This window comes from Bradyrhizobium yuanmingense (genome assembly GCF_029167105.1).
Lineage (GTDB): Bacteria > Pseudomonadota > Alphaproteobacteria > Rhizobiales > Xanthobacteraceae > Bradyrhizobium > Bradyrhizobium yuanmingense_A.
The window spans coordinates 1-45,183 of the sequence record NZ_JARFML010000048.1; the positions used below are offsets into that span (position 1 = coordinate 1).

Consider the following 45,183-nt stretch of genomic DNA (forward strand, 5'->3'; position numbering starts at 1 on the left):
GGTCGGATTGCGCAGCAATCCGGGTGAGGGGGAGTTTCCGCGAGTCCAACTCTCACCTTTTTGTGCCGAGAGAGCCCCTCACCCCGACCCTCTCCCCGTAAGAACGGGGAGAGGGAGAAGAAGCATCGAGCCACAATGCGCATCGCCCTTATCCACGCCCTCAAGCATTCCATCGCCCCGATCGAGGCAGCGTTTGCGCAGGCGTGGCCCGAGCCGCGGCTGATGAACCTGCTTGACGACAGTCTCTCGGCGGATCTCGCCCGCGACGGGCAACTCAACGATGCCATGACGGAACGGTTCATCGCGCTCGGCGACTACGCAGCGGCGACGGGAGCAGATGGAATCCTGTTCACCTGCTCCGCCTTCGGCCCATGCATCGAGGCCGTCGCGCGCGCGCATGCGCCGATGCCGGTGCTGAAGCCGAACGAGGCCATGATCGAGAGGGCGGTGACCATGGGCCGGCGCATCGGCCTGCTCTCGACCTTTCCGCCGACGCTGGCGTCGATGCCGCCCGAGTTTCCCGCCTCCGTCGAGGTGGTGCCGAAGCTCGCCGACGGCGCGCTGGCCGCGCTCGACCACGGCGACCGCGCCACGCATGACCGGCTGATCGCGGAGGCCTCACGGAGCTTGCGCGATTGCGACGTCATCGCGCTGGCGCAATTCAGCATCGCCGCGACGGCGCCGCTGGTCGCGGAGGCCACCGGCCGCCCCGTCGTGACCACGCCGGACAGCGCGGTCGAAAAGCTGATGAAGCTGCTGAAGGCGAAGCCCTAAGCGCCGGCCTTGGTCCGACCTCGCGCATCCTTGATCGCGACCGCAAGCGCAGCCTTCGTCTCGTTGACGAAATCCTCGACCAGCTCCTCGCGCGTGGCATGCGCCGCCTCGCCGGTGAACAGGCCCTGCTCGGCCAGCATCACCACCCCGTGCAGCGCCGCCCAGATCTTGAGCGCCTGCCGTTCGCGCAAATAGCCCACGGCGGGCGCTTCCAGAGCTTCGATCACGAGCGCAAAGGTCTCCCGCGTCGCCTCGTGCAGCTCGCTGCCCTTGGCCGCGCAGGACACCGTGCGCGAGGCGAACATCAGGCGGTAGATGCCATTCCGGCGCAAGCCGAAATCGAGCGTCGCCTGCGCGAGCCGCGACAGCTTCGATTGCTGCGACGGCCTTGCCATCGCATCACGCAAGAGCGCCGAGAGCTGACGGAATGCTTGCGCGGTGACGGCGGCGAGCAGCGCCTCGCGGTCGGCAAAATGCCGGTATGGCGCCGGCTGCGAGACCCCGAGCTTCTTGGCAAGCGCCTTGATGCTGATCGCCTCCGCGCCGCCCCGCTCTGCCTCTTGCAGCGCGGCCTCGATCAACGCATCGCGGAGATCGCCATGGTGGTAGGTCTTCGCGGGCTTGCGGGCTGGTCGTGAACGCATGTCGGGAGGAAGCCTACAAGTTTGCGCTTGACAGGGGAAGCCCACCGCGAATGTAATAGCATATAACTTAAAGAAGAACCGAGATGAGGAAACGCGCCGCCTTCGGGCCCTTGCGCGCACGCGACCAAGGAAGCCAATAATGGCAGAACGACTGAAGGTTCGCGTCGATCCCGACAAATGCCAGGGCCATGCCCGCTGCAAGGCGCTCGCGCCGGAGCTTTTCGAGCTCGACGAATACGGCAACGCCCACGCAGCCGGCGACGGCACCGTCCCGCCGGGGCTGGAGGACAAAGCCTGGCTTGCGAAATCCAACTGCCCGGAAATCGCAATCGATGTGATCGAGGAATAGCGCGGCCCGCTGCCGCCCCGCGTGCGTTCAGCGAATACCAGCCAAGGAAATGCTTGCCATGTCCGACGTCGACCAGCCCGTCGCCCATCCGCCCGTCACCGACTGGGTCCATGATTTCGACCACACCGATCCGCAATGGACGGAGGATCCGTTCCCGATCTGGGACGAGCTGCGAGCCGCAAGCCCCGTGGTGCACACCAAACGCTTCCTCGGCTGCTACTTGCCGACGACCTATGAGGCCGTGCGGGAGATCGCCAACGACACCGAGCATTTCTCCTCCCGCCGCATCATCGTCCGTGACGTGCGGCCGGAAATCACCAGCAAGAACGCGGCCCCGCCGATCACCTCCGATCCGCCCGAGCACAAGCCGGCCAAGCAATTGCTGCTGCCGCCCTTCACCCCGGACGCGATGAAGAAGCTCGAGCCGCGCGTCCGCGCCATCTGCAACGAGCTGATCGACGACTTCATCGCCGAGCAGAGGGTGGACGCTGCGGCGCGCTACACCAAGCACATTCCTGTTCGGGCGATCGCGCACATGCTCGGCATTCCCGAGAGCGACAGCGACCTTTTCATCAATTGGATCCACATGATCCTCGAGCTCGGCATCAGGGACGAGAGCAAGCTGCTCCAGGCCGTGCAGGAGATGACGGCCTATTTCGGCGGCCATATCGAAGCGCGCAAGAGCAAGCCCAGCGACGATCTGATCTCCTACCTGATGAACGCCAGGGACAAGAACGGCAATCCGCTCGAGGACACCCATGTGATGGGCTCGCTACGCCTGCTGCTGATCGCCGGCATCGACACCACCTGGAGCGCGATCGGCTCCTCGCTCTGGCATCTTGCGAAGACGCCGGCCGATCGCGAGCGGCTGATCGCCGAGCCCGGACTGATTCCGACCGCCGTGGAGGAGCTGCTGCGCGCCTATTCGCCAGTGACGATGGCGCGTGAAGTGGTCAAGGAGACCACGGTGTCCGGCTGTCCGGTCAAGCCGGGCAACATGGTGCTGCTGTCGTTCCCGGCAGCCAACCGCGACCCCAAGATGTTTCCGGACGCTGACAAAGTCGTGATCGACCGCCGCGAGAACCGCCATGCGGCTTTCGGCCTTGGCATCCACCGCTGCGTCGGTTCCAACCTCGCGCGCATGGAAATGCAGGTGGCGCTGGAGGAATGGCTGAAGCGGATTCCCGACTTCCGGCTCGATCCGGCAGGCACGGTGACTTGGTCGCAAGGAACGGTGCGCGGCCCCCGCCAGTTGCCATTTTTGCTCGGAGAGGCGATGTAGGTCTTCCCAAAGGAAGCGGACAGGCCTTTCATGGCGAGCGCGACACCAAGCACGCCTCCGCCATGCATCGCCACGAGCACAGGCCATGACCGACGAAACGCCATCCGACAGCAAGCTGACGCACACCAAGGAGAAGTGGGCGCGCGAGGGCCGCTTTCTCACCGGCAAGATTACACGCCCGGAGGATCAAAGGCTTCCACCCGGGCAGCACCTCACCAAGGACTGGCCGGTGCTCGATCTCGGGGTCACGCCGCCGGTCTCGCGCGAGCGCTGGCGGCTCGACGTCTATGGCGCGGTCGAGGCTCCCGTGTTCTGGACCTTTGCCGAATTCGCCGCGCAGAAGCAGTCCCGGTTCACCTCGGACATCCATTGCGTCACGACCTGGTCGCGCTACGACAACGAGTGGGAAGGGCTCGCCACGCGTGAGCTGCTGGCGGCCTGCCAGCCGCGCGAGGATGCCCGCTTCGTCGTGCTGCATTCCTATGACGGTTACACCACCAATCTCGCGCTTGAGGATTTTGCCGCCGAGGACGCGCTGCTCGCCCACAGCTGGTCCGGCCAGCCGCTGACGGAGGAGCATGGCGGCCCAGTGCGGCTGGTCGTGCCGCACCTCTATTTCTGGAAGAGCGCGAAATGGCTCCAGGCCATCGAATTCCTGACCGAGGACGCGCCGGGCTTCTGGGAAGTCCGCGGCTATCATAACCGCGGTGATCCCTGGGCCGAGCAGCGCTATTCGGGCGATTAGGTTCGAGCAAGACGGGGGGAAGCCCATGCCGACGGAACGCTTTCAATTCACCGGCGAAGGCGGCCATCAGCTCGCGGCCGCGCTGGAGCTGCCTGACGGCGAGCCCGCGGCTTTCGCGCTGTTCGCGCATTGCTTCACCTGCGGCAAGGACACGCTGGCGGCCAAGCGCATCTCGGTCGCGCTCGCCGCCAAGGGCATCGCGGTGTTGCGCTTCGACTTCACCGGGCTCGGCTCCAGCGGCGGCGATTTCGCCAATTCGACGTTCTCCTCCAACGTTGCCGATCTCGTCCGCGCCGCCGATCATCTGCGCCAGACCCGCAAGGCACCCTCGATCCTGATCGGCCACAGCCTCGGTGGCGCCGCGATCCTCGTCGCTGCCGGACGGATTCCCGAGGCAAGAGCGGTGGTCACCATCGCGGCGCCCTCGGATCCCGCCCACGTCACCGGCCTGTTCCGGGAGCATCTCGACAACATCCGCGCGCAGGGCGAGGTCGAAGTCTCGCTCGCGGGACGCCCGTTCCGGATCAAGCGCGAATTCCTCGACGACATCGCCGAGCGCGAGCTGATGAAGGACGTCACCGGCCTGCACAAGGCGCTGCTGGTGATGCATTCGCCCCTCGACGACACCGTCGGCATCGACAACGCAACGAAGCTCTTCATCGCGGCAAGACACCCCAAGAGCTTCGTCTCGCTCGACCAAGCCGATCATCTTCTGACCAAGCCTGCCGACGCGCTCTACGCGGCCGACGTGATCGTGGCCTGGGCCAGCCGTTATGTCGATGCAGCGGCGCCCGCGAAGGCGATCGATCTGCCCGAGGAGCCGCGCAAGGTCGTGGTGCAGGAGACCCGCAAGAGCAAGTTCAACCAGAGCATCATTGTCGGCCCGCATCATCTGGTGGCGGACGAGCCCATTGCGGCCGGCGGCGCGGATGCCGGGCCCGGCCCGTACGATTTCCTGCTCGCCGGCCTAGGTGCCTGCACCTCGATGACCATGCGTCTTTATGCCGACCGCAAGTCGCTGCCGCTCGACCGCGTCACGGTCACGCTGAAGCATTCCAAGATCTACGCCAAGGATTGTGCGGAGTGCGAAACGCGCGAGGGCATGCTCGACCAGATCGAGCGCGACATCGCCATCGACGGCGCGCTCGATGCCGAGCAGCGCAAGAAGCTGATGGAGATCGCCGACAAATGCCCGGTGCACCGGACGCTGACATCGGAGATCCGCATCGTGACGAAAGCGGTGGAGTAGCAGCCCGGCATTAGAAGCAGGATGCCATTGTCCGGACCGCCGCACTGATCTCGCTCTCGCGCCAGGCCGCAAAGCCGAGCAGCAGTCCGTGATCGCAGGGGCGGTCGACCGCAAGGCTGGACAAGGCTCGCGTTTCGACGCCCGCCGCGACCAGTCGCTTGGCCACGGCTCGATCGGCCCGTCCGCGCTTGAGGCGGACGACGAGTTGGATACCGCCGGGGGGTACCTCGATGGAGAGCGTGCCACCCAGATGCCGCTCCAGCTCCGCGACGAGGTGATCGCGGCGCGCGTGGTAGAGCCGGCGCAGCCGGCGCAGATGTGCGAGGAAGTGTCCATCGGTGATGAAATCGGCCAGCGCGTCCTGGACGTGGCTGGCGCCGATCAGCCCCATGTGCTGCTGCGCGATCTCCAGCGTGCCCACCAGCGCCTTCGGCGCTACGAGATAGCCGAGCCGGATGTCCGATCTCATCGCCTTCGAGAAAGTGCCGACATAGAACACGCGGCCATGGGCATCGAGTCCCTGCAGGGCCGGCACCGGCCGGCTATCATAGTGGAATTCGCCGTCGTAATCGTCCTCGACGATCCAGGTCCTGCCGGGCCGGCTCGCGCCCAGAAAGCCGGTGCGTCGCGCCAGCGACATCAATCGGCCGGTCGGATGCTGATGCGACGGCGTCATGAAGATCAGTCTTGGAGCGGGGAGGCCCGGCATCCGCTGCATACCCTGTTCGTCCAGCCTGATCCCGGTCAGAAGCGCGCCGGATGCGCGGAAAGCCGCCGTCGCGCCGGGATAACCGGGGTCTTCGACCCAGACGGTGTCGCCTGGCGAAATGAGTGTGGCAGCAATCAAGGTCAGCGCCGCCTGCGCGCTCGGCAGGATCATGATCTGATCCGCCGTGGCGCGAACACCCCTGCTGCTCGCCAGATAATGCGCGAGCGCTTCGCGCAGACCCAGCCGGTTGATGGGGCCGAGTTCGCGCCTGCCTGCATGCACGGCACTGCGGCGCAGGTAGCGCGCCCAGACCTCGTTCGGAAATTCCCTGAAATCGCCCACCCCGGGGCGCAGCGGCTTGAATTGGCCCCGATAGGACATCGGCCAATCGGCCCGCTGGAGCTTCGTAGCCCAGGATGAGAGCCGCGGCTTGCCGGCGCGTTCGCCCGCCGCCATAGCGCCCCGTTCGATGCGTTCGTGCCCATCGGTCGTGACCACGGGACGGCGACCATGTGATGCCGCGAGATATCCCTCGGCCGCGAGCTGCTCGAACGCGTATGTGACGGTGTTGCGCGACACGCCGAGATCGCTGGCAAGCCGCCGGCTCGACGGCAGCACGCGGCCTTTGCCGAGGCGGCCGGTCGCGATCAGATTCCGGAGCTGTCTCGTCAGCTGCGCAACGAGCCCCTCACCGTCGGTCCGCTTCAGTTCGATCAGGGAAGAGACCATCGTGTCGGATTCTGGCACCCTGTTCTTCTCCGATCTGGCCCTTTCTGAGAGACCAGTCTGGATGCTAACCAACGGCTCGCATCGCTTCAAGGACTTGCGGCATGAATACCCTGCCACCGCGTCTGGCCGTCGGTCTGTTCCTCATCGTGGTGCTGGCCTGGGGCGTGAACTGGTCAGTGACCAAGCAGCTCGTGCAGTTCGTCCCGCCGCTTTGGGTCGCGGCGATCCGGAGTTGGATCGCGTTGGCCGGCTTGTTCGCGATCCTCGGACCGAGCAACCATCTGGTGATTCCTGAGCGGCGCGACATTCCCGTGATCCTGAGCGTGGCGCTTCTGCACATGACGCTGTTCTCGATCCTGGTTGCGGCCGGCCTTCGCTTCCTGCCTGCAAGCAAGGGCGTCGTGCTCGGCTACACAACACCGCTCTGGGTTGCACTCGCCGCGCCACTACTTGGAAAGGACGCGCTGACCGCGCCAAAGCTCGCGGGCGCTCTGCTCGGCCTGATCGGCCTTGTCGTCATCCTGAATCCGTCCTCGGTCGACTGGAGCAACACCAACGTCCTGCTCGGCGCTGGCATGGTCATCCTGGCTGCGATCTGCTGGGCTGCGAACATCATCTATATGCGCGCGCATCGCTGGATCGGGTCTCCGCTCCAGCTGTTGTTCTGGCAGGTGCTCCTGGCAACGATCGTGCTCTCGGTCGGCGCAACCGTCGTGGACGGCATTCCGCATATGGCGTGGTCGTGGACGCCCGTACTGCTGTTTCTCTATTCGGGGCTGATCGGAACGGTGCTGGCTTATTGGGCAATGTCGGTGGTCAACAAGAGCATCTCCGCCCTGACGACGTCGCTTGGCACCACGGGGACACCGCTCGTCGGCATCGCCAGCGCCGCGATCCTGCTGGGTGAACCCATCGACATCAGCCTTGCGATCGCGGCCGCTCTGATCGTCACCGGCATCGGCCTTGCGACGCTCGGCGACCGGATGCTGCGCGGTCAGGCCACCGCGAGAGGCTGAACGCGCAAGCTCCCGCGCAGGCCTGCCGTGGTGCCGAGCAGGATGCCGGCAACGGCGACGAAGGAGCCAAGCGCCAACGTCGATATGCCCGTGAGCCCCTGCCCGATCGAGCAGCCGAACGCCATCACGCCGCCGATCCCCATCAGCACAGCACCGGTGCCTGACCGCAGCATGTGACGTGGCGAGGAATAGCCTTCGAGCTTGAAGCGGCCAGTTGCGAGTGCCGTCACCAGACTGCCGGCGAAGACGCCGGCCACCGTCGCGATGCCGAAGTTGAGCGTCAGTCCGGTCGAGAGCATGGCATATTGCAGGCTATCGGCGATCGGCGCGACGAACGTAAGGGAGGTCACGGGGACCGGATTGAAGTCGTCGGCACCGAGATAGCCGGTGGCCAGCCAGCCGCCGGCGACGAGGAGGCCCACGATGATGCCCGCTACGACCTGGCCGGGCGAGCGACGGAACGCAGGATGCGCGAAAGCGAACAGGCTCAACGCGACGGTTGTCGCGGCCGCGGCGAGCGCGCGCGAAAGCGATTCCGTGAAGCCGAGCGTCGCCAGCAACGACGGCAGCGAATTGGCAGGAGCCGTGGCTTGCGTTGCCTGGACCAGCGCAATGCGCGCCGGTGCGATGAGGCCCTTCAGCGTCATCTGCGCGGCAATCGCGAGCACGATCACGACGACGAAGGAGCGGAGATTGCCGCGGCCGAGCAGCACCAGCGCCCGCGAGCCGCAGCCGTTCGACAGCACCATGCCGTAGCCGAACAGCAGGCCGCCGAGGAACAGCACCGCCGGCGAAAACGACGGCTGCAGATAGATCGACTTGCCGAGATCGACCGTGCCGCTGCCGGCGAGGAACTGGCTGGCGGCGATCGCAACAGCGATTGCGAGCGCGTAGGTCCGTACCAGCCGCCCGTCGCCCTCCGCCAGAAACCCGCGCATGCTGCTCATCAGGCAGAAACCACTGAGCAGGCCAACGGCGCCGTAGGCGAGACCGATGGCAAGGCCTGAGAGGATGACGAGTTGCGTGGATTCCATCGTTACGGCTTCAGGATCACCCGGTCACGCGACGAGCCGGCGACCGCTCGATACGCGTCCTTCGCGCGCTCCAGCGGATAGATCGCATTCGCCCTGATCGGAAACGGCTTCAGATGGCCGCTGGCAAAACCCGGCCCGAGGTCGCGCAGCACCGCGCCCGTCGCAGCCGACGATAGACCCAGCGTGTCGATGCCGACATAGGTGTGCTGACCCCGATAGAATTCGAGGATGTTGAACTGCACGATGCGGTCGATCGCGGCGATCAGGATCTGGCGGCCCCGAAGCGCGAGCGATTTTTGCGCGGCCTGGAAATAGGGATCGCCGACCGTATTGAAGACGATGTCGGCGCCCTTGCCGCCGGTCAATTCGCGCACGCGCGCGGCAACGTCGGTCGCGGAGGCGTCGATCACCCCGATGGGCGCGCTGGCATGGCCTTCATAGGCTTCCGCCCTGCGCACCACACCGATCACGCGCGCACCCTGCCAGGTCGCGATCTGCACCGCGGCCTGGCCGACCTTGCCATTCACACCGAAAACCAGAACGGTCTCGCCGCTCTTCGGCACGCCCGCCCTGCGAAGGCCTTCCATCGCGGTCACGAAGGGCACGCCGATGCCGGCGGCCTCCTCCCAGGTCACAGTCCTCGGCTTCTCCACGACCGCATCGGCTTCGACCACGAGATGGCTCGCATGAGTGCCGTCACGACGAATGCCGAGGTCGCCAGAGGAGCCGAACACTTCGCTCCCAATGGTGGCGACGGGCCCGTCAATCACCACGCCGGCATAGTCGCGGCCTGGGGTCCGGGGGAACACGGCATAGGGCATCAGCCCGGTCGCAGCCTTGACGTCGGAGGGATTGACCGCGGCAGCCTTCACCTCGATCAGAAGATCGTTCGGCCCGCGCGCAAGCGTCTGCCGCTCAATTGTCGGCGCAAGCGCAGCTGGATTTTCAGCTTTGGCGCTGAGGCGCACACAGCGCGCTTCGACGGTTTTGGCATCGGCTGACATGAAAAGACCCGCGATTTCTCGCGGGCCTTGTCGCCTCTGGCGCCGGTCGAGTCAATCCGTCCAGTCAGTCCTTTGGCCGCTTGTCGAAGAGCCGCTTGGCCTTGCCGAGCGAGCGCTCCAGCGTGGCCGGCGCAACCACCTGCACCCTGGAGCTGATGCCGATCGTATTCTTGATGTGGGTCGAGACCCGGTCCGCATGATCGACGAGCCCGCGGCCGTCCCAGCTTTCGGGCCGCGCCTCGGCGATGATGGTGAGCTCGTCCATGCGGCCTTCCCGGGTGAGCTCGAGGATGAAATGGCCGCCGCACCAGTCGGTCGCGAGCAGCACCTCCTCGATCTGGGTCGGGAACAGGTTGACGCCGCGCAGGATGATCATGTCGTCCGAGCGCCCGGTCACCTTCTCCATCCGCCGCATGCCCGGCCGTGCCGTTCCCGGCAGCAGCCGCGTCAGGTCGCGGGTTCGATAGCGGATCACCGGAAAGGCTTCCTTGGACAGCGAGGTGAAGACCAGCTCGCCCTTCTCGCCATCGGGCAGCACCGCGCCGGTCTCGGGGTCGATCACCTCAGGGTAGAAATGATCCTCCCAAATGTGCAGGCCGTCCTTGGTCTCGATGCATTCCTGCGCGACGCCCGGGCCGATCACCTCGGACAGGCCATAGATGTCGGTCGCGTCCATGTCGAAAGCGTCCTCGATCTCGGCGCGCATTGCATTGGTCCAGGGCTCGGCGCCGAAGATGCCGATCTTGAGCGAGCACTGGCGTGGATCCAGCTTCTGGCGCTTGAACTCGTCGAGGATCGCCAGCATGTAGCTCGGCGTCACCGTGATGATGTCGGGCCGGAAATCGTTGATGAGCTGCACCTGCCGCTCGGTCATGCCGCCGGAAATCGGCACCACCGTGCAGCCGAGCTTCTCGGCGCCGTAGTGCACGCCGAGACCGCCGGTGAAGAGGCCATAGCCGTAGGCATTGTGGATGATCATGCCGGTGCGGCCGCCGGCGGCCCGGATCGAGCGCGCCATCACCTCGGACCAGGTGTCGATATCGCGCTGCGTATAGCCGACCACGATCGGCTTTCCGGTCGTGCCGGATGAAGCATGCACCCGCACGAGCTTCTCGCGCGGCACGGCGAACATGTCGAAGGGATAATTGTCGCGCAAATCCGTCTTCACCGTGAACGGGAATTTGGCGAGATCGGAGAGATCGCGAAAGTCGGACGGATGCACGCCCGCTTTGTCGAACGCCTTGCGGTAATGCGCGACGTTGTCGTAGGCGTGCTTCAGCGACCAGGCCAGCCGCTGCTTTTGCAGATCCATGATCTCGTCGCGCGAGGCACGCTCATGCGCGTCCATCTCCGCGCTATAGGTGTTGCCACCTTCCTTGAGCTTCGTCAGAGCCATCCTCGTTTCCCCACATTGTCTGTTCTTTTTTGTTTGGTTTTATTGATCTTGCGCCGGCAGCCATTTGCCGGGAATGACGCGGGAATGTCCGCGGAATTCCGCGATGACGACCTCGCCCGCCGTGACACGCACGTCGTAGATGCCGGAGCGGCCGCCGCGGGTGATCTCCCGCGCCTTGGCGATGAGACGATCGCCAAGCTTGCCGGGCTTGATGAACGTGATCTGGCCCTGTGCCGCGACGACGCGCTCATTGTGCGAGTTGCAGGCGAACGCGAAGGCGGAATCGGCGAGCGTGAAGATGAAGCCGCCATGGGCGATGCGCTGGCCGTTGACCATGTCCGGCCGCACCGTCATGGCGAGCGTCGCAAAGCCCGGGCCGATCTCGACGATCTCCATGCCGAGACCTTTGGAGGCATCGTCCTCGGCCCACATCGCATCGGCGCAGGCGCGGGCGATATCCTCAGGCGACAAAGCGGCTTTGACGTTCACGCGCTTCTCCCGGCCAGACGTTTGCTCATGATGTTCTGCTGGTTGGCCCGCACTGTCAAATCATGCGACGCATTTGTATTGCGGAGCCGCAGAACGCCCTGATCAGACATGATCATAATCGACAACGACCCGCTCCGTGGACGGCTTGGCCTGGCAGGTGAGAACAAAGCCGGCCTTGAGCTCCCACGGCTCCAGTGAATAGTTGATGTCCATCGGCGCCTCGCCCTCGACCAGCTTGGCGCGGCAGGTTGAGCACATTCCGCCCTTGCAGGCGAAGGGCAGATCGACGCCGGCGCGCAGAGCGGCATCGAGGATGGCCTCGTCCTCGGCGACCGGCACGTCGCGGCGCTTGCCGTCGATGATCAGCGAGGCGATCGCCTTCGGCGGCGCGTCGGGCGCAACCGCCCTTTGCGGCCGCGGCTTGCCGCCGAATTCGGAGACGAAGCGCTCGACATGGATGCGCTCGTCCGCGATGCCGAGATCGCGGCAGGTCGCCTCGATGTCCTCGCTCATGCCAAGAGGACCGCAGATGAAGACGTGATCGACGCTGGCCGCCGGCACCAATGCATGGAGCAGCACCCTCACCTTGTCGCCGTCGAGCCGGCCATGCAGGATCGGGATGTCCTGCTCCTCGCCGGAGAGCACGTAGAAGATCGAAAGGCGCTCGATGAAGCGGTCCTTCAGCTCCTCGAGCGCCTCGAGGAACATGATGCTGTCGGTGGTGCGGTTGCCGTAGAACAGAAAGAAGCGGCTGCCGGGCTCACGCGCGAGCACGCCCTTCACGATCGACAGGATCGGCGTGATGCCGGAGCCGGCGGCGAAGCCGACATGGATACGACCGGCATCGGCGGGCGGGACCACGCCGAAGCGGCCGGTCGGCGTCATCACGTCGAGCTCGTCGCCGCATTTGAGATCTTCGGCGGCCCAGCTCGAAAACGCGCCACCATCGACCTTCTTCACGGCGATACGGATCTCGCCGTCGTCGGGGCCGGAGCAAATCGAATAGGAGCGGCGCACCTCTTCGCCGTCGAGCGTGGCGCGCAGCGTCAGGTACTGGCCGGGCGTGAAGGCGTAGTCGCCGGCGAGTTCACCGGGAATGGCGAAGGTCATCGAGACGGCGTCGGACGCCTCGCGGCGCAGGTCGTTGATGGCGAGGCGATGGAAGCGCGGTGCGGCTGCGGACATGGTCAATGACACTTGAAGTAATCGAACGGTTCGCGGCAGGCCTTGCAGCGCCAGAGCGCCTTGCAGGAGGTCGAGCCGAATTCGGACAGCAGCTCGGTCTTGTCCGAGCCGCATTGCGGGCACGCCACCGTCTGCTCGCCGAACAGCGCACGGCGCGAGTTTGAAGCTTGCGGCGGCGCGATGCCGCAGGCGCGCAGCTTCTGGCGTCCCTCCTCGCTCATCCAGTCCGTGGTCCAGGCCGGCGACAGCACGGTCCGTACCTTCGGACGATGGAAACCGGCGCGCTCCAGCGCGATCTCGATTTCGAGCGCGATCATGTTCATGGCCGGACAGCCCGAATAGGTCGGTGTGATCGCAACCTCGACATGATCGCCGTCGAGAACGACATCGCGCAGCACGCCGAGATCGGCGATGGTCAGCACCGGGATTTCCGGATCGACCACGCTGGCCGCAGCGTTCCAGGCGCGTTGATGCAACTCGCGATCGCGCTCCACCGTCACCATGTCAGCCCCGGAAAAGTCCGCTGCATCGATTGCAGCTCCGATAGGAGGTGGCCGAGATGCTCGCTGTGACGACCGGAGCGGCCGCCCTGTTGCATCCACTCGTTCTGCGGCGGCGCGAGCGTTGCTTCACGCGTGACGTCCGAGAGCGTCGCCAGCCAGCGCCCACGCAAGCTTGCGGGATCGACGGCAATGCCGGCATGGATCAGCGCGCGTTCGCCGTCGTCGACGGCAAACATCTCGCCGGTAAAGGCCCAGAGATGATCGATCGCTCCTTGCGTGCGCGCGTGGCTCTCCTCAGTGCCGTCGCCGAGCCGGATAATCCATTCCGAGGCATGGCGCAGATGGTAGGCGCTCTCCTTCTCCGATTTCGCAGCAATCGCCGCCAGCGTCGCATCGCGCGAATTCATCATCGCACGCCAATAGAGATCGGCGAAGGCGGAATAGAAGAATTGCCGCACCAGGGTCTGGGCAAAATCGCCGTTGGGCTGCTCGACTAGGAGAAGATTGCGATACTGCCGCACGTCGCGCAAGTAAGCGAGCTTGTCCTCGTCGTTGTCCCTGCCTTCGACCTTGGCGGCAAAGGTGTAGAGCTCCCGCGCCTGGCCGATCAGGTCGAGCGCGATGTTGGAAAGCGCCATGTCCTCTTCCAGCATCGGCGCATGCCCGCACCATTCCGACAGCCTGTGACCAAGGATCAGCGCATCGTCGGCACGGCGCAATGCGTAAAGCACCAGCGGTGTTTCGGAGACCTGGATGTTGGCGCAAGACATCACATCATCCCCGTCACATGTGCCCCACTTCTTCCGGCACCTCGTAGAACGTCGGATGCCGGTAGATCTTGGATTCCGCCGGCTCGAACATCATGCCCTTCTCGGCGGGATCGCTCGCGGTGATCGCGCTCGACGGCACGACCCAGATCGACAGGCCCTCGCCGCGCCGGGTGTAGATGTCGCGGGCGGCCTGCAGCGCCATGGTCGCATCGCTCGCATGCAGCGAACCGACATGCTTGTGTGCGAGCCCGTTGCGGCTGCGAATGAAGACTTCCCACAGCGGCGTGTTCGGCGTGGCCATATCGTTCTCCTATTCGGCAGCCTGAGCCGTCTGACGCCGGGCGCGCTTGGCGGCATAGCTAGCTGCCGCCTCGCGCACCCAGGCGCCCTCCTCGTGCGCCTTGCGGCGCGCGGCCATCCGGTCGCGATTGCACGGGCCGTTGCCGGCGAGCACCTGCTTGAACTCCGTCCAATCGATCTCGCTGTAGCGCCAGTGTCCGTCGGCGTCCTGAATCATGCCGGGATCGGGAATGGTGAGGCCGAGATATTGCGCCTGCGGCACGGTGGCATCGACGAATTTCTGGCGCAGCTCGTCATTGGAGAAGCGCTTGATCTTCCACTTCGTCGAGGTGTCGCTGTGCTGGCTCGTCGCATCCGGCGGGCCGAACATCATCAGCACCGGCCACCACCAGCGGTTCAGCGCGTCCTGAGCCATCGCCTTCTGCTCCTCCGAGCCGCGGCACAGCGTCACCATGATCTCGTAACCCTGGCGCTGGTGGAAGGACTCCTCCTTGCAGACGCGGATCATCGCGCGCGCATAAGGCCCGTAGGAGCAGCGGCACAGCGGGATCTGGTTCATGATCGCAGCGCCGTCGACCAGCCAGCCGATCGTGCCGATGTCGGCCCAGGTCAGCGTCGGATAGTTGAAGATCGAGGAATATTTGGCCTTGCCGGCGAGCATGGCGTCGACCAACTCCTCGCGCGAGGACCCGAGCGTCTCGGCGGCGGCGTAGAGATAGAGGCCGTGGCCGCATTCATCCTGCACCTTGGCGAGCAGCGCGGCCTTGCGGCGCAAGGTCGGCGCGCGCGTGATCCAGTTGCCTTCGGGCAGCATGCCGACGATTTCGGAATGCGCGTGCTGGGAGATCTGGCGGGTGAGCGTCTTGCGATAGGCCGCCGGCATCCAGTCGTTCGGCTCGATGCGCTCCTCGGCATCGATGCGGGCCTGGAACTGCGCAGCTTTGCCTGCGTCCTCGAGATCGCGATCGGCGGTCTCGGCCGTGTTCAGCGCCTGGGTGTACATGCGCATCCTCCCGTTTATTGGGAGACAATATATAACAAGATTTACATCATGCAAGATATTTCTGTAACATAATGGTCAGGCGCCGAACCTTCGTTCCAGCAGCTTTCGCGCGGGCGGCAACGGCCCTTTTTCATTGGTTCCATGGCTGTCGAGCCATTGTTCGGACAGAGCGAGCAGCGCGCGATAGATCTCGCCGCAGAGTTCGCGGGCGGCCCTGCCCGGCCAATCCGGCGGCAGCAGGCTCTCGGGCAGCAGCGGATCGCGCAGCACGACGCGGCGGTAGTGATGGATCAAGAGGATCCGCGCCGTGAAGGCGTCGGCGTCGGACAAATCGGTGCCGCGCGCGATCCCGGCGCGCAGCGGCTCGAACGTCTTCATGAACTTCAGATAGGCGTCGGCGGTCCGATCGAGCGGCCAGCTCGCGCTGAGCAGACGGCGGCCGCTGTCGTCCTCCGCCGAGACTTCGAGGCGGATCGCGCCTGCCGCCTCATCCGGCACCGGCACGCCCGATGGTGCGACCCACACGCCCGGCAGCGGGCTACCGAAGCCGGCATTGCGCAGTGCTTCGCGCGAAGCGTCGCGATCCTCGCCATTGCCGATCAGCAGCAGCTCGAAGCGTCCGGTCCAGCCGGACGGCGGCGGATCGTAGATGTGGCGCGTCGCGGCTTCGAAGGTCTGGCGGCCCTTGTCGGCCAGGCGATAGAAACTATTGCGGCCGACCTTCTCGCGCGTCAGCCAGCCGTCGGCAGCAAGCCGCGACATCGCGGTGCGCACCACGCCGCTGTCGATGTCGAGACTCTCGAAAAATTCCAAGAGCGTGCCGAGCCACACCGAGCCGCCGCGCGGCACGATGGCATCGCCGAACACGGTGATGACGATGGAGCCGGTGCGCGAGGGCTCGCGCTTGAGCTGGTCGATGATGCGGGAGAGCGGATGCGCCATGCGGCAGGCTTAGCGCGTTTGGTGCAGGCGCGACAATGGAGGGGGCGACGGCTCTTGCCCTCCCTCTCCCCGTTCTTACGGGGAGAGGGCTGGGGTGAGGGGCCGCATCAGCAAACTCATTAGTAATGGGTTCGCGGAGAGTCCCCCTCACCCGCCACGCTTCGCGTGTCGGCCTCTCCCCGCAGGCGGGGAGAGGCAAGACATCACCGATGCGGATCGGGATAGGCCAGGCTGCGCCAGCCGCTGCGATCGAACGGGCGCCATTGGCCTTCCTTCTGCGCGAGGCGATCGGCCACGGCATAGACGGCGGCCGGATGATGCCCCATGCCGCAATGGCTGCTTTCGACCTCGATGCTCTCGGTCTGTGCGCCCGACTTCTCCATGCAGCCCTGCCAGGCGCAGACGCCGTCGCTGCGGCTGAAGATGGCGGTGGTCGGCACCGGCGGCGGCACGGCGAGCTCGCCGCCAAAACGCGGATCGACCTCGTCGGCCTTGCGCCCGCTCGCCCATTCATAGACGCGCCACGCATTGGTCGAGCGCGGATCGCCGGCGAAGGGGCTGCCGAGCGTGATCACCTGGCGCACGCGCTCCGGCATCATCTTGGCGAGCTGGCGCGCGTAGAGGCCGCCAAGGCTCCAGCCGACCAGGCTGATCTTGCGGCCGTGCGTGTCACTGAGCTCATGGACCAGATCGACCATGGCGTCCTGAACGCCCTCGCGCAGGCCATAATTGCGCCCCTGGCGCCAGCCGCTCACCGCATAGCCCTTGCTCGTCAGAAACGCGCGCAGCGCACGTGTGGAGACATCGGAAGCCACAAGGCCCGGCAGCACCAGCACCGGATGCCCATCGCCGCGCGGCGCAAGGCTCAACAGCGGCAGCGCGCCGAGGAATGCGCCGAACTCGTGGATCGCGCGCCCCTCCAGAAACATCAAGGTGCGGGACGGCGGGCGCAGCGTCTGGGCAGTTGCGGTCATCAATGTTTCCCCTGGGAAGAATTCCTGGAAAGGCCGCCGGCAGCGAGACCGGCAAATCGGCATGAATTCCAATGCACCGGCTTCTTGATCGTTCCGCAGCGCAACATGAATCAGCTAGGCGGCCGGTTCCCGACATTCAAGCGGGAGAGACGCGAGGCGACAATAGGTCCGCGCGTTAATGCTAACGGCCGTGACGCAAAAGTCACAACCATCGGAGCAGGGATTCTACGGTGTAGAGCGCAAGCCCGGCGAGCCCGCCGATCAATGAGCCGTTGAAGCGGATGTATTGCAGGTCGCGGCCGATGTTGATCTCGATCAGCGAAATCAGCTGGGTCATATTCCACGCTTTGACCTGATCGGAGATGAAGGTCGAGACGCCGCTCTTCTGGTCCGCGACGAAGCTGCGCAGCACGGTCACGAGACCCTTGTTGATCTCGCCGCGCAGCTCGGCATCGCCGGCGAGCGCCTCGCCAGCCGAGACGAACATCCCGGCGAGATGATGTTGCAGCACCTGCGTCTCGCCGCTCGCGCTGCGCTCGATGAAGGAGCGCGTGTTGGCCCAGACGGTGCGGGCGAGATCGGCAAGCTCCGGCCGCGCCAGGAGATCGCGTTTCAGGCCGTCGATGCGGTCGATATAGGCCTGATCGGTGCCGAGCCTGTCGACGAAGCTCAGCACCATGCGGTCGAACTCGCCGCGGAACGGATGCTTGGGATCGCTGCGCACTTCGTTGAAGAAGGCGGTGGCGGAGGCCACGATCTTGTTCACCAGAAACTTGTCGGCGCGATAGAGCTTGAGCAGGGTCGGCAGTTCCGCGCGCACCTTCTCGCGGATCATCGCCATCGTCTCCGTCTGGTTCAAGGTCTCGTGCATCACGCGCAGGAGATCGTCGAACAGGATCTGGTGCCGTCCCTCCGCGACGAAGCCGCGCAGCGTGCCGGCCGCGAGCGGCGCGAGGTCGATCGCCTGGAGCTGCGAGGACATGCGGCGGATGATGAAGGTCATCAGGCCGGAGCTTTCGGTTGCGGATACGGCCTCCGGCAACAGACGCAGGGCAAAGCGCGCGAGGTCGTCGCTGCGCTTGCGGTCGCGCAACCAGTCGGCAACGAAGGAGCCGAAATCGATCTCCTTCAGCTTGGCCTCGACGGGACCCGCCTCGAGGAAATGCACCTGGATGAATTCGCCGAGCTTTTCGGCGATGCGGGCCTGATTGCTCTGGATGATAGCGGTGTGCGGAATCGGCAGGCCGAGCGGCCGCTTGAACAGCGCCACCACGGCATACCAGTCGGCGAGCCCGCCGATGGTCGCGGCCTCGGCGAAGGCGGCAATGAAGCCGAACACGGGATGCACGGGCAGCAGCCACTTTGCGATGACGAACAGTGCCAGCGTCGAGGCCAGCACCAAAGTCGCCAGCGCCTTGACGCGGCGCAGTTCGGCCGCGCGTGCGGCATCGCCGGGAGCGTCGAAGGAGAAGGTGGCGGGTGCGTTCATGACAAGTTCTAGAGTACGTCATTCCGGGGCGGTCCGCAGGACCGAACCCGGAATCTCGAGATTCGGGGTTCGATGCTTCGCATCGCCCCGGAATGACATGGCAATGACGGCGGCGCAAAAACAAAGGCCCGCCGAAGCGGGCCTCAAATTCAGTTTGTGCTCAGGTGCCAGATCAAGCGGTCTTGCTGTAGACCTTGGCGAAATTGTCCTGAGCGGACTTCGCACCGTTGGCGGCGAGCTTGCCGAGATAGTCGGCGGTCGCCTTGGCGCGCGAGACGAACACTTCGCCGCGGGAGCGGAGCAGGCTCGACTGGATCTCGACGGCTTCGCTGACCGACTTGGCGGACGCGAGCTTGTCGATGCCCGAGAAGAACGCCTCGGCGTCCTCGTAGATCGCCTGCTGGATGTTGCGGCTGATCTTGCCGGCCTCGGTGATGGACTCGGTCACCGCGTTCTCGACGGCGGCGGTCACGCGCTCGGAGCCAGCGAACACCTCGGCAGCACGGTCCTTGGCGGTGTTGGCAGTCTTCTTGACGAATTCGCGGGCGGCCTCGGGAACTTCCAGGTTCTGGATGTTCTTGAAAGCGTCCTTGAAGCCCTCGAAAGCGGTGTTGGTTTCAGTGGTCACGGGGTTCTCTCCATCCTCAATGGTTTGAGCTATGGGCTCACCCCGTCCGCATTGGCCCGGGGCACGACTTATATGGCACGGTTAATTGTGCAGTGCAATATTCGTATTGCAATGCGATATCACGAAATCGTGAACAGCCCTCGCGAGAGGCATCGTGATGCCTCTGTAGCCATAGGGGCACAAGAACGGGCCCGATCCGGTCCCAATATCGGACTGCTAGTGCTGGACAGCGCCGGGCAGCCCATAGGCCTCCATCTGAGCCTGGACCTGCGCGATGTTATGGCCGAGCACGACGATGTCGTGGGTCTTGCCGTCGACGTCCCGGACATGGTCCCGCAGCAGGGCCTCGGCCTTGAAGCCGAGGCTCTCGAACAGGGCGATGGCCGCCTGCTGATCCACCGTCATCTGGACCGAGAGCTTTTCCAGGCCCGCTCCGAGCGCGAGCGCAAAGGTCTCCTGCGACAGCGCCTTGCCTACACCCTTGCCTCGGACCTCGGGCGAAACCACCATGCGGATCTCACCGACATGGGGCGACCAGGAATGGGGATCGCGCACCAGCGTGCCGCAACCAACGACCCTGCCGTCTCTCACCGCAAGCAGGCTCTGAATCGCTCCGCGCTCGATCTCCTTGACCCAGGCCGACAGCACCTTCGGCTCGCTGATGTTGCGCGGCAGGAACAACAAATCGTGGGTCGGCAGGCCCTTGCCAAAAGCCAGCACCGCAGCCTCGTCGGCGGACGACATCAGACGGATCTCGATGGCGCCGGCGTCGGTTGTGACGTGGCGCGGATAGGAACGCTGCTCACTCATGTCGATCTCTTTCCCAGCCAGGAATCCAGTTTCGGCCACAGCCGCTTCACCGCGTTGGCGCCGGCGACCAGTGAGACGTGACCGCCCTTCAGGATCACCTCTTCCTTGTCGGTCGAGCCGACCTTTGGGATCAGGTGCTTGGCGGCCTCATAGGGCACGATGTGATCGTGCTCGGCGACCGCATGCAGGATCGGCACGGTGATGTTCTCGAGCTTGGCCGCACGGCCGCCGACTGACATGGTGCCATCGAACAGCTTGTTGTCCCACATCAGGTCCTTGGTGATGGTGCGGAAATATTCGCCTGCGAGCGGCAGCGTGTCGGTCGCCCAGCGGTCGAACATGCGGTACGACTTCACGAACTCGTCGTTCCAGATGTTTTCCCAGAGCTGGATCTGGCTCACCGTACGCGAGGCCGGGCGCAGCATCTCGAACGAGGACAGGATCATCTCCGGCGGCACGTTGCCCACGCTGTCGACGAGGTGGTCGACGTCGAAATAGCGGCGGTCGGAGAAGTTCGAGAACAGCTTCATCTCGCGGAAATCGATCGGCGTCGTGAAGCAGATCAGGTTCTTCATCGGCCCGTCCTTGTGAATCGAGCCGTAGAGCAGCGACAGCACGCCGCCAAAGCAATAGCCGATGACGGAGACGTCCTGCTCGCCGGAATCGGCCTGCACGCGGCGGACGCAATCCGGGATGAAGTCGAGGACATAGTCCTCCATGCGCAGACTCTTCTCCTCCGGCCGCGGCGCGCTCCAGTCCAGCATGTAGACGTCGTAGCCGCGTTTCAGCAGGAACTCGATGAAGCTCTGGCCGGGCACGAGATCGAGGATGTAGCCGCGGTTGGTGGTCGCCATCACGATCAGCACCGGCACGCGGTAGATCTCGTCCGACATCGGCCGGTAGTGATAGAGGCTCATGGTTCCGCGCGAGTGCAGCACGTCCTTTGGCGTCGAGCCGAGCGAAGGGCCCGAGGTCGAGAAATATTCGACGCCCTTGATGCTGCGCTGTATCGCGCGCTGCACCTCGGACTGGATGCGCTCCGGGATCGACGCAAGATCAAGTCCCGCCGGCGCGTTCATTTTTGCTCTCCGCCTTCGGACGGCGGACGCTTGGTGCGCGGCGGCCGCGGCGCGGCGCCGGAATGCTGCGCGCCGGAATTGGCCGACATCTGGCTCAGCATCGACTTGATCTCGCCGAGCTGGCCTTCGATTGACTGGAGGCGTTCGGCGATGCCGGTCATCTGCTCGCGGCTCGGCAGATTCATCGCAAGCAGGTATCTCTCCATGAGATCGCCGAATTGCTTCTGAGCACCTGCAGCAACGCCGCCTGCGCGGTTCATGGCCTGCGAGAATTCGGGCGTCTCCATCGCCTTGGTCGCGAAGGAGTTGAAACCCTTCTCCATTTCGCCAACCATCTTCTGCCACAAGGCGACCGGATCGGTGATCTTGTCGGTCATCGGCGTCCTCCCAAATGCGGAGGGCTTTGCACCCTTCTTGTCCCGCCATACCACACCGTTGCGCGGTGCCGGTCAACCGGCAAGCAGCCGGCGCAGCATCGGACACGCCGCTTCTTCGCGGAACGAAACCGTGCGATACAGCAGCGGTCAGCAGGAGGGATCCCGTGACCGCCCATCAGCCGCCCCAGACCGTTCGCGCCAACGGCATCGACATCTGCTACGAGATCTTCGGCAACGACAATGCCGAGCCGCTGCTGCTGATCATGGGCCTCGGCGCGCAGATGATCCATTGGGACGATGCGTTCTGCGAGCAGCTCGCCGCACGCGGCTTTCGCGTGATCCGTTTCGATAACCGCGACATCGGCAAGTCGAGCCATCTCACCGGCGGCAAGCGCCTGACGCCGTTCGAGCTGCTGAAGCTGCGCTTGTTGCGGATCCCCGTGGCCGCCACCTACAAGCTGATCGACATGGCCAAGGACACGGTCGGGCTGATGGATGCGCTCGGCATCAAGTCGGCGCATCTCGTCGGGGCGTCCATGGGCGGCATGATCGCGCAGGAGGTGACGTTGTCGTTTCCGCACCGTGTGCGCTCGCTGACCTCGATCATGTCGACGACGGGCAATCCGCGCGTGCCGCCACCGACGCGCGAGGCCGCCGCGGTGCTGATGGCGCCGCCGCCGCGCAGCAAGGAGGAGTTCATCCTCCGCTACGGCCAGACCTGGAAGGTGCTGCGCGCCGGGCACTTCCCGGAAGAGGAAGCGCTCGACCCCGGCCGCGCCGAGCGTGTGTTCGCGCGCGGGCTCAATCCGGCCGGCGTCGGCCGCCAGCTCCGCGCCGTGCTTGCCTCCGGCAGCCGCAAGGAGCGGCTGCACGCCGTGAAGGTTCCGACACTCGTGATCCACGGTACCGTGGATCCGCTGGTCCGCCCCGAAGGCGGCAAGGACACGGCCGCGTCGATCCCGAACGCAAAGCTGCTGATGATCGAAGGCATGGGCCACGCGCTCCCGATGCGCTTCTGGCCGGAGATCATCGACGCGATCGACAAGCACGCGCATGGCGCGGCGGCGCAGGCGGCTTAGTCGGCCGGTGTCCTCGCGGTGACCATGTGAGCTGCCGGTGCCTGTCTTAACGGGGGTTCCGATGAGCGCTATACAAGCCGTCTCAGACGCCAAACCGAGGCTGCGGCCTCTCGGAGCTCACATGAATTTCATCATCCGGTCCGCGGCAATGGCCGCTTCCATTCTCATGTTGTCTCTCGCCGGCGGCGCCGCGATGGCCGCCAGCGCGCAGGAAGAAGCCAACCGCCAAACCGTGCTGGCCTTCTACGAGAAGGGCCTCAACCAGAAGGACGCCGACGCCGCGCTCGCCTATGTCGGCAACCGTTACGTCCAGCACAATCCAACCGCTCCCGATGGCCCGGACGGCTTCCGGAAGTTCATCGGCTTCCTGCGCGAGAAGTTTCCGAACTCACGCAGTGAGATCAAGCGCAGCTTCGCGGAGGGCGACTTCGTCATCCTGCACGTCCACTCCGTTCGCGAGCCCGGCACCAGGGGCCGCGCGATCGTCGACATCTTCAAGCTCGAGAACGGCAAGATCGTCGAGCATTGGGACGTCATTCAGGAGATTCCGGAAAATCCCGCGAACGACAACACGATGTTCTAGCCCGGAGGCGCAGCCTAGCCCTTGCGCGCGATCCAGATCACGTGGCGCGCGCCGCCGCCCCTGCCGGTGGCGCGAACGTTGACTTCGTTGACCTCGAAGCCGCCGCGCTTGAGACGCCCGGTGAACGGCGGATTGGGTCCCGACGACCAGACGGCCAGCACGCCTCCCGGCCGCAGCGCCGTCCTCGCCGACGAGAGGCCGCTCGCATCGTAAAGCGCGTCATTGCCCTTCCGGGTCAGCCCTTCGGGCCCGTTGTCGACGTCGAGCAGGATGGCGTCGAAGGCCGAACGCTTCGCCCGGATGATTTCACCAACATCGATCTCGCGAATGCTCACCCTGGCATCGTCGAGACTATCGCCAAAGACCTCGGCCATCGGGCCTCGCGCCCAGGCGACGACCGATGGGACCAACTCGGCGACGACGATCTTCGCCTGGGCTCCGAGCACAGCCAGCGCAGCACGTAGCGTAAAGCCCATGCCGAGACCGCCGATGAGAACGATGGGCTTTGCGACCTTCTCGATCTGCTTCGCGGCAAGAGTTGCCAGCGCCGCTTCCGACCCCGACAGGCGGCTGTTCATCAGCTCGTTAGTGCCGAGCTTGATCGAGAACTCCTTGCCCCGCCGCATCAGGCGGAGCTCCTCCGTGGAACCGGGGATTTTGGCGGTGTCGATCTTTTCCCAGGGAATCATGGGAGTGCTTTAGCACGAACTGATGGGCAATCACCCGCCCGCCCAGACGTCCAGCACATAGCGGTTGTTCGCGCCCATTTCCTCGATCCAGCGCGCGCCTGCCGCGGCATCGCTGCCGCTCTTCTCGCGGTGGATCGCGACGAGCGCGGCCTTCACGTCCGGCTCCATCTTCGCGCCATCGCCGCACACATAGACGATCGCGCCCCGCTCGATCAGCGGCCAGACCTTGTCCTTCTGCGCCGCGAGCACGTGCTGCACATAGGTCTTCGGCCCGTCCGCGCGCGAGAATGCCGTGAACAGCTCGGTGATGCCGCTCGCCGCCAGCGCCTTCAGCTCCTCCGCGTAGAGAAAATCCTGGTCGGGATGGCGGCAGCCGAAGAACAGCATCGCCGGGCCGAGCGTGGCCCCCTTCGCCTTGCGCGCGGCGCGCTCCTGGAGAAAGCCGCGGAACGGCGCAAGTCCAGTGCCCGGACCGATCATGATGATCGGCACGGATGGATCATCCGGCAGGCGAAAGCCCGCCTTGGTCTCGCGCACGGTGGCATAGATCGTATCGCCCGCCCGCCGGTTGGCGAGATAGTTCGAGCAGATGCCCTTGTAGGTGCCGCGGCCGGAGGCAGCCGGACCTTCGACGACGCCGACCGTGACGCTGCAACGCGCCGGGTCGACCGACGGCGAGGACGAGATCGAGTAATAGCGCGGCGCCAGCAGCGAGAGCATCTCGAGATAGACGTGGAACGGTAGTTCGCAAGCCGGATATTCGAGCAGCAGGTCGAACACCGATTTGCGCTTGGCGAGGATCTCACTGCGATAGCGCTCGAGCGGTTCCGCCTCCTCGCCGACGAAGGCCAGCAGCTTCGGCTTGGTGACGGGGCAGCGGGTGTGCTCGGCCATGATCTGGATCTGCTTGCGGGTCGCGACCTGCTGCAGCTCGACGAACTCGCTGAGCAGACGACCGACCGACACGGCCGCGCCGACCGGCAATTGCGCGCGCCGGCCTTCGGCCACCTGGAGCCTGATCTGATCGGCCGGCAAAAAGCCGAAGCGGCGGGCAATCGAATCAACCAGCGTAGGATCGTTGCGCGGAACGACGCTGAGGTGATCGCCGACGCGGTAGCTGAGGTTGGCCGGCAGCTGCACCTCGATGTGGCGCGTCGAGCGCTCGGAAGAATTCGCGCCGGACTTGTTCTGGAGCTCGTCATTGACCAGCACCTTCATCGCCACTGCACCGCCCTGAGCGACGATGGTGTTGACGGCGGTCACCGCGACCGGCTCGATCGCATAGAGCGGATCGTCCTCGGCGGTGCGGGTGAAATTCCAGTCGATGCCGAACTCCTTGGTCGCGACTTGCGCGGCGGCGGGGAACCATTTCTGGAACTGGCCGTCGAGATCGCTGCGCGCATCGCCCTCGCCGCGCGGATAGACCGCGCGCGCACCATGCTTGGACAATTGCTCGTCGATGAAGCGCGGCACCGATTGATAGGTCGCGGCCCAGTCGCTGTTGCCGCAGCCGAACACGGCGTAGCGCACACCGGCGAAGGCATCCTTCGGCAGATCCTCACCGAGCCATTTGACGAACTGCGTCGCATTGTCCGGCGGCGCGCCGTTATAGGAGGCGCAGATGATCAGCACCCCGCCCTCCTGCGGCAGCTTGCCGACATAGTCGTCGAGCGGGCCGAGATGCACGGCAAAACCGTTGATCTCGGCAAGATCGGCCATGCGCGTTGCGAGCTCCTCGGCGGTACCGAGATTGGAGCCGTAGAGCACCAGCATTGGCGTGTTGTGACCGGGCCGCGTGGTGGGCTGACGCTGCGCCTTTGGCGCCGAGGACGCAGCCGCAACGGGCCCGCCATAGGCGCCGCGCTCGCGATCGGCGCGCGGCCGCACCTTGATCTTGAAGCCCTCCGGCTTGATGGTCAGCGTCTCCTTCAGATGCATCTGGTAGCGCTGGTAGTCGATCAGCTTGAAGCGCTGCAGGATCATGCCGAGCGCGAGCGCTGCCTCGTGCATGGCGAAGCCGCGGCCGATGCAGGCGCGCTGGCCGTTGCCGAACGGCTTCCAGGCATTGATCGGCCGCTTCGCTTCCGCCTCGCGGCTGAAATTCTCGGGGTCGAACGCATCGGGGTTCGGCCCCCACACGGTGGGATCGCGATGCAGCGCCGTCACCAGGATGGTGACGAACGTTCCTTTCCTGAGCTTGTACCTGCCGCCGCCGATGGTCTCGTCGTTCAGCGGCGAGATGCCATAGGCCGGCGCCGGCGGCCACAGCCGCAGCGCCTCTTTCAGGATCTGCGTGATGTAGGTGAGCTGCGTCACCTGCTGATAGGTCGGCTTGGCGTTGACGTCGGGGCCGAAGACGCGGTCGACCTCGTCATAGGCCTTCTTGAGAATCTCCGGGTGCTTGAGCAGCGCATAGAGCGTGTAGGACAACAGGCCGCTGGTGGTCTCGTGCCCTGCGATCAGGAAGGTGTTGATCTGGTAGCGGATATTGACGTCGTCGAGCTGCTCGCCGGTGGAACGGTCGATGCCGGTCATCATCGCGGCGAGCATGTCCTTCTTGTCGTCAATGCCTTCCGCGCTCTTGCGCCGCTCGGCGATGATCTCGTCGACCATCTTGTTCATGAAGGCGACGTCTTGGGCCAGCGTCTTCCGCCGCTTCTGCATCCAGAGCTGCTCGAACGGCAGGCCGCGCGTCATCATGATGGTTTCGAGCGAGCGCACCAGCGACTCGACGAAAGGATGGTAGTCGCGCCGGTAGAACGAGTTGAAGCGGTAGTCGAAGCCGCACAGGCCGATCGTATCCAGCGTCAGCGCGGTCATGTCGTGAACGACGTCAATCTCGTCGTCGGCGTTGAGCCGCTCCCATTTCTGGACAAGCTGCTCGGCGATATCGACCATGCTCGGGTGATAGGACTGCATGGCGCGGTTGCCGAAGGGCTGCAGCAGAATGTTGTGCGCCTTGCTCCAGTTCGGCTCGCGGGTGTCGGCGGTGAACAGGCCGTCACCGCCGACCGCACGCACGCGCCGCAGCGCGCCGCGCACCGTCTTGTCGAACCGCTTCTCGTCCGAGAGCTCGTCGACGAGATCGTGGCCGGAGACGACGACGATCGGCGAGCCCATCATGTCGAGCCAGAAGATCGGACCGAGCTCCTTGGCAAGCCGCGTCAGGTGCTGCACGGGAGCGGCCGCGTCCAGCGACAGCATGTTGCCGACTACCGGCTTGGTCGCCGGCTGCGGGATCGGGTCCAGACGGTTCTTGGATGACATTTGACTACGTTCCCCCTTGCCGTCATTCCGGGTTCGCCCTTCGGGCGCCCCGCAATGACGTCTCATACACTAACGACTGCGTCGTCAGCCGAACCGCCTTCTCCGCCATTCGATCAGCTTGGCGCTGACCTCTTCCGGCTTCTCCTGCTGCGTCCAATGGCCGCTGTCCTTCACCAGATACTTCTCGAGGTCATCGATCAGCTTCTCCATGCCGTCGGCCGCCGAGGGCGGCAGCACCGCATCGTTCTCGGCCATGATCATCAACGAGGGCACGTGGATGTGGTGGTCCAGCCCCTTCGCGCGCTCCCAGTTGCGGGTGAAGTTGCGGTACCAGTTGATGCCGCCGGTGAAGCCGGTCTTCGTGAACGTGTCGACGAACACCTTCTTCTCGTCAGCCGACAGGATCGGCGTGCGCGGATCATGTCTGGCGTCGTAATTCGCGATCATCTGCGGGAACGCCAGGTTGATGCGGGGCGAAGCACCAATGCCAGCAATCGGCTGTTCCTGAGGCGCACCCGGAGGGCGCGCGGCCGGCTTGCGCATGAAGGCGTCAAAGGTCTGCTCGACACGGCTGCTGAATATCTTGTCCGGTCCGCGCGCGGGGTCCTGGAACTGGACGATGTACATCTGGTCGCCAAAACGCTGGCGGAACAGCGCGATCGGGTCGATCGGCGCGCGGTCCCAATGCGGCGTGTTGACGCCGACGACGCCGGCGACGCGCGAAGGATGCCGCAACGGCATCTGCCAGACGACGAAGCCGCCCCAGTCGTGACCGACGAAGATCGCCTTGTCGATCCCGAGATGATCGAGCAGACCGACGAGATCGCCGGTCAAGTGCTCCATGTCATAGGCTTCGACCGGCTCGGGCCGGTCGGTCGCGCCGTAGCCGCGCTGGTCGGGCGCGATCACCCGGATGCCGGCTGCGCTCAGGGCCTTGATCTGGTGGCGCCAGGAGAAGGCGAGTTCGGGCCAGCCGTGGCACAGCACGACCGGCGGCTTGTCATCGGCCGGGCCCGCCTCGTAGAAGCCCATGCGGATTCCGTTCGTCGTCGCGAACTTGAGCGGCGGCATTTCCATCATTGCTAATTCCTTACTCCGCAGCGCCCTTGATATCGGTGGCAGGCGGCGTGTAGGCCGCCTCCAGCGCGGCGAACTCCTCGGGCAGCATGTCGCACATCACCTGCACATGCGGGATGATGTTGGCACCGACGATAAAGCCGAAATCGAGCTGGTCGCGATAGCTCTGCACGGTGATGTTGAGTGCCTGCCCGTGGGTCGAGATAGACACCGGGAAGATGTGCAAGAGCTCGGCACCGGCGGCATAGAGCGTCTGCCGCGGCCCGGGCACGTTGGACACGGTGATGTTGGCCGCGGGCGGCAGCACGTCGGAGAGGTTCGAGCGGCTATAGAGCAGCGCCAAAATCTGCACCATGATCGGCGCGCCCAGCATCGAGATGTTGGAGACCTGCGGCATCAAGGCCCGCAAAGGATGCGACATCTCCTTGGACTTGGTCGATTGCGCGATGATCGCTTCCAGCCGCGCCTTGGGATCCTCGATGTTGGTGGCGATCGAGCAGATCATGCCGAACACCTGGTTGTTGGCCTCGGTGTTGCCCTCCTCCCGAAGCGAGATCGGCACCGCTGCGGTCAGGGATTTCGCCGGCAGCGTGCCATATCGCAGGAGATAGCGGCGGACGACGCCGGAGGCGAGCGCCAGCACCACGTCGTTGAGCTTGCCGCCGGCCTGCTTGGCCAGCGCCTTGGCCCGCGACAGCGGGATCGATACGCCGGCAAAGCTCCGCTCCGAGGAGATCGTCTTGTTGAGCATGGTCGGCGGCGACACCATGCTGGCAAGGCTCTCGCGCGACTTCGGATCGGCGATCTTGCCGAGCACGTCGGAGACGCTCTTGAGCACGGTCGGGATGTTGCCGGCGAAGCGCACCGCGCTCTCGATCTGGTACATAGCGTTGTCGAACAGGATCGAGCCGATATCGCTCTTGCCGGTGCGCGGCAGCTGCAGGTTCTTCGCCGCTTGCGAAGCCTCCAGCGGCTGGCTGAACAGTTGCTGATAGGAATCGAGCAGGTTGGCGGCGATGTCGCGCGGCTCCTGCCCTGGCTTGCTGCCCGCCGTCGGCGGATCGACCTTCCGCGGGATCGGCGAGATGTCGTAGATCATGTTGGTCAGCGCCGCCCCGGCGCCGCCATCGATCGCGGCATGGTGCATTTTGGAATAGAGCCCGACCTCGTTGTCCTTCATGCCCTCGAACACGTAGAATTCCCAGAGCGGGCGCGCGCGGTTGAGCAGCTTGGCATGCATCCAGCCGACGATGCGCTCGAGCGTGGCGCGGTCGCGCGGCTGCGGCAGGCTGGCGCGGAAGATGTGGCGGTCGATGTCGAACTGGTCGTCCTCGACCCAGGAGGGATGATCGATGTCGAGCGGCGCCTTCTCCAGCCGCGCCTTGAGAATCGGCGCGATATGCAGGCGCGAGACGATCATCGCCTTGAAGTCTTCGAAGAAATCGCCCTTGTAGTCGTCAGGCAGGCGGAAGATCGCCATGCTGCCGACATGCATCGGCATCTCCGGTGTTTCCAGATAGAGAAACGACGCGTCAAGCGACGACAGCTTCTTACCGTCAGCCATGGTTCCCTCCCGAGTATTCGACGGGCGCCTTGGCGGCGCTTCTCGTCAGGCCGATACTGCCCGGTCCGGCCGGGCATATGCAATGGCAAACGGCCCCGCCCGGTCAAATGGCCGGAAGACTCCCTCCGGTTGCGCCAGGCGATCCGCCACGGCCCACAGCACCGCCGGGTTCACGCCGAGCCCAATATGGCTCGCCAGGTGCACCTCGATATTCTCGGCACGCTCGGAGGGGCGCAGCAGACAGGTCCGCCAGTTCACGACGCCGTCGGCGCGCGAATAGATCGACGTTGCCGGCACCGGCAGATCGCCCGCAATCGCCTCGCGCGCTTCCGCAAAGTCCTCCACCTTCTCGCCGGATAGCGTCTCATAGAGCCGCGTCGCGTGGGTCGCCCGCACATCGTTGGCGAAAGGGCTGCCGAGCGTGACGACGTAGCGGACCTTGTCCGGCGCCCAAAGCGCGAGATCGCGCGCATAGACGCCGCCGAGACTCCAACCGACCAGGCTGACCTTGCGTCCCGTGGCGGCATGGATCTCGGCCAAGCGGCTGCGCAGCGAATCCCGCATTCGCCCGAGCCCGCCGAGATTGCGGCCCATCCGCCAGGCATGCGCCGCATAACCGAGCTCGCTGAGATAGCGCCGTATCGGCACCATCGAGAGGTCGCTGGCGAGAAAGCCCGGCAGCGCCAGCACCGGATGGCCGTCGCCCCGCGGCGCCCGCATCAGGAGCGGCGACAGCAAGAGGCTCGCATTCAACTCGAACAGCCCACGGGCTTCGGCGAGCAGCAGGCCGAGACCCGGCGGACGAAGCCGGCCTTCTTGCAGCGCCCCGTCCGGCTCGGGCGACACTATTTTTTCTTGTCGCCGCTGCGCGGGCCGCCGAGACCGGCCATCGCGACGAACATGTCCTGAAACCGCTCGGCGATCTTGGGATCGAAGGTGAACCAGCTCTGGATCAGCGATTCCGGCGAGACCTTCTCAATGTTGCTGAGAACCTGCTGCTGCAGCTTGTCCATCACCGCCGTCTGCATCGGCCCCACGTCAGGCAGACCGAAGAACTGGCGAGCTTCGAGGGGGGTGCAGTCGATTTCGATGTTAACCTTCATGTCCCCTCCGGATGAGATTCGAGCGGCCTGTCGGAGTATCACCGCGAGAAGGTCTGCAAGGCAAGCGACCTGAGGGGAAGCCGCTGGACCAGCTTCCCCAATCGACGGGTATGGTCAATCAAATTGTCGGCCCGCGCCCCGCGCAGAAGCTCGCCGGCCTGCCCGGGGATTGCCGGGCAGCATTGCTGCACAGCGGCGCAACTTGGCGCGTTCCTTGCTGGAATGACGCTTGCACGGGTCGAGAACTCTGGGCAACATGGATCAGTCAGCCCCGCCGAACAATCAAAAATCACCGGCGCGGCAGTGTGGAGAGGGTCAAGAATGTCAGTCGGTCAAAGTCTGTTTGCGGCGGCGCTCGCCGGTACGCTCGCGTTGGCGGTCTCGCCAGCATCGAGCCAGACGCTACGATATGCCAACCAGGGTGACCTGAAGTCGCTCGATCCCTATACCCTGAACGAAAGCACCACCCACGCTCATCTCGGCCACGTCTATCAGGGCCTCACGGCGCGCGACAAGGACCTCAAGATCATTCCGGCACTGGCGGAAAGCTGGGAAACCCCGGAGCCGACGCGCTGGCGCTTCCATTTGCGCAAGGGCGTGAAATTCCACAACGGCAACCCCTTCACCGCCGACGACGTGGTGTTCTCGGCCGATCGCGTCCGCAAGAAGGGGTCGAACATGCAGACTCGCCTTGCGCCGGACGTCAAGGTGGTCAAGGTCGATGACTACACCGTCGACTTCGTCCTGCCCTCGCCAAATCCCATTCTGCATAACGCGTGGGATGTCTGGTACATCATGAACAAGAAATGGGCCGAGGAGAACAACGTCGTCGATCCGACGCCGGTGGCGGCGACCACGCCGAGCTATGCCTCGCTGAACGAGAACGGCACCGGTCCCTTCATCATTGAAAGCCATCAGCCCGGCGTGAAGACGGTGTTCAAGGCCAATCCTAATTACTGGGGCAAGGTCGAGGGCAATCTCAAGGAGATCATCTTCACTCCGATCGCTTCCGACGCCACCCGCGTCGCCGCGCTGCTCTCGGGCGAAGTCGACGTCATCGAGCCGGTTCCGATCCAGGACATCTCCCGCGTCGATTCCAGCCCGAACGCCCAGGTGCTGAAGGGACCGGAGCTGCGCACCATCTTCCTCGGCTTCGACCAGATGCGCGATGAGCTGCTCTATTCCAACATCAAGGGCAAGAACCCGTTCAAGGACGCCCGCGTCCGCGAGGCCTTCTACAAGGCGATCGACATCGAGCTGATCAAGACGCGCGTGATGCGCGGGCTGTCGACGCCGTCGGCGCTAATGATCGCGCCGGAACTGTTCGTGCTGTCCAAGGAGTTCACGCGGCCGAAATTCGATCCCGACGGCGCCAAGAAGCTGCTGACCGAAGCCGGTTACCCCGACGGCTTCGAGGTCACCATGGACTGCCCGAACGATCGCTACGTCAACGATGCCGCGATCTGCCAGGCCGTGGTCGGCATGCTCGCCCGTATCGGCGTCAAGATCAATCTCCTGGCGCAACCGAAGGCGCAGTACTTCGCCAAGGTGCTGAAGCAGGGCGGCTACCAGACCTCGTTCTACCTGCTAGGCTGGACCCCGAGCACGATGGACTCCCACAACGTGCTCTACGACATCATGGGCTGCCGCGACGATGCGAAATCCTCGCGCGGCGAGGCCAATCTCGGCGGTTATTGCAACAAGGAGTTCGATGCCATCACCGACAAGGTGCTGGTCGAAACCGACACCGCCAAGCGCAACCAGCTGATCAAGCAAGCCTACGAAATCGGCATGAAGGACTGGTCCTACATCCCGCTGCACCAGCAGGCGCTGGCCTGGGGCGTATCGAAGAAGGTGAACCTGCCGCAGCGCGCCGACAATCTCGTCATGTTCCACTGGGCAACCAAGAAGGAATAGGATCGGTTGAACACGAGGTCCCGGCGGCATCCGCCTTCCGGGACCTTTTCTTTTCCGGCCGCCAAGGACGTCGGCCGTACGCTCACCCAAGGACAGTGGAAGGCATGCTCGCTTTCACGCTTCGCCGCGCCGTTCAGGCCATCGGCGTCATGTTCGCCGTCGGCATCATCGCGTTCTCGATGTTCCGCTTCGCCGGCGACCCCGTCAACCAGATCGTCTCGATCGACACCTCGGCCGCCGAACGCGCGATCGTGCGCAAGTCGCTCGGCCTCGATGACCCCGTGCCGGTGCAGTTCGTGCGCTATTTCGCCGATGCGGCGCAATTCAAGTTCGGCGTCTCCTACCAGTTCCGCCAGCCGGTCGCGACGCTGTTGATGGAGCGCATGCCCGCGACGCTGGAACTTGCGATCTGTGCGACCGTGTTTGCAATGGTGTTCGGCATCCTGATGGGCGTCTATTCGGCGCTCAAGCGTGATACCGTTCTGGCCAAACTCTTCCAGGCGGTCTCGCTGATCGGCATCTCGCTGCCGACCTTCCTGATCGGCATTCTCCTGATCTATCTGTTCGCAGTGACGTTGGGCTGGTTGCCCTCGTTCGGTCGCGGCGAGGTGGTCAAGCTCGGCTGGTGGACGACGGGCCTGCTCACGGTGTCGGGACTGAAGGCACTGATCATGCCCTCGATAACGCTCGGCCTGTTCCAGATGACCCTGATCATGCGGCTGGTGCGCGCGGAAATGCTGGAAGTGTTGCGGACCGACTATATCCGCTTTGCCCGCGCCAGGGGGCTGACCACGCGCGCCATCCATTTCGGCCACGCGCTGCGGAACACGCTGATTCCGGTGATCACCGTGGCCGGGCTTCAGTTTGGCTCGGTTATTGCATTTTCGATCATCACCGAAACCGTGTTCCAATGGCCGGGCATGGGGCTTCTGTTCGTCCAGGCCGTGCAAAACGTCGACATTCCGATCATGGCCGCCTACCTGCTGATGGTTTCACTGATCTTCGTCACCATCAATCTGGTGGTCGACATTCTCTATACCGTGGTCGATCCGCGCCTGCGCTCGACCGTCGGTCGCGCCTCATAAGGCAGCCTGCATGTCCGACGCCGTCGTCTCCAGTTCCGACAAGCCAAGCGCGCAGCCGGTGCAGGCCGCCCATGGCTGGTTCAGCCGCACGCTCGACAGCGACTTGTTCTATTCGTTCCGCCGCTCCAAGCTCACCATGGTGGCTGCGGCCATCACGGTCCTGTTCTTCCTGCTTGCGATCTTTGCATCCGTGCTCGCGGTGCAGAACCCGTTCGATCCGGCACAGCTGCAATTGATGAATTCGCGGATTTCACCGCTGTGGACTGCGGACGGCCAGAGCCCGTTCCTGCTCGGCACCGACGAGCAGGGCCGCGATGTGTTCTCTGCCATTCTCTACGGCATGCGCATCTCGCTCGCCGTGGGCGTCGCCGGCGTGATCTTCGCCGGCGCGCTCGGCATCGCGCTCGGCCTGATCGCCGGCTATTTCGGCGGCGCAGTCGACGGGGTGATCATGCGGATCGCCGACGTGCAACTCACCTTCCCTGCCATCCTGATCGCGCTCCTGGTCAACGGCATCGCGAAATCGATCCTCGGCAACCGACTGGACGCCACCAGCATGCTGGTGGTGCTGGTGATCTCGATCGGCCTGAGCTTCTGGGTGGGCTATGCCCGGACCGTGCGCAGCTCCGTGATGGTCGAGAAGAACAAGGACTACGTGGCCGCCGCGCAACTGATCGGCCTGCCCGCGCCCAAGATCATGCTGCGGCACGTGCTGCCGAACACGATGGGCCCGATCCTGGTCATCGCCACCATCAACCTCGCGCTCGCCATCATTACCGAGGCGACGCTGTCCTTCCTTGGCGTCGGCCTGCCCGATACCATGCCCTCGCTCGGCACGCTGATCCGCATCGGCAACAACTATCTGTTCGCCGGCGAATGGTGGATCGTCGCCTTCCCGGGGCTCGCGCTCGCGGCGCTGATCCTGTCGATCAATCTGCTCGGCGACTGGCTGCGCGACGCGCTCAATCCGAAGCTTCGATGAATACGCCTCTTCCATGACCGAACCCGTCCTTTCCGTACGCGATCTTCACGTGGAGTTTGCCTCCCGCCGCGGCACGCTGCGCGCCATCGACGGCGTCTCCTTCGACATCGCCAAAGGCGAGGTGCTCGGCGTCGTCGGCGAGTCCGGAGCCGGCAAGTCCGTCACCGGCCTCGCGGTGATCGGCCTGATCGATCCGCCCGGCCGCATTGCCGGCGGCGAGATTCGTCTCGCGGGCCTGCGCATCGACAATCTGCCGCCAGAGGAGTTGCGCCGTATCAGGGGCAAGCGCATCGGCATGATCTTCCAGGATCCGCTGACATCGCTCAATCCGCTCTACAAGGTCGGCGACCAGATCGTGGAGACGATCCGAACCCACCTCAATCTGTCCGAACAGGCCGCCCGCCGCCGTGCCATCGATCTGCTCGCCGAGGTCGGCATTCCCGCGCCGGAAAAGCGCATCGACGGCTATCCCCACGAGTTTTCCGGTGGCATGCGCCAGCGCGTCGTGATTGCGCTCGCGATCTGTGCCGAGCCGGAGCTGATCATCGCCGACGAGCCGACCACCGCGCTCGACGTCTCCGTGCAGGCGCAGATCATCTCGTTGATCAAGCGCCTCGGGCGCGACCACGGCACCGCGGTGATGCTGGTGACGCACGACATGGGCGTGATCGCCGAGACCTCGGACCGCGTCGCCGTGATGTATGCCGGCCGTGTCGCCGAGATCGGCCCGGTGCAGGACGTCGTGAAGAATCCGCTGCATCCTTATGCCAAGGGCCTGATGGGCGCGATCCCGACGCTTGCGGGCGAGGACAAGCGCCTGGTGCAGATCCCGGGCTCGATGCCGCGCCTGTCGGCGATTCCGCGCGGCTGCTCGTTCAATCCGCGCTGCGCCTTCGCCTTCGATCGTTGCCGTGTCGAGCGGCCGGAGCCGCTGCCGCGCGGCACGCAATCGGTGGCCTGCCACCTCTATGACGACGTGCCGGCGGAGAGCGTGGTATGAGCGCTCCCTTCGTCCAGGCCACAAACCTGCGCCGCGTCTTCGACGTCTCGAAACCCTGGCTCAACCGCGTGCTCGAAGGCGGACATCTCGAATATCTCAAGGCGGTCGATCACGTCACCTTCGACATCAGGAAGGGTGAGACGTTTGCCCTGGTTGGCGAGTCCGGCTCCGGCAAGACCACCGTGGCGCGCATGGTCGTCGGCCTGCTGCCGCCAAGCGCCGGCGACGTGCTGATCGACGGCATCTCGATGACCGACCCGCGGCAGGCGCCAGCGCGGCGGAAGCTGCGCCGGCGCATCCAGATGATCTTCCAGGACCCCTATGCGAGCCTGAACCCGCGCTTCCGGGTCGATGCCATCATCTCCGAGCCGATCCGTGCCTTCGACCTGATCCAGGGCGAGCGCGACATCCAGGCTCGCGTCGGCGAGCTGCTCAGCCTCGTCGGCCTGCATCCGGACGACCGGCTGAAATATCCGCACGAATTCTCCGGCGGCCAACGCCAGCGCATCGCGATCGCGCGCGCGCTCGCCTCCGACGCCGAATTCATCGTCTGCGACGAGCCGACCTCGGCGCTCGACGTCTCCGTGCAGGCGCAGATCCTGAACCTGATGCGCGACCTCCAGGACAAGCTCGGCCTGACCTACATGTTCATCAGCCACAACCTCGCCGTGGTGCGCCACATGGCGAGCCGCGTCGGCGTGATGTATCTCGGCCGCATCGTCGAGATCGCGGACGGACGCGCGCTGTTCGCCAATCCGCGCATGCCTTACACCAAGATGCTGCTCGGCGCCGTGCCTGATCTTGCCATGAGCGGCCGCCAGCGCATTCCGGTCAAGGGCGAGATCCCGAACCCGATCAACCCGCCCTCCGGCTGCGCCTTCAATCCGCGGTGCCCGCTGGCGTTCGATCTCTGCCGCAAGGAGACGCCGGAATTGATCGACGGCGTCGCCTGCCATGCGGTCAACACCGCGCCGGTCCCGGCGTGACGCGCGCGTGCCATGCGGCCTGCGCATTGGCGGCGCGGCATCGGCTGTGATCAATTGCACGCGCCGGAAATAAGGTGGTGAAGTCCCATGGGCAGCAATATCAATCCCGATCCGTTCACGACGAGGCCCGAGATCGAGGGCACGTTCGGGGTCGTCGCCTCGACGCACTGGATTGCGACGGCCGTGGGCATGGCCAACCTGGAAAAGGGCGGCAATGCCTTCGATGCCGGCGTTGCCACCGCCTTCACGCTCCAGGTGGTCGAGCCGCATCTGAACGGTCCCGGCGGCGATGTCCCGATCATCGTTCATGACGTCAAGCGTGGCCGCACCGAGGTGATCTGCGGCCAGGGCCCGGCGCCGACGCGAGCCACCATCGCACATTACAGAAGCGAAGGCCTCGACATGGTGCCGGGCACGGGTCTGCTCGCCGCCTGCGTTCCCGGCACCTTCGAATCCTGGATGATGCTGCTGCGCGACTACGGCACGATGCGCGTGCGCGACGTGCTGGAGCCCGCGATCTCCTATGCCCGCGACGGCTATCCGCTGGTCGAGCGCGCCTGCGCCACGATCCAGACCGTCGAGCAGTTGTTCCTCAAGCACTGGCCGACGTCCGCCGCGGTCTACCTCCCGAACGGTGAAGTGCCGAAGCCGGGCACGCTGTTCACCAACAAGACGCTGGCTGCGACCTACGCCCGGATCCTGAGCGAGGCGGAAAGCGGCGGCGGCGGCCGCGATGCCGAGATCGAGCGCGCGCGCAAAGCCTGGTCGCAAGGCTTCGTCGCGGAAGCCATCGACAAGTTCTGCCGGACGGAGGAGGTGATGGACGTCAGCGGCTCGCCGCATCGCGGCGTGCTCTCCGCCGACGACATGGCGCGCTGGCAGCCGACGGTCGAAGCGCCACTCACCTATGATTACGGCCGCTACACCGTCTGCAAGGCCGGCGTCTGGAGCCAGGGGCCGGTGACGCTGCAGCAGCTCGCGCTGCTCAAGGGCTTCGCGCTCGACGGACTCGATCCGACCGGGCCGGAGTTCATCCATCTCCAGATCGAATGCGCCAAGCTCGCCTTTGCTGATCGCGAAAAATTCTACGGCGATCCCAAGTTCAACGAGATCCCGATCGAAACGCTGCTGTCGGATACCTACAACGACGAGCGCCGCAAGCTCGTCACCGACAAGGCTTCGCTCGATTTCGTTCCGGGCTCGGTCGAAGGCTTCGGCGGCGTCGTCAAGCTGCGTCGCGCCGAGGGCCAGCGCGAGGCGGTCGGCGCGCTCGGCGCCGGCGAGCCGACCGTGGGCCGCTTCGGCGAGGTGCGCGGCGACACCGTGCATTTCGACATCATCGACAGGGACGGCAACATGGTGTCGTCGACGCCGTCGGGCGGCTGGCTGCAATCCTCGCCGATCATTCCCGAGCTCGGCTTTTGCCTCGGCAGCCGCGCCCAGATGTTCTGGCTGGAGGAAGGTCATCCCGCCGCGCTCGCGCCGGGCAAGCGGCCGCGCACCACCCTCTCTCCGACCATGGCGCTGCGCGATGGCGAGCCCTACCTCGCCTGGGGCTCGCCCGGCGGCGACCAGCAGGACCAGTGGATCACGCAATTCTTCCTGCGCCACGTCCATTGCAACCTCAATCTCCAGGAAGCGATCGACGCGCCGGCCTGGCATTCCGAGCATTTCCCGATCTCGTTCTGGCCTCGCACCGCGCGTCCCGGGGTGCTCGTGGTCGAGAACCGCGTGCCGAAGGCAACCATCGAGAACCTGCGCGAGCGCGGACATATCGTCGAGGTCGGCCCCGACTGGTCCGAAGGACGCCTCACCGCGGCCTCACGCGTGGGTCCGCGCCGACGCGCCGCCGCCAATCCGCGCGGCATGCAGGGCTACGCGGCGGGACGCTGAAAGCAGCACATGACCTGGTCTATCATCGCGCGCGATCCTGCCACCGGCCAGTTCGGCATCGCGGTTGCGACCCGCTTCTTCGCCGTCGGCGCGCGCGTGCCCTACATCGCCGCCGGCCTCGGCGCCATCGCGACGCAGGCCTTCGTCAATCCCTATTACGGCATCGACGGCGTCAAGCTGTTGCGTGAGGGCCTCAACGCCCACGACGTGCTCGCCACGCTGCTGGCGGCCGATGACGGCCGCGAGAGCCGACAGGTCCATATCATGGATGCCAGCGGCGCAATCGCCGCGCATACCGGGCGCGACTGCGTCGATTGGTGCGGTCACATTGCCGGCAGCGGCTTCTCGATCGCCGGCAACATGCTCGCCGGGGCCGACGTGCTCGACGAGACCGCAAAGACCTATATCGCCAGCGACAGCCTGCCGTTCCCGCGCCGCCTGCTCGCGGCGATGCGCGCCGGCGAAGCCGCCGGCGGCGACAAGCGCGGCAAGCAGTCGTCCGCGCTCGTGATCCACGGCGAGGAGGAATGGCCAGCGCTGGACATTCGCGCCGACGACCATCCCGATCCGATCGGTGAGCTCGAACGGCTCGAGCGCGTCAGCCACGAGCTCTGGGTGCATTTCCGCCCGTCCATGCCGACGCGGCAGAACCCGGCCGGCAACACCGATCGCAGCGTCATCGACGCCAGCATCGAAGCGGCGCGCGCGAGACGATCATGAGCGCCAGCCCCCTCATCGAGATCAGGGACCTCCGTATCCGCTTTCATGGCGACGACGGCCGCATCACCCACGCGGTCGACAGCGTCGATCTCAGCGTCGCCAATGGCGCGACGCTCGGCCTCGTCGGTGAATCCGGCTGCGGCAAGAGCGTGACGTCGCTGGCGATCATGGGCCTGCTGCCGAAGCAGAGCGCGGAAATATCCGGCGCGATCCGCTTCGACGGTTTCGACCTGCTGACCACGCCGGACCAGACGCTGCGCGATCTGCGCGGCAACCGGCTGGCGATGATCTTCCAGGAGCCGATGACCTCGCTCAATCCGAGCTTCACGATCGGCGACCAGATCATCGAGACAATCCTGCGTCACCGGGGCGGCTCTCGGAAGAGCGCGCGCGAGCGCGCGATCGAGCTGTTGCGCCGCGTCCATATCCCTTCCCCCGAGCGTCGCATCGACGACTACCCGCACAAGCTCTCCGGCGGCATGCGCCAGCGCGTCATGATCGCGATGGCACTCGCCTGCGACCCGCGGCTGCTGATCGCGGACGAGCCGACCACCGCACTCGACGTCACCCTGCAGGCCCAGATCCTTGAGCTGATGCGCGAGCTGAAGGCCGCGAGCGGCGCCGCGATCATCCTGATCACCCACGATCTCGGCGTCGTCGCCGAGGTCTGCGACGAGGTCGCGGTGATGTATGCCGGCGAGATCGTCGAGCGCGCGCCGGTCGATGAATTGTTCTCCGCGCCGCAGCATCCCTACACGGTCGGCCTGCTCGGCTCGATCCCGCGGCTCGACCACCGCGCCGAGCAGCTTGCGACGATCGAAGGCATGGTGCCGAACATGGCGCAGCCGCCCGCCGGTTGCCGCTTCGCCCCGCGTTGTCCCTTCGTGCTCGACGCCTGCACCAGGGCGCCGCCGCCGCTGGTCGAAGTCAGCGTTGGCCATCTCTCGCGCTGCATCCGCACGCCGCTCGAATTGCTGGTGTCGTGATGGCGCTCCTCGAAGTCAACGGCCTGGTCAAGCATTTCGTCGCCCAGCGTTCGCTGCTCGGCCGCGCGCTGGCGCACGTCAAGGCGGTCGATGGCGTGTCCTTCTCGCTGCAGGCCGGCAAGACGCTGGCCCTGGTCGGCGAATCCGGCTGCGGCAAGTCCACCGTCAGCCGCCTGGTGCTGCGGCTGATCGAGCCGGATGCGGGCATGATCCGCTTCGACGGCCGCGACCTGCTCGCGCTCGACGCCGGGGCCTTGCGCGCCTTCCGCCGCGAGGCGCAGATCATCTTCCAGGATCCCTACGCCTCGCTCAATCCGCGCATGACAGTCGGCCAGATCCTGACCGAGCCGCTGGCGCTGCACGATCTGGTGCCGCCGGCGCGGCGAGCCGGGCGCGTCGCCGAACTGCTGCGGCTGGTCGGGCTGGAGCCGCGCCTCGCCCGCCGCTATCCGCATGAATTCTCCGGCGGCCAGCGCCAGCGCATCGCCATCGCCCGCGCGCTCGCGGTCGAGCCGAAGCTGATCATCTGCGACGAGCCGGTCTCGGCGCTCGACGTCTCAATCCGCTCGCAGATCCTCAATCTCTTGCGCGAGCTTCAGGACCGGCTCGGCCTCGCCTACATCTTCGTCTCGCACGACCTCGCCGTGGTCAAGCACATCGCCGACCACGTCGCGGTGATGAATCTCGGCCAGATCGTCGAGACGGCCGAAGCCGACGCGCTGTTCGCCGCGCCGCGCCATCCCTACAGCCGCGCGCTGCTGTCCGCGATCCCCCTGCCGCAGCCGAAGGCAAAACGAACGACGGTGCTGCTGGAGGGCGAAATCCCGAGCGCGCTCAATCCGCCCAGCGGCTGCCGCTTCCACACCCGCTGCCCGTTCGTGATCGAGCGCTGCCGCAATGAGGCGCCTGCGCTCCTGGCCGATCGCACGGGCCACGCCACTGCCTGTCACCGCACCGCGGAGCTGCCGTCTGCCGACGCCATCCTACCCACCGCCGGCGGGTTTTCGCCGGCGCTTGCAAAACTGGTCGCGGCCTTCAGCCGAAAGACGGAAGGCGGGAACCCCGCAGGGGTTGTTAGACAAGGTACCACTTCTACAACGATGTAGCCGAAGCAATGGGGATTATCCGATGAAGATGTTTCGCCTGGCCGCAACGGCCGCCGCTGTTCTGGTGTCGATTGAAGCCGCGCAAGCCCAGACCACGTTGCGCATCGGCCTCGCCGAGGACCCCGATATCCTCGACCCCACGATGGCGCGCACCTATGTCGGCCGCATCGTGTTCTCCTCCTTCTGCGACAAGCTGTTCGACATCGACGAGAAGCTCAACATCGTGCCGCAGCTGGCGCTCTCGAGCGAAACCGCCGACGACGGCAAGGCGCTGGTCATCAAGCTGCGGCCCGGCGTGAAATTCCACGACGGTGAGCCGTTCGATGCCGAGGCCGCAAAATTCTCGCTGGAGCGACATCTGACGTTCCCCGGCTCGTTCCGCAAACCGGAGCTCGCCTCGGTCGATCACGTCGAAATCGTCGATCCCCTCACGATCAAGCTGGTGCTGAAGTCGCCGTTCTCGCCCCTGCTCGCTCAGCTCACCGACCGCGCCGGAATGATGATGTCGCCGAAGGCGGCCAAGGAGGCCGGCGACAAGTTCGGCTTGCGCCCGGTCTGCGCCGGCCCCTACAAGTTCGTCGAGCGCGTGCAGCAGGACCGCATCGTGTTCGAGAAATTCGCCGACTACTGGAACAAGGACAACGTTTTCATCGACAAGATCGTGTTCCAGCCGATCGTCGATGCCACCGTGCGGCTCGCAAACCTGAAATCCGGCGGCCTCGATCTGATCGAGCGCGTGCTCGCCACCGATCTCAAGGAGGTGCGCGCCGACTCGCGGCTGAAGGTCGCGACCGCCATCGAGCTCGGCTATCAGGGCATCACGCTCAACATCGGCAAGGACAAGGCCAAGGGCCCGCTCAGCCAATCCGCCAAGGTGCGGCAGGCACTCGACTTCGCCATCGACCGTGAGGCGATCAACCAGGTCGTGTTCAACGGCGAGTTTCAGGTCGGCAATCAATGGGTCAACCCTAATCATCCCTATTATCAGAAATCGCTTCCAGTCCGTCCGCGCAATGTCGAGAAGGCCAAGGCGCTGCTGAAGGAGGCCGGCGTGACGCCGCCGGTCAGCGTCGACTTCCTGGTGCCCAAGGGCGCGGAGACCGAGACGCCGGCGCAGGTGATCCAGTCGATGGCGGCGGAAGCCGGATTCGACATGAAGATTCGCCTCACCGAATTCGCGACCGGGTTGAAGCAGGCGGAGACGGGCGACTATCAGGCCTACATGCTCGCCTGGAGCGGCCGCGTCGATCCCGACGGCAACACCTTCGTGTTCCTGCACAACGGCGCGCCGCAGAACTATGGCGGGTGGAACAATCCGCAAGCCGACAAGGCGCTGGAGGAGGCGCGGCTCGTCACGGATCCGGCCAAGCGCAAGGCGAGCTACGAGGTCCTGGCCAAGCTGGTTCAGGAGGAGGAGCCGCTGCTCTACCTGTACCACCGCCGCATTATCATCGCGCACACGACCAAGCTGGAAGGTTACAGGCAGATGCCCGACGGCCTCGTCCGCGTGATCGGCCTCAAGCTGAAGTGAACACGAGAGGATGCTGAACTTCCTCGCCCGCCGTCTTGTGCAGATCGTGCCGACGCTGTTCTTCGTCTCGGTGCTGATCTTCTCGCTGCAGCAATTGCTGCCGGGTGACCCCGCGTTGGTGATGGCGGGCGAGGAGCGCGATCCCGCCGTGATCGAGCAGATCCGCCGCCAGTACCGGCTCGATCAGCCCGTCCCGGTGCAGTACGCCTACTGGATCAAGGGCGTGCTCTCGGGCGATTTCGGCGAGTCGCTGCGCAACAAGATGCCGGTGCGCGAGCTGATCGCGCAGAAGCTGCCGGTGACGCTGCAGCTCGGCTCGATGGCGATCCTGATCGCGCTGCTGATCGGCATTCCCGCGGGCATCGTCGCCGCCGTGAAGAAAGGTTCAGCCTGGGACTACGGCGCGAACCTGTTTGCGCTGTGGGGCATCTCGACTCCGAACTTCTGGCTCGGGATCATGCTGATCTTCCTGTTCTCGATCGAGCTTGGATGGCTCCCGGCATCAGGCTACGTGCCGCTCACCGAGAACTGGCGCGCGAGCTTGGCCGTCACCATCATGCCGGCCTTCGTGCTCGGCAATGCGATCGCCGCGATCCTCATGCGGCATACGCGCAGCGCCATGCTTCAGGTGCTGGAAAGCGACTACGTGCGCACCGCGCGCGCCAAAGGACTGTTGGAGCGCACGGTGATCCTCAAGCACGCCATGCGCAATGCGCTGACGCCCGTCATCACGCTCGGCGCGCTCGAGCTCGGCACGCTGCTCTCCGGCGCGGTCCTGACCGAGCAGATTTTCTCCATTCCGGGCTTCGGCAAGCTGATCGTGGATGCCGTATTCAACCGCGATTATGCCGTGGTGCAGGGCGTCGTCCTGGTCACGGCCACGGTCTACATCACGCTGAATCTCGTGGCTGACATCGCCTATATCCTCGTCAATCCGCGGCTTCGGGGCTGATCCATGATCGACGCCGCGCTGCCGCGCCCCCTCATGAAAGCCGACCAGCTGGATAGCCCGGCCCGCCGCGCGCTTCGGCGGCTGTTCAAGCGCAAGGCGGCGGTGTTCGGGCTCGTCGTGCTCACGACATTCATCGTCCTTGCCGTGCTCGCCCCGCTCATCCTGCCCTATGATCCCATCGCGACGAGCTGGAGCCTGGTGCGCAAGCCGCCGACCCCGTCCCACTGGTTCGGCACCGATGAGCTCGGCCGCGACATCCTCAGCCGCGTCGTCTACGGCGCGCGCGCCTCGCTGCTCGCAGGCCTGATCTCGGTTGCGATCGCGCTCGGCATCGGTGTGCCGCTCGGTCTCCTTGCCGGCTACCGCGGCGGCTTCACCGACGCGCTGATCAGCCGCATCACCGATGCGATGCTGGCCTGCCCGTTCCTGATCCTGGCAATCGCGCTCGCCGCATTCCTCGGCCCGAGCCTCGGCAATGCCATGATTGCGATCGGCATCTCGGCGGCGCCGATCTTCATCCGCCTGACCCGCGGCCAGGTGCTCGTCGTCAAGGCCGAAGACTATGTCGAGGCCGCGCGCGCGCTCGGCAATCCGCCGTGGCGGATCGCGCTCTCGCACATCCTGCCGAACATCCTGCCGGCGCTGCTGGTGCAGGCGACGCTCTCGATCGCTGCGGCGATCATCGCCGAGGCCGCCCTCTCCTTTCTCGGTCTCGGCCAGCAGCCTCCGGCGCCGTCCTGGGGCAGCATGCTCAACGCGGCACAACGCTTCCTGACCCAGGCGCCCTGGATGGCAATCTGGCCGGGCCTTGCGATCTTCCTCGTCGTGCTGTCGCTGAACCTGCTCGGTGACGGCCTGCGCGACGCGCTCGACCCGAGGCAGCGCTGATTATTCCTCATGGTGAAGAGCGCGTTCTTACGCGCGTCTCGAACCATGAAGGCCCCGCTGCAAACCCGCGGCCACCCTTCGAGACGCGGCCCGACGGCCGCTCCTCAGAGCCTGACCGAAAAAGGTGAGCGGCTTTAGCGGGCTTGTGATTCCTTCGGATTTGCAAAGATTCGAGGGAGGACACCATGCCGTGGACCAAAGCCGCTCGTATCAAGTATCAGCGCAGTGGACTGCGTTACGCAAGCGATCTGACCGATGCCGAATGGGCGCTGATCGCCCGGAAGATGCCCCCGCG

The 45,183-nt window shown here is 65.2% G+C and carries 44 protein-coding genes and 1 pseudogene; 21 read left to right on the forward strand and 24 right to left on the reverse strand.

What is annotated here, in order from left to right; translation table 11 throughout:
* Positions 1-135 precede the first annotated feature (135 nt).
* Entirely contained in the window at positions 136-774 is a 639-nt protein-coding gene (locus tag P0R31_RS36645; RefSeq protein WP_275519788.1) for an aspartate/glutamate racemase family protein, read from the forward strand.
* Here P0R31_RS36645 and P0R31_RS36650 read toward each other — a convergent pair.
* The gene (locus P0R31_RS36650) at positions 771-1,418 is read right to left on the reverse strand and encodes a TetR/AcrR family transcriptional regulator (RefSeq protein ID WP_275519790.1); all 648 of its coding nucleotides are present in this window, start codon (positions 1,416-1,418) and stop codon (positions 771-773) included. The genes P0R31_RS36645 and P0R31_RS36650 overlap by 4 nt on opposite strands.
* 139 nt (positions 1,419-1,557) lie before the next feature.
* On the opposite strand from P0R31_RS36650, the gene P0R31_RS36655 reads away from it, so the two are divergent.
* The 4 genes from P0R31_RS36655 (at position 1,558) to P0R31_RS36670 (ending at position 5,043) form a co-directional block, all read left to right on the forward strand.
* A complete protein-coding gene (locus P0R31_RS36655; protein ID WP_275519792.1) occupies positions 1,558-1,767 on the forward strand; it encodes a ferredoxin in 210 nt (69 codons plus the stop codon).
* Between the two features lie 58 nt (positions 1,768-1,825).
* The gene (locus P0R31_RS36660) at positions 1,826-3,049 is read left to right on the forward strand and encodes a cytochrome P450 (protein WP_275519794.1); all 1,224 of its coding nucleotides are present in this window, start codon (positions 1,826-1,828) and stop codon (positions 3,047-3,049) included.
* A gap of 85 nt (positions 3,050-3,134) precedes the next feature.
* Positions 3,135-3,794 (forward strand): sulfite oxidase-like oxidoreductase, encoded by a 660-nt coding sequence (locus P0R31_RS36665; protein ID WP_275519795.1) that lies wholly within the window; start codon positions 3,135-3,137, stop codon positions 3,792-3,794.
* A 25-nt stretch (positions 3,795-3,819) separates the two neighbouring features.
* The gene (locus P0R31_RS36670; protein ID WP_275519797.1) at positions 3,820-5,043 is read left to right on the forward strand and encodes a bifunctional alpha/beta hydrolase/OsmC family protein; all 1,224 of its coding nucleotides are present in this window, start codon (positions 3,820-3,822) and stop codon (positions 5,041-5,043) included.
* Between the two features lie 10 nt (positions 5,044-5,053).
* Here P0R31_RS36670 and P0R31_RS36675 read toward each other — a convergent pair whose 3' ends face one another.
* Positions 5,054-6,481, reverse strand: coding sequence for a PLP-dependent aminotransferase family protein (locus P0R31_RS36675; protein WP_275519862.1), 1,428 nt, complete (start codon positions 6,479-6,481; stop codon positions 5,054-5,056).
* A 101-nt stretch (positions 6,482-6,582) separates the two neighbouring features.
* Between P0R31_RS36675 and P0R31_RS36680 the strand changes: the two genes are divergently transcribed.
* Positions 6,583-7,497 carry a DMT family transporter gene (locus P0R31_RS36680; RefSeq protein ID WP_275519798.1) on the forward strand — a complete coding sequence of 305 codons (915 nt, stop codon included), beginning with the start codon at positions 6,583-6,585 and terminating at the stop codon, positions 7,495-7,497.
* On the opposite strand, the gene P0R31_RS36685 is transcribed toward P0R31_RS36680, so the two are convergent.
* The 16 genes from P0R31_RS36685 to P0R31_RS36760 form a co-directional block, all read right to left on the reverse strand.
* Complete coding sequence (locus P0R31_RS36685; RefSeq protein WP_275519800.1) at positions 7,476-8,531, reverse strand: YeeE/YedE family protein; 1,056 nt, start codon at positions 8,529-8,531, stop codon at positions 7,476-7,478. The two genes, P0R31_RS36680 and P0R31_RS36685, sit on opposite strands and share 22 nt — an antisense overlap.
* Positions 8,532-8,533: 2 nt before the next feature.
* Positions 8,534-9,535 carry a quinone oxidoreductase family protein gene (locus tag P0R31_RS36690; RefSeq protein ID WP_275519802.1) on the reverse strand — a complete coding sequence of 334 codons (1,002 nt, stop codon included), beginning with the start codon at positions 9,533-9,535 and terminating at the stop codon, positions 8,534-8,536.
* Between the two features lie 64 nt (positions 9,536-9,599).
* Complete coding sequence (paaK, locus tag P0R31_RS36695) at positions 9,600-10,931, reverse strand: phenylacetate--CoA ligase PaaK (protein ID WP_275519804.1); 1,332 nt, start codon at positions 10,929-10,931, stop codon at positions 9,600-9,602.
* Positions 10,932-10,970: 39 nt separating this feature from the next.
* On the reverse strand, positions 10,971-11,420 hold the full coding sequence (gene paaI, locus P0R31_RS36700) for a hydroxyphenylacetyl-CoA thioesterase PaaI (protein ID WP_275519806.1): 450 nt from the start codon (positions 11,418-11,420) through the stop codon (positions 10,971-10,973).
* A gap of 102 nt (positions 11,421-11,522) precedes the next feature.
* Positions 11,523-12,605 (reverse strand): 1,2-phenylacetyl-CoA epoxidase subunit PaaE, encoded by a 1,083-nt coding sequence (gene paaE, locus P0R31_RS36705; protein WP_275519808.1) that lies wholly within the window; start codon positions 12,603-12,605, stop codon positions 11,523-11,525.
* Between the two features lie 2 nt (positions 12,606-12,607).
* Positions 12,608-13,108 carry a 1,2-phenylacetyl-CoA epoxidase subunit PaaD gene (gene paaD, locus P0R31_RS36710; RefSeq protein WP_275519810.1) on the reverse strand — a complete coding sequence of 167 codons (501 nt, stop codon included), beginning with the start codon at positions 13,106-13,108 and terminating at the stop codon, positions 12,608-12,610.
* A complete protein-coding gene (gene paaC, locus P0R31_RS36715; protein ID WP_275519812.1) occupies positions 13,102-13,878 on the reverse strand; it encodes a 1,2-phenylacetyl-CoA epoxidase subunit PaaC in 777 nt (258 codons plus the stop codon). The genes paaD and paaC overlap by 7 nt, the downstream gene beginning before the upstream one ends.
* 13 nt (positions 13,879-13,891) lie before the next feature.
* Positions 13,892-14,179, reverse strand: a complete 288-nt coding sequence (gene paaB, locus P0R31_RS36720) for a 1,2-phenylacetyl-CoA epoxidase subunit PaaB (RefSeq protein WP_015687593.1) — start codon at positions 14,177-14,179, stop codon at positions 13,892-13,894.
* Between the two features lie 9 nt (positions 14,180-14,188).
* The gene (gene paaA, locus P0R31_RS36725) at positions 14,189-15,181 is read right to left on the reverse strand and encodes a 1,2-phenylacetyl-CoA epoxidase subunit PaaA (RefSeq protein WP_275519815.1); all 993 of its coding nucleotides are present in this window, start codon (positions 15,179-15,181) and stop codon (positions 14,189-14,191) included.
* A gap of 75 nt (positions 15,182-15,256) precedes the next feature.
* A complete protein-coding gene (paaX, locus tag P0R31_RS36730) occupies positions 15,257-16,123 on the reverse strand; it encodes a phenylacetic acid degradation operon negative regulatory protein PaaX (protein WP_275519817.1) in 867 nt (288 codons plus the stop codon).
* Between the two features lie 203 nt (positions 16,124-16,326).
* A complete protein-coding gene (locus tag P0R31_RS36735; protein ID WP_275519818.1) occupies positions 16,327-17,097 on the reverse strand; it encodes an esterase/lipase family protein in 771 nt (256 codons plus the stop codon).
* 202 nt (positions 17,098-17,299) lie between these two features.
* Positions 17,300-18,586: a DUF445 domain-containing protein gene (locus P0R31_RS36740; RefSeq protein WP_275519820.1), complete on the reverse strand. Its 1,287-nt coding sequence runs from the start codon at positions 18,584-18,586 to the stop codon at positions 17,300-17,302.
* A gap of 172 nt (positions 18,587-18,758) precedes the next feature.
* Positions 18,759-19,214 (reverse strand): phasin, encoded by a 456-nt coding sequence (locus P0R31_RS36745; protein WP_036004804.1) that lies wholly within the window; start codon positions 19,212-19,214, stop codon positions 18,759-18,761.
* A gap of 216 nt (positions 19,215-19,430) precedes the next feature.
* Positions 19,431-20,024: a GNAT family N-acetyltransferase gene (locus P0R31_RS36750; protein WP_275519822.1), complete on the reverse strand. Its 594-nt coding sequence runs from the start codon at positions 20,022-20,024 to the stop codon at positions 19,431-19,433.
* On the reverse strand, positions 20,021-21,103 hold the full coding sequence (locus P0R31_RS36755; RefSeq protein ID WP_275519824.1) for a PHA/PHB synthase family protein: 1,083 nt from the start codon (positions 21,101-21,103) through the stop codon (positions 20,021-20,023). Before P0R31_RS36755 ends, P0R31_RS36750 begins: the two co-directional genes overlap by 4 nt.
* Positions 21,100-21,480 (reverse strand): hypothetical protein, encoded by a 381-nt coding sequence (locus P0R31_RS36760; protein WP_275519826.1) that lies wholly within the window; start codon positions 21,478-21,480, stop codon positions 21,100-21,102. The genes P0R31_RS36755 and P0R31_RS36760 overlap by 4 nt, the downstream gene beginning before the upstream one ends.
* A gap of 164 nt (positions 21,481-21,644) precedes the next feature.
* Between P0R31_RS36760 and P0R31_RS36765 the strand changes: the two genes are divergently transcribed.
* On the forward strand, positions 21,645-22,559 hold the full coding sequence (locus tag P0R31_RS36765) for an alpha/beta fold hydrolase (RefSeq protein ID WP_275519828.1): 915 nt from the start codon (positions 21,645-21,647) through the stop codon (positions 22,557-22,559).
* 121 nt (positions 22,560-22,680) lie between these two features.
* Positions 22,681-23,142, forward strand: a complete 462-nt coding sequence (locus tag P0R31_RS36770) for a nuclear transport factor 2 family protein (protein WP_275519830.1) — start codon at positions 22,681-22,683, stop codon at positions 23,140-23,142.
* Between the two features lie 14 nt (positions 23,143-23,156).
* On the opposite strand, the gene P0R31_RS36775 is transcribed toward P0R31_RS36770, so the two are convergent.
* From P0R31_RS36775 to P0R31_RS36800, 6 genes are all read right to left on the reverse strand, one after another.
* Positions 23,157-23,831, reverse strand: a complete 675-nt coding sequence (locus P0R31_RS36775) for a spermidine synthase (protein ID WP_275519832.1) — start codon at positions 23,829-23,831, stop codon at positions 23,157-23,159.
* Between the two features lie 30 nt (positions 23,832-23,861).
* Entirely contained in the window at positions 23,862-27,098 is a 3,237-nt protein-coding gene (locus P0R31_RS36780; RefSeq protein WP_275519834.1) for a bifunctional cytochrome P450/NADPH--P450 reductase, read from the reverse strand.
* An 84-nt stretch (positions 27,099-27,182) separates the two neighbouring features.
* A complete protein-coding gene (locus tag P0R31_RS36785; RefSeq protein ID WP_275519836.1) occupies positions 27,183-28,178 on the reverse strand; it encodes an alpha/beta fold hydrolase in 996 nt (331 codons plus the stop codon).
* A gap of 10 nt (positions 28,179-28,188) precedes the next feature.
* Positions 28,189-29,739 (reverse strand): WS/DGAT/MGAT family O-acyltransferase, encoded by a 1,551-nt coding sequence (locus tag P0R31_RS36790; RefSeq protein ID WP_275508969.1) that lies wholly within the window; start codon positions 29,737-29,739, stop codon positions 28,189-28,191.
* Between the two features lie 45 nt (positions 29,740-29,784).
* Entirely contained in the window at positions 29,785-30,585 is an 801-nt protein-coding gene (locus P0R31_RS36795) for an esterase/lipase family protein (RefSeq protein ID WP_275519838.1), read from the reverse strand.
* The gene (locus P0R31_RS36800; protein ID WP_172784021.1) at positions 30,585-30,842 is read right to left on the reverse strand and encodes a DUF6489 family protein; all 258 of its coding nucleotides are present in this window, start codon (positions 30,840-30,842) and stop codon (positions 30,585-30,587) included. Before P0R31_RS36800 ends, P0R31_RS36795 begins: the two co-directional genes overlap by 1 nt.
* 321 nt (positions 30,843-31,163) lie before the next feature.
* Between P0R31_RS36800 and P0R31_RS36805 the strand changes: the two genes are divergently transcribed.
* The 13 genes and pseudogenes from P0R31_RS36805 to P0R31_RS36865 all read left to right on the forward strand — a co-directional run.
* Positions 31,164-32,759, forward strand: coding sequence for an ABC transporter substrate-binding protein (locus P0R31_RS36805; protein ID WP_275519840.1), 1,596 nt, complete (start codon positions 31,164-31,166; stop codon positions 32,757-32,759).
* A gap of 104 nt (positions 32,760-32,863) precedes the next feature.
* On the forward strand, positions 32,864-33,844 hold the full coding sequence (locus P0R31_RS36810) for an ABC transporter permease (protein WP_275519842.1): 981 nt from the start codon (positions 32,864-32,866) through the stop codon (positions 33,842-33,844).
* 10 nt (positions 33,845-33,854) lie between these two features.
* Positions 33,855-34,826: an ABC transporter permease gene (locus tag P0R31_RS36815; protein ID WP_275519844.1), complete on the forward strand. Its 972-nt coding sequence runs from the start codon at positions 33,855-33,857 to the stop codon at positions 34,824-34,826.
* 13 nt (positions 34,827-34,839) lie between these two features.
* Positions 34,840-35,826 (forward strand): ABC transporter ATP-binding protein, encoded by a 987-nt coding sequence (locus tag P0R31_RS36820; protein ID WP_275519846.1) that lies wholly within the window; start codon positions 34,840-34,842, stop codon positions 35,824-35,826.
* The gene (locus P0R31_RS36825) at positions 35,823-36,812 is read left to right on the forward strand and encodes an ABC transporter ATP-binding protein (RefSeq protein WP_275519848.1); all 990 of its coding nucleotides are present in this window, start codon (positions 35,823-35,825) and stop codon (positions 36,810-36,812) included. Before P0R31_RS36820 ends, P0R31_RS36825 begins: the two co-directional genes overlap by 4 nt.
* Positions 36,813-36,899: 87 nt before the next feature.
* The gene (locus P0R31_RS36830; protein WP_275519850.1) at positions 36,900-38,705 is read left to right on the forward strand and encodes a gamma-glutamyltransferase family protein; all 1,806 of its coding nucleotides are present in this window, start codon (positions 36,900-36,902) and stop codon (positions 38,703-38,705) included.
* A 9-nt stretch (positions 38,706-38,714) separates the two neighbouring features.
* Complete coding sequence (locus P0R31_RS36835; RefSeq protein ID WP_275519852.1) at positions 38,715-39,425, forward strand: DUF1028 domain-containing protein; 711 nt, start codon at positions 38,715-38,717, stop codon at positions 39,423-39,425.
* On the forward strand, positions 39,422-40,411 hold the full coding sequence (locus tag P0R31_RS36840; RefSeq protein WP_275519854.1) for an ABC transporter ATP-binding protein: 990 nt from the start codon (positions 39,422-39,424) through the stop codon (positions 40,409-40,411). Before P0R31_RS36835 ends, P0R31_RS36840 begins: the two co-directional genes overlap by 4 nt.
* On the forward strand, positions 40,411-41,517 hold the full coding sequence (locus P0R31_RS36845) for an ABC transporter ATP-binding protein (protein WP_275519856.1): 1,107 nt from the start codon (positions 40,411-40,413) through the stop codon (positions 41,515-41,517). Before P0R31_RS36840 ends, P0R31_RS36845 begins: the two co-directional genes overlap by 1 nt.
* A gap of 22 nt (positions 41,518-41,539) precedes the next feature.
* Entirely contained in the window at positions 41,540-43,048 is a 1,509-nt protein-coding gene (locus tag P0R31_RS36850) for an ABC transporter substrate-binding protein (RefSeq protein WP_275519858.1), read from the forward strand.
* Between the two features lie 10 nt (positions 43,049-43,058).
* Complete coding sequence (locus P0R31_RS36855; protein ID WP_025034874.1) at positions 43,059-44,000, forward strand: ABC transporter permease; 942 nt, start codon at positions 43,059-43,061, stop codon at positions 43,998-44,000.
* A gap of 3 nt (positions 44,001-44,003) precedes the next feature.
* The gene (locus P0R31_RS36860; RefSeq protein WP_275519860.1) at positions 44,004-44,888 is read left to right on the forward strand and encodes an ABC transporter permease; all 885 of its coding nucleotides are present in this window, start codon (positions 44,004-44,006) and stop codon (positions 44,886-44,888) included.
* A gap of 185 nt (positions 44,889-45,073) precedes the next feature.
* Positions 45,074-45,183, forward strand: a pseudogene (locus tag P0R31_RS36865) (IS5/IS1182 family transposase); the annotation flags it as partial.

Excerpts from the sequence above, each read along its gene's own strand:
- P0R31_RS36645 (WP_275519788.1), top strand. The coding sequence starts at position 136 with ATGCGCATCGCCCTTATCCACGCCCTCAAGCATTCCATCGCCCCGATC.
- P0R31_RS36650 (WP_275519790.1), bottom strand. The coding sequence starts at position 1,418 with ATGCGTTCACGACCAGCCCGCAAGCCCGCGAAGACCTACCACCATGGC.
- P0R31_RS36655 (WP_275519792.1), top strand. The coding sequence starts at position 1,558 with ATGGCAGAACGACTGAAGGTTCGCGTCGATCCCGACAAATGCCAGGGC.
- P0R31_RS36660 (WP_275519794.1), top strand. The coding sequence starts at position 1,826 with ATGTCCGACGTCGACCAGCCCGTCGCCCATCCGCCCGTCACCGACTGG.
- P0R31_RS36665 (WP_275519795.1), top strand. The coding sequence starts at position 3,135 with ATGACCGACGAAACGCCATCCGACAGCAAGCTGACGCACACCAAGGAG.
- P0R31_RS36670 (WP_275519797.1), top strand. The coding sequence starts at position 3,820 with ATGCCGACGGAACGCTTTCAATTCACCGGCGAAGGCGGCCATCAGCTC.
- P0R31_RS36675 (WP_275519862.1), bottom strand. The coding sequence starts at position 6,481 with ATGGTCTCTTCCCTGATCGAACTGAAGCGGACCGACGGTGAGGGGCTC.
- P0R31_RS36680 (WP_275519798.1), top strand. The coding sequence starts at position 6,583 with ATGAATACCCTGCCACCGCGTCTGGCCGTCGGTCTGTTCCTCATCGTG.
- P0R31_RS36685 (WP_275519800.1), bottom strand. The coding sequence starts at position 8,531 with ATGGAATCCACGCAACTCGTCATCCTCTCAGGCCTTGCCATCGGTCTC.
- P0R31_RS36690 (WP_275519802.1), bottom strand. The coding sequence starts at position 9,535 with ATGTCAGCCGATGCCAAAACCGTCGAAGCGCGCTGTGTGCGCCTCAGC.
- paaK (WP_275519804.1), bottom strand. The coding sequence starts at position 10,931 with ATGGCTCTGACGAAGCTCAAGGAAGGTGGCAACACCTATAGCGCGGAG.
- paaE (WP_275519808.1), bottom strand. The coding sequence starts at position 12,605 with ATGTCCGCAGCCGCACCGCGCTTCCATCGCCTCGCCATCAACGACCTG.
- paaD (WP_275519810.1), bottom strand. The coding sequence starts at position 13,108 with ATGGTGACGGTGGAGCGCGATCGCGAGTTGCATCAACGCGCCTGGAAC.
- paaC (WP_275519812.1), bottom strand. The coding sequence starts at position 13,878 with ATGTCTTGCGCCAACATCCAGGTCTCCGAAACACCGCTGGTGCTTTAC.
- paaB (WP_015687593.1), bottom strand. The coding sequence starts at position 14,179 with ATGGCCACGCCGAACACGCCGCTGTGGGAAGTCTTCATTCGCAGCCGC.
- paaA (WP_275519815.1), bottom strand. The coding sequence starts at position 15,181 with ATGTACACCCAGGCGCTGAACACGGCCGAGACCGCCGATCGCGATCTC.
- paaX (WP_275519817.1), bottom strand. The coding sequence starts at position 16,123 with ATGGCGCATCCGCTCTCCCGCATCATCGACCAGCTCAAGCGCGAGCCC.
- P0R31_RS36735 (WP_275519818.1), bottom strand. The coding sequence starts at position 17,097 with ATGACCGCAACTGCCCAGACGCTGCGCCCGCCGTCCCGCACCTTGATG.
- P0R31_RS36740 (WP_275519820.1), bottom strand. The coding sequence starts at position 18,586 with ATGAACGCACCCGCCACCTTCTCCTTCGACGCTCCCGGCGATGCCGCA.
- P0R31_RS36750 (WP_275519822.1), bottom strand. The coding sequence starts at position 20,024 with ATGAGTGAGCAGCGTTCCTATCCGCGCCACGTCACAACCGACGCCGGC.
- P0R31_RS36755 (WP_275519824.1), bottom strand. The coding sequence starts at position 21,103 with ATGAACGCGCCGGCGGGACTTGATCTTGCGTCGATCCCGGAGCGCATC.
- P0R31_RS36760 (WP_275519826.1), bottom strand. The coding sequence starts at position 21,480 with ATGACCGACAAGATCACCGATCCGGTCGCCTTGTGGCAGAAGATGGTT.
- P0R31_RS36770 (WP_275519830.1), top strand. The coding sequence starts at position 22,681 with ATGAATTTCATCATCCGGTCCGCGGCAATGGCCGCTTCCATTCTCATG.
- P0R31_RS36775 (WP_275519832.1), bottom strand. The coding sequence starts at position 23,831 with ATGATTCCCTGGGAAAAGATCGACACCGCCAAAATCCCCGGTTCCACG.
- P0R31_RS36780 (WP_275519834.1), bottom strand. The coding sequence starts at position 27,098 with ATGTCATCCAAGAACCGTCTGGACCCGATCCCGCAGCCGGCGACCAAG.
- P0R31_RS36785 (WP_275519836.1), bottom strand. The coding sequence starts at position 28,178 with ATGATGGAAATGCCGCCGCTCAAGTTCGCGACGACGAACGGAATCCGC.
- P0R31_RS36790 (WP_275508969.1), bottom strand. The coding sequence starts at position 29,739 with ATGGCTGACGGTAAGAAGCTGTCGTCGCTTGACGCGTCGTTTCTCTAT.
- P0R31_RS36800 (WP_172784021.1), bottom strand. The coding sequence starts at position 30,842 with ATGAAGGTTAACATCGAAATCGACTGCACCCCCCTCGAAGCTCGCCAG.
- P0R31_RS36805 (WP_275519840.1), top strand. The coding sequence starts at position 31,164 with ATGTCAGTCGGTCAAAGTCTGTTTGCGGCGGCGCTCGCCGGTACGCTC.
- P0R31_RS36810 (WP_275519842.1), top strand. The coding sequence starts at position 32,864 with ATGCTCGCTTTCACGCTTCGCCGCGCCGTTCAGGCCATCGGCGTCATG.
- P0R31_RS36815 (WP_275519844.1), top strand. The coding sequence starts at position 33,855 with ATGTCCGACGCCGTCGTCTCCAGTTCCGACAAGCCAAGCGCGCAGCCG.
- P0R31_RS36820 (WP_275519846.1), top strand. The coding sequence starts at position 34,840 with ATGACCGAACCCGTCCTTTCCGTACGCGATCTTCACGTGGAGTTTGCC.
- P0R31_RS36825 (WP_275519848.1), top strand. The coding sequence starts at position 35,823 with ATGAGCGCTCCCTTCGTCCAGGCCACAAACCTGCGCCGCGTCTTCGAC.
- P0R31_RS36830 (WP_275519850.1), top strand. The coding sequence starts at position 36,900 with ATGGGCAGCAATATCAATCCCGATCCGTTCACGACGAGGCCCGAGATC.
- P0R31_RS36835 (WP_275519852.1), top strand. The coding sequence starts at position 38,715 with ATGACCTGGTCTATCATCGCGCGCGATCCTGCCACCGGCCAGTTCGGC.
- P0R31_RS36840 (WP_275519854.1), top strand. The coding sequence starts at position 39,422 with ATGAGCGCCAGCCCCCTCATCGAGATCAGGGACCTCCGTATCCGCTTT.
- P0R31_RS36845 (WP_275519856.1), top strand. The coding sequence starts at position 40,411 with ATGGCGCTCCTCGAAGTCAACGGCCTGGTCAAGCATTTCGTCGCCCAG.
- P0R31_RS36850 (WP_275519858.1), top strand. The coding sequence starts at position 41,540 with ATGAAGATGTTTCGCCTGGCCGCAACGGCCGCCGCTGTTCTGGTGTCG.
- P0R31_RS36855 (WP_025034874.1), top strand. The coding sequence starts at position 43,059 with ATGCTGAACTTCCTCGCCCGCCGTCTTGTGCAGATCGTGCCGACGCTG.
- P0R31_RS36860 (WP_275519860.1), top strand. The coding sequence starts at position 44,004 with ATGATCGACGCCGCGCTGCCGCGCCCCCTCATGAAAGCCGACCAGCTG.